Below are 57671 nucleotides of genomic sequence, written 5' to 3'. Positions count from 1 at the left end.
CAACTGGGTGAACACATTGGTGCAGCCGCTCAATATGTTCATTAATCGTGGGATTATTCTCGTAGGGGCTTATTTGGTGCTGACCGATTCTGACACGATGCAGGGCGGTGCGCTTATGGCCTTTATGATGCTCGGTGGTCGTGTAGCTGCCCCGTTGGTGAGTTTGGCTAAGTTGATGGAATCTATCAATGAAGTCACTGTCTCGCTGGGTGAGGCTGGGGCGGTGCTCAACCAACCGACAGAGACATACGCCCTAACGCACGGTATGCGCCCGCCCATTAAAGGGGCTCTTAGTTTCGATAACGTCAACTTTACCTATCCTGGGGCGGCGAATAAGGCCCTTGTGGATGTTAACTTTAATATACCGGCGGGGACGATGCTGGGGCTTGTGGGGCGGTCTGGCTCGGGTAAATCGACCATCACGCGTTTGTTGCAGGGGGTTAGCCGTAATTATCAAGGGTATCTTCGCCTTGATGGGGTCGATCTGCGTGAGATTAATCTGCATTATTTGCGACGCTCTTTTGGCGTTGTATTGCAGGATAACTTCCTCTTCCGTGGGACAATCCACGACAACATTACCGCAGGGCGGCCGGGTTTGACCTTAGATGATGTTATCCGTGCAGCCCGCCTTGCTGGTGCGGAAGAATTTATTGAGCGTATGCCCGCTGGGTATGAGACATGGATTGAGGAAGGCTCTACCAATATTTCCGGCGGCCAACGGCAGCGTTTGGCGATTGCGCGCGCTGTAATTTCTGACCCTAAATTGATGATTTTGGATGAGGCGACATCGGCTCTGGACCCTGAATCAGAAGCGTTGGTGAATGCGAACTTACAAAATCTGGCAAAGGGACGGACGATGGTGATTGTCTCGCATCGTCTTTCTTCTTTAGTGACGTGCGATCAAATTGCTGTGCTGGACCAAGGGCGTGTCGTGGATATTGCGCCGCATGAAACCTTGTTGGAGCGGTGTGATGTCTATCGGACGCTCTGGCTACAGCAGAATCGCCATCTTGACCAATCGCAGTCAGCCTCCGCGCGTGGAGCGCGGGCTGAGACTGGCCAGCCCGCAGAAGGACAGGAATGATGAGCGATCCTAAAGAGACCAGCCCTAACTCTCAGCGGGAAGAGAATGCGGCAACTGTCCCGGTGGAGGATGGTCATGCCCAAGGCCCGCGTAAAGCGGATGATCCTTTCGCACCTCATGATATGCCTGTTGCGTTGTTAGAGTTCCACTCTCCGACATTAGGGCTTGTAAATATGCCCATGACGGCATCAGCCCGTTATATTGTGTGGATTGTGGGTTCATTGGTGTTGGCATCTGTTGCGGCGATGGGGCTTTTCCCAGTCAATAAGGTGGTGACGGCAACAGGTCGGCTTATCTCAACAGAGCCAATTGTCATTGTACAGCCAAGTGGCTCTGGGCGTGTAAAATCCATTAATGTCAGTGTGGGGCAATATGTTCGTAAAGGGCAGATTATGGCCCGGTTGGACCCGACATTGAGCGATGTGGATATGGAGAATCTTTCCGCCCAGATGCTCTCTCTCCAAGCTGAGGTAGCTCGGCTGAAAGCGCAGGCGAATAATCAGACTTACCATGTTGATATGAATGTGCCGGCGTCTCTTCAGCAAGAGGACGTATTCCTAAAAATGCAGGCTGATTACCAAGCGCATTTGCAGGATTATGATCGTCGTATTGCCGGGATGCAGAATGACCTACAAGCGGCCAAGGGCAATGTGGCGATGTATAGCAGCAAGCTGCGTGTAACACAGGCTGTGTTAGACATGCGCCAGCGTGAGCAAAAGGAGGCTGTAGGTTCTCGCTTGTCCACGTTGGGCGCGCAGGATGCGGTGATGGATACCGAGCGACTGCTCATTGCTGCGCAGCAAGATGTGGGGGGGACGCAAAATCGCCTTGTTGCCCTCCAAGCGCAGCGGGATAGTTATGTGCAGTCTTGGAAGGTTAGCATATATAATCAGCTTGTTCTTAGCGAGCGGCGATTAGACCAAATGAGAAGCCAGTATCGCAGGGGGCGTGAGGCGCAAAAGGATATCGACCTCCGTGCGCCTGCCAATGGGATTGTCCTAACAATCGCCCCTATTTCTGTCGGAGCAATGGTTTCGCCTTCTGTAAGGGTTGTGACGTTAGAGCCAACCGATACAGGGATGGAGGTCGAAGCGATTATGAGCCCGCAAGATAGTGCGTATGTGCGGGAAGGACATCATGCGATTGTTAAATTCGCAAGTTTTCCTTACGCGCAATATGGTGGGGCTAAGGGGACGGTTCGTCTTATCAGTGCCGATACATTTTTGCCGCCGGAGATGGTGGAAGGAAATATTCGCGCAGGGATTGATCCGTCCGCTTTGATAAAAGGCGGCGGGGCTGCGATTTTCTATCGTGTCCGGTTGAAGATTGATAAATATACCCTCCATGGCCAACCTTCCTTTTTCCATCCGAGCCCGGGTATGCCTGTTTCGGCTGATATTGATGTCGGTAAACGGACTATTTTGGAATATCTGTTTAGTCGTGCCATACCTGTTGCGACAGACGGTATGAAAGAGCCTTCCTAAAGGGAGGCCTTGCACGTATGGCGCGCCGATTTGCATTTCTTGACTCTGTCCCCCGTAAGCTGAACCGTGCAAAACGGTTGCAAGAGCAGGGGAGAGCGCCACAGGCCTTCTCTTTACTGGCACGGTTAGCAAGCTCTGGTGTGCCAGAGGCTGCTTACCGGGTGGGGCAATGTTATTTGGCAGGGCAAGGGACGCCAGCCTCGTTGGAGGAAGGAGCCCGTTGGACTTATCGTGCTGCCCGCTCTGGGATGGCAGATGCCTGTTTTACTTTGGCAACCTTATTTGCCATGGGTTTGCCGAAAGAGTTTGACCCGAGGGCACCTGCCTCGGTGGATGAAGGGCTGTATAATACGGCTGCTTATGAGGATGAGGCAGACCCATATGAGCCGGATTTTGTACAAGCGCGTTTTTGGGCAGAGCATGGAGCGGCGGCGGGCCATGTCGAATCTCAAGCGCTATTAGGGCATATTTTTAACCACGGTCCCGAGGAGGTGCAGGATCGTGCAGCGGCGCGCCACTGGTACGGGGAGGCCGTACGGGGTGGGTCTATGCAAGGGGCCTTGGGGTTGGGCCTTATTTTGCTGGACGACGCGGTGGATGATAGCCAGCGTGCTTATGCGATTGCTCTTCTTCAGCGTGCGGCAGATAGCGGCGTTGGTATTGCGAGTGCAGCGATGGGCTGGCTTTATGAGCATGGCGTTGGAGGCCAACCGCGCGATGCTGAGAAAGCGGCCACATATTATGGCAAGGCCGCAGAGCTAGAGATACCTTCGGCCCAAGCGCGTTATGGGTTGATGCTGCTTAAGGGTGTTGGTGTTGATGTAAACCTTGTACAGGCGGAAAGTTGGCTGCGTCGTGCGGCCTATGGTGGCGATCCTGAAGCTGCGGCTTTGCTGGGGGATTTATATATTCGTGGGGAAGATTTTCTCCATCGCCCTGCGGAGGCGGCTCGATGGTACGAGCTTGCAGCAGAGCAAAATCATACCCCCGCTGCGCGTGTGCTGGCCGTGCTGTATCTGACTGGGACGGGCGTTGTACGGGATGAGGAGAAGGCGGCTTATTGGTTTAATTTCGCCGCTATGCGAGGAGATCACCGTGCGGATGCCGATTTTGGTAATCTCGTTCTCGCTGGTGTGTCTCGTCCTGATGAAGAACGCTTTGACCTCCAAAAGCGTTTACGGCGGCAAGCTGAAGGGGGTGATCTGCTAGGTGCTTTCAACCTTGGTGTGTGTTTAGCCCAAGGGATCGGGGCGTCTGCTGATGAGACAAATGCGTTTTATTGGTTCGGCCTTGCACGGGAGGGCGTGGTAAATGCTCAATATTGGTATGGCCGTATGCTGTTTGAGGGGCGTGGCGTTACTAGGAATCAGCGTTACGGGTTGATGTGGATGGAAAAAGCGGCGCGGCAAGGGATGCCAGAGGCTTGTGCGAGCGTGGCGCAGATTTTTGTGACGGGGCAGGTCGGGGGGATTAAAGACCATGCCCGCGCGTTGGAGCTGTACCATCAGGCGGCAGAGGGTGGCTTGGTAGAGGCGTATTTCTCCCTTGGAGCGATGTATGGGGGTGGGCACAACGTCCCTGCCGACCTTCCCCGTGCGCGGCATTATTTTGAGGAGGCAGCACAACGGGGCCACGGTTTAGGGCAGATGATGTTAGGGCGTTATTTGTTGAAAGGGCTAGGAGGCGAGAAGGATGAAGAGCAGGCCCGCTACTGGCTTGGCCAAGCGGCACAGCAGGGTATCGAGCGGGCGAAACGCTTGCTAGAGGAGATTCAAACCGCATCGTCTCATGCGGTAGATTATACAGCATCGTGAAAACACCAAATACGTTCATTCCGGGATATGGTCGTTTTTGCACCCCGCAGGAGGAAGCCCGCTGGCAAGCGCAGCATATGCGTGAGCTGCATAGAATGTTTGACCAAGGGGTTGAGTGTTTAAGGCGGGGTGCGCGAGAGGAAGGCTTGTTTTGGTTAGGGCGGGCGGAGCGTCTATCGGGCAGGGATGATACGGTTAGCTTCACCTATGCTGTGGCTTTATTGGAAGGTGGCGATATAGGGTGGGCCCTCCCACGGTTAATGAGAATATGGAAGCGGTGTGGGGTTAGGGAGGCTGGTCTTGCCCTTGCAGGTGTGTTGTGGCGCAGCGGGCAAGCTGTGGAGGCAGCCCATGTTATAGGGCAGGTCTTAGCGCGTAATAGCCTTGGGGTCGGGCATGATGTGTTAATGGATGGCATTGCGGCCTCTATAAAGGCTGTTGGATGGGCATCATTGTCGTGCGCGGGGGTGTTATGGCTGCGCGTTAGAGAACCGGTGACGGTGTTTTTAGATGATGCCCCTTTAGGGCCGTTCTCTAGCGGTATGTATGACCTCGCAGAGCATGTCCCTCAACAGAAAGGCCCGTGGTGGCGTGGGGAACGCCTCCATCTTATTTGTGATGGCCATACTGTGTTAGGAGGCCAGATTGACCTTCAGGCCGTGATACGCTGTCATTCCCTCATCACGCCAGAGGCCCAAGGGGTACGCGGATGGTTATGGTACCCCGGAGAGCCGGGGGCTGTGCCCACTATTAGGGTGGATGGTCATAAAACACCGATAAAGATAGAGGGGCTAGCGGAGGGCTTTAGCAGCACGGCTCTTTTGCAGCGTCCTTATGGGTTTTACCTTCCCTATGAGGCATGGCCAGACTTAGCGGTAAAGCGGACGGGCTTTTATGATGGTTATGGCAGGTTGTTACAGGGCGCGCCGTTAGACCCGGCCCTTGTGCAGTTGATGCAATCGCCCTCATCTACTGGGAATAAGCGGAAAGGCTGGACGCGGGAAGGTTGCCGGAAGGCGCGTAAGCATGTGGGTAAGGGGCAGCAAAGCACGGTAGCAGCGGGATGCGCGGTGATTATCCCTGTTTATCGGGATAAAGCTATGGTGCAAGCTTGTGTAGAGAGCGTGTTAGCGACCATTCCCCCTTCATGCCGGGTTATTATTGTCGATGATGCGTCTCCAGAGGCAGCTTTGCGTACGTATCTCCTCTCTCTCGCACAAGAGGGGCGTGTGCTGATTAAGCGTCATGAGCGTAATCAAGGGTTTGTGGAGAGCATTAATACCGGCCTTGCTTTGGTGCCAGAGGGGTGGGATGTCATTTGGCTTAATAGCGATACGCTTGTCTTTGGCCCGTGGGTAGAACGATTGCGCCGTTGGTTGGGCCAAGCGGGGGTGGGGACGGTCACGCCGCTCTCTAATGCGGGCGGGTTGACCTCTTACCCGGTGCCGAATCGTGACAATCCCGCTCCATCTGTGCAAGAAGCCGCCGCGCTAGATGCGTTGTGCCAACAACAAGCGGAGGCCATGCCACTTCATGTGAGCTTACCGACAGCAAATGGGTTTTGCATGGCTGTTTCGGCTGCGTGTCTTAAAGCGGTAGGACGATTACGGGGGGCGTATTTTGCGCAAGGTTATGGGGAGGAAAATGATTTTTGCCTAAGGGCTAGTGAGGCAGGTTTTACGCATCTTGTGGGGGCGGATGTGTATGTTCTGCATTATGGTCATGGCTCTTTTGGGGCCGAAGGCAGCCCGCTTTTGCAGCGGAATCTTACGATTCTGAATCGCCTTTATCCCGGTTATGATGCAGCGATCCAGCGGTGGAAGCAGGCGGAGCCGCTGCGTGTTTTCTGGAGGCAGTTGGATTGGCAGCGCATGGCCCAGCATCGGGCGCGTTTTTCCAGTGCGGTGGTGTTGCTCCAACATCGGGGTGGTGGGGGTGTCGCGCGTGCTACAAAAGAACATGCGACTCGGTTAAGTAAAAATGATGTGCTGCCCTTTATTATAGAGCCCACGCAAGAAGGATGTCGGATTGTTAGCCCTATAGACGGGGTGGAGGCCCCTAATCTGATATTTTGTTTGCCAGAAGAATATCCCATCTTAGTAGCGTTTTTGCAGGCAATGGGGGTGGTGCGCGTTTTTTGGCATCATTTGTTGGGCCATGAACCTGCTATGCGGCAGTTACATCATAAGCTGGATGTGCCTTATGAAGTGTATGTTCATGATCACATTTGGTTTTGCCCGCGTATTGCTTTGTTAAATGAAGAGGGCCGTTATTGCGGAGAACCGTCTTTAACGGGATGCGCCGCTTGTCTAGCGCGAGGTGATGCCCCAGCAGAGGTAGGAATTAGCCTACCTGATTTAATTGCGCGCTCGACGAAAGAGCTGAATGAAGCAAGCCGGGTTGTGGCCCCTAGTGAAGATGCTGCAAAGCGACTAGAACGTCATATATCAATTAATAATCCGGTCGAGAGAGAATCTTTAGAGGATGATGAGCAAATATGCTCCGCACCTGGTCCATTGCGTCACAATCACTTTATTGTGAAAGAACGGCCTCTACAGGTTATTATCTTAGGGGGTATTAGTCGTTGGAAGGGTTATGACATAGTTTTGACACTAGGTCATTATATTCAGCAGCATAATCTTCCATTGCGGCTAACAGTGATTGGCGGCACTCATGATGATGAGAGTCTGCTAAAGGCTGGGATAAAGGTGACTGGCTCTTACGAGGATGTAGATACGTATGCGCTTATCCGAGAGAGTGGGGCTGACATAGGCTTTTTGCCCTCTATCGCGCCAGAAACCTGGTGTTATGCGCTAGGATGGTTATGGAGGGCAGGGTTGGCTGTCATAGGGTTTGATATTGGGGCGGCTGCTGAACGGATAAAACGAGCAGGGCCAGATTGGGGGCGTGTCGTGCCCTTGGGCCTGCCAGTTGACCGGCTGGCAGCCCTCTTTATGGCACTAGGACGATAGTGAGAATGAGCTTTAGAGGTGTGTTTTGCAGAATAGCTTAAAATAAGGTACCTTAACAGTGACATTTCAAGCGGTTCTATGCAAATAGGTTCTGCATTTTTGTAGTCTCGGCCTACTGGAGAAAACATGCCCGATACAGAGAAAGACCAACCCCGTCATCATATAACGGATCTGAAGGCAGGTGCGCACGTGATGACGTTGGATGCGGGGGTGTTTTGTGTGTTCCATGCGCCAGGGCAGATGGAGGCAGGGCCGAGTGGATTGCCGGGGATTCGGATATCGCGTGCGCCGGGTTCTCCTGAGGATGCTGTGGAGGTTGTAACCTTTGCAGAGGATGGCTGGATGGGGGCGGCTAATAGTGCGGCGTTGGTGCGTATTCGTCGTGGTCCTGCTGGCATTATGGTGACGACCTATCAGGATGGTCAAACAGGGGGGGAAGCCCCGCGCTTGCAGGTCATTCGTCTTATTGGTGGGGTTCCTGCTGGGCAGGTAGCTGGGGAGAATGTGGCCTCAATTGCAACGGGAGAGGCTGGTACAGGCCGGGCATCTGTCTCTGGGGCTGCGGGGCAGGGTACGCATGAGGTAATTGCGCATGTGCAGCGGCGTGGTGATGTGGGCTGTGCCGTGGGAGAATGGGTCGGTAAAAAAGATAGTAAGAGGTGGGTTGAGGGTTTCTCCATTACACCATCTGGGGATGATATTAAGGCGAGTGATATAGAATATCAGGCTGTGCTAGGGCGTGGATGGTTGTCACCATGGGCTGAGGGCGGACAGTTCTGCGGTTCACGTGGGATGTCTTTGCCGATTCTTGGGTTACGTGTCCGGTTGAAGGAGGCAGCAGCGCAAAACTGGTCGCTTGAGCTGACGGCATGTTTTACCGATGGGACGGAAAGCACTCTGACTGAGGGAGAGGATGATGCTTTGCAGGCAGAGAGCCTTGCCCCGCTGGAAGCGTTTTGCGTGAGTTTTGTTCCGCTACGACAGCGGAAGAGTGTAAAGGCTTCCTCCACCGCAGGGGAGGGGAAAGCGATTAAGCAAGGTGGTACGAATACGCGGACTCGTTCTTCTAAAGCGTAATAACCCAAGGTTGATTGGGGGAGCGGGTGCGTTTTCTTTTTGTTCATCAGAGTTTCCCGGCACAATATGCCCATATCGTGGCTCGTCTTGGCCGTAAGCCGGAACATGATGTTGTGTTTATTACAGCGGGTAAAGGGCCGGATATTCCGGGGGTGCGTCGCGTATTATATCGCTTGCCAGAGGTTGAGCGGGGAAAGGCTCATCCTTTTGTAGGGGAGTTTGACTATGCTATTCGCCGGGCAGAGGCGATTGCAGCTGTTGCGCGTTCTTTAAAGGATTTAGGCTTCCAGCCTGATATTATTATTGGCCATCACGGTTGGGGAGAGCTTTTAAATTTAGATGCTGTTTTCCCCGGTGTCCCTTTATTAGGGTATTTTGAATTTTATTATGGCCTTACAGGGCGCGATACGGGGTTTGATCCAGAGTTTCCCATGCCGGAGAATGCTGGGTTATTGGTGCGGTGTAAAAATGCGGTCAACCTCCAGGCGCTAGCGGGGCCGGGGTTGGGGCAAACGCCTACACATTTTCAGAAGGCAACTTATCCAGACTGGGCGCAGGATAAGTTGATTTTGTTAGATGAGGGTGTGAATTTAACGCAGTGCCGTCCTGACCCCACAATCCGGCAAAAGCCTTTCCAGCTTGGTACGGTGAGGGTGGCCCCGTATGAAAAGCTCGTGACATATGCTGCGCGTAATTTAGAGCCTTATCGTGGTTTCCATAGTATGATGCGTGCTCTACCAGCTTTATTAAAGGCACGACCGGATTGCCGAGTGATCCTTATGGGCGGGGATGAGGTGAGTTACGGTGTACCGCCTATTGGTGGGGGAAACTGGCGTGAGACGATGTTAAAAGAACTTGAGGGCCAGTTAGACCTTTCGCGGATTCATTTTGTAGGCTGGCTAGAGCGGGAGCAGATGATTCGTGTTTTACAACGCTCGGATGCACATGTGTATTTGACCTATCCTTTTGTATTGTCATGGTCATTGCGGGAGGCAATGGCATTAGGGTGCCCCTTGGTAGCAAGTGATACAGCCCCTGTGCAGGAGTATCTAACGCACCAGGAAACGGCGCTTTTGGTGCCGTTTTTAAAGCCAGAGGCGTTAAGTGACGCTGTGTTGAATCTTTTGGAAAACCGTACATTAGGGGAACGACTGAGCTATAATGTACGCCAAAAGGCAGAAAAGTTATTGGATATGGAGCAGTATTTGGCTCAATATGAAGCACTCATATGCAGGATGACAGGCCGGGAGGCGATATAAGATGCTCGATATAGATAAAGCGGCTTTGTTGAAGTTAGCCGGTGGATGGGTTGTTAAAAAATCGGCCTCTTCTGCACCACAGAAATTAACAGAGGAAGATTGTGCGCAATTGGTAGGGGCTGCGTATTCTCATTGGCAGGCTATGCAGCTGGGGTCCTATGAGGATAGGCCAATTAGAAATGCGCTTTATGACCTGACGAAGGATTGGATTGTTCAGCGTGAACGGGGTGCTGTGCCCGGTCGATTAGCGGATGATGATTTCCGCGCGATTATAGATTGTCTGGGTTTGGGGGAGCCCTTTCAAGGGGGCGAGGAAGGGCCCTTGCAGCCAGAACAATTGGTAGAGCCTGAGCCTTCCTCCGCTCTTCTTCCTGAAGATGTTGCTGTGGGTGAGTGGCGGAAAGATTTTATGCCTGCTGATCTTGCTCAAGAGACTGATGTGTTGGCAGATGGGCGGCGTGTAAAGGATGTTTTAGAGGAGGATCCCTTCTATTTTGCTCGACAGCATTTGGCGTTATCGCTTTAAGACGACCTTATAAAAAAGGCGTGTCCCTCGTTGGGGAGCACGCCTTTTTTAATAAAGAGGGGCCAGGTTATAACGGCCCCTTTTTTTGAGGTACGGCTATTAGCGCGGACCTGCTTCAGCCTGGAGGTGAGCCTCTAGGAACCAGAGGTTTTTATCCAAGCCGCGGGAGATCTCTGTAAAGAGGTCAGCTGTATCATCATCGCCAGCCTCGGCCGTTGTCTTAATGGCATCGCGGATTTTGTTGGCAACAACACCATAACGCTCTGCTAAGGCTTTAACATGGTCCAATACAGTGAAGATTTCTGTTGGATAGGGGGCGCAGTTTGTGTGGCTATGTACGGCCTGAACTGTCCCCAAAGCAACACCGCCGAGCTGCACAGCACGTTCTGCAGCAGTGTCGATAAAGCCATCAAGCCCGCTACGAAAGCCATCGAGCATTTCATGCACACCGATGAAGTTTGTCCCTTTGAGGTTCCAATGGGCTTGCTTGGTGACTAAGGCGAGGTCGATTAGGTCTGCCAGACGGGCATTAAGAGTCTCGATAGAGACGCTCTTTGTGTTGTCTGGTGTGTTGTTGCTTGTGTGAAAGTGGTTGATCTTGCTCATCGTAACACTCCTTATATGGTGTCGGTTTCCCCCTAAAAGAGGAGGAGAACGCTCAGAAACCGGGCGGGAACTTCTCCCAGGCTTCTTCCTCATACCCTTTAGATTATAAATCCTCTGGGTTGCGGAGGTCAAAGAAGGTCCGCAGGTCCTGTCTGAAGTAATGTGGGTATGCTGGATCATTTTTAAAGAGTAAATTTTCTTTCCAGCGTTCAAGCATGACTTGTTTTTCGTGGAAGAAGCGGGCCTCATGCTCGGGGCGATCATCACTGCCACGGGAGTAGCTTTCATGATGGACAGCTTCTGCCATAGCGCAGTAGATGATGGTATGACCGCTGGCACGAATTTTTAAACAAAGGTCAACATCATTATAAGCGACGGCAAGGTAGGTTTCATCAAAGCCATCAAGCTCTTCAAAAAGAGTACGAGGGACCATGAGAGCCGCCCCGGTTACAGCTGTAACCTCATGGGGTAAGCGGATACGACCAATATAGCCAAAATCCGTATTGGGTTGGAGACGATGAACATGCACCCCAATAACATCCGGCCCGACAGCGACCCCAGCATGTTGGATTGTCCCGTTAGGGTATAAAAGCCGTGCCCCCACGGCCCCGACTGTTGGGGAGGCGAGTGTCTCATGGACCATGTGGGTCAGGAAGTCGGGTTGGGTGATGATGACGTCGTTATTGAGGAAAAGGAGTTGATCACTTTTGCTTTGACGCGCGGCAAGGTTATTGAGCCGTGCGTAGTTAAAAGGCTCTTCCACCCGTAAGACGGATACTTGTTTATGGCGTTGGATACTCTCCAGCCAAGAAAGTGTGGCTTTCTCAACGGAGAAATTATCAACAAGGATAATCTCAAATTTACGATATTTTTGTGAGGTGAGAAGGGAGTCAACGCAATTACGCGTCATCTCTAATTGATCGCGGAAGGGAATGATAATGCTGATAGAGGGTTGTTTACGGAAAGGCCATTGGATGGCGTAAAGGCTTAGGCGATCAATGGATGATACAGTCGCTTTGATCTTCCGACGGTGAAGATGTGCGGCGACACAGTCCGTGCCTGCTTTTACAGCGTAGCTTTTATTACCGATATTACTGGCTGTAGAGTTAGGTGTTTTACGCCAATGATACAAAATATCTGGGACATGATGGATGGCCTCTCGGGGGATGAGCTCCACCGCACGCAGAAGGAAGTCATGGTCTTGCGCGCCATTATACTGCCCTTCTAGCGGGCCGATCTTACGGACAAGCTCGGCCTCCATAACAGTGAGATGGCAAATATAATTACAGCCTAATAGATAGCGATAATCATAATCCGGTTTGAGGTTAGGCTCTAAAAAATGGCCAGCTGCATCTATTTTATCTTCATCACAATAGAGGAGCTTGGCCCCCGTTGTGAGTGCTGCGCGGACCATGCGCTCTAAGGCGACATCGACGAGGAGGTCATCATGATCAAAAAAGGCGATATACGCCCCGCGCGCAGCTTTGATTGCTGCATTAGTAGCCCCGGCAATGCCTTGATTCTTCGGTAGGACGACAGAGCGAATACGTTTATCGTTTTTGCAATAATCTTGGATAAGCTTTGTCGTACGGGGGCATGCACTGCCATCATCGACAATGATCAATTCCCATTGTTGGTAGGTCTGTGCGAGTACGGAGTCCACCGCGGCGCGGAAGTCGCCTTCATCTGGTCGCCATGTGGGACAAAGGACGGAAATAAGGGGGGTGTCTTTTAAAGGATGAGCTTGCCGTTGGAGGGCTGTTTGCTCGCTTAGATGGGTGTAATAACGGCGCGCCCAACGGTCATAATGTTGGAGGTTGAGCGGACGTTTGGGGATGAGGTTATGCGTCTCTCGGCGTAGAGCGGTGAGTTGTGTGTGGAGACTGGCAATCGTGTTTTCAATTTGTACCAACTTGGCAGCGAGTTGGTCATCAACGAGGGCGGTGATTAAGGGGCTGCCCGCTAGGGGGATATTATCGGGGATACTTGTGACGCTAAAATTATGCGGTATGCCATCATGGAACTGCTGAGGGATGGGGACTTCAAAACCGCAATTAGGCTCACATTGGAGGGCTTCGACCACATCGCCACGATAATGGTTTGCGCGGAATGTGCCGAGTGAGAGCCCATCAGCTTTAACGGAGATGATGACATTTCCTCTCCATGGCTCGCTGGGGCGTTGGCGGGCTACAACCCAACCACGTAAAAGCCCTTCATGGAGGCCGTCAACGCAACTTCTATACTCTATCTGCGATGAGTGGATGAAGGAGATAACGTCATGCGTTTTGTTAGGGTCTTGCCTATCAGGAAAGGGTAGAGCGGAGCGATCTGCAAAGCGTAGTGAGATCTCATGAGGCTGCTCATCAAGAGCGGCAGGTGGTAGAGTGAATTGAAAGCCTAGTTTTTCGCTAGGGGTATGCAAGGTGCTGCGGACATCTTCCCGCGGGAGATCACAGAGAGCCTGCATGACCTCCTGTCCATCCATAACGACATGTAACCGCACTGGTTGGAGCGGGTTGCGTAAGTTGATGGCCCACCCGCGGATAATGCCGCTGTGAGTGTCTATGGCGTCAACATAACCCTGAAACTGGCTGACAGGCAAAGACCCCTCCCCGTTAAGGCGTAAAAAGCAAAGTCTGTCATCAATGTGAAATATAATTGTGGCAGACAGACGACAGTTTGCCATAAACTACAGGGAACTGTACAAAAAAACTAGTCATTCTGAATGAAAGTGCTTCAATCGCTTTAAGAGACGGTTGTTCTTTGTGGGCAGGGGCGTTAATGCACGGAATTAGAGGTGGCTATGATCACGATGATAGCTGCCGATGTTGTAACGGCCAAGGCTCCAGATAGATGCGCATGACGCCCGTAACGCGTTCTTCTCACCATAGAGTTGGGTTTGACACTATTTTCCATGGGTTGCTTTGGGTATGTGCGGTGCTTGTATTAGCATCGCTGGGGGGCCTTATCCTGTTGATGGCAACAGGAGGGTGGCAGGCTTTTACCGCCTTTGGGCTTGATTTCTTTACACGAACGTCATGGAACCCCGTTAAGGATATATATGGGGTTTTGGCCCCGTTATTGGGCACCGTTGTTAGTACTATTATTGCGATGTTGATTGCCGTCCCTATGGCGTTTGGGACGGCTTTTTGGTTGGTCTATATTGCTTCCTCACGCTTTGCTTCAATTGTTGGGACAACCATCCAGCTTTTGGCGGCTGTGCCATCTATCATCTTTGGCATGTGGGGCTTCCAGACGATTGTTCCCTTCATCGCGCGTGATGTTCAGCCTTTTTTAAATCATCATTTTCGCCATACACCCATATTAGGGCCGATTCTCTCAGGCCCGCCTGTGGGGACGGGGCTTGTTACAGCGGGTATTATCCTTGCGATGATGATTGCGCCTTTCATCACTGCTGTGATGGTGGATGTGTTTGGGGCTGTACCGCCCATGCTGCGGGAGAGTGCTTATGGCCTTGGGGCCACACGCTGGGAGATGATGCGCAAGATTGTCGTGCCATGGTCGCGTAATGGGATGATTGGTGCGATCGTGCTGGGGATGGGCCGTGCCTTAGGTGAGACAATGGCCGTGACATTTATCATCGGTAACGTCACGAGTGTTGGCTGGTCCCTCTTTGCCCCACGCAGTACGGTGGCCTCTTTGATTGCCCTACAGTTCCCAGAAAGTCCGGCGGGGTCATTGCGGCTTTCCTCACTGATGGCGTTGGGATTCATCCTGATGGTTTTGTCCTGTGTTAGCCTTGTATTAGCGCGGTGCCTAAGGGGGAAGCGGTCATGAATAATGTAGAGTCTACCTCCTTTATGATGGCGCGGGATTGTTGGCGGCCTAGTCGTAAGGCTATGTGGCGGCGTTTATGCAATAATTGTGCAACAGGGGCGAGCGTTGCGGCAGGGAGTGTGTTGTTGCTCGTGCTGGTGTCTATTTTATGGACGCTCTTACGCCATGGGCTAGAGGGTCTCTCTTGGGCGACATTGACGCGTACAATGGGACCGCCCGGATCTGGCGGGGGGTTAGCCAATGCGATTATCGGCAGCGTGATCCAAACGGGCTTGGCCTTATTGATGGCGGCCCCTGTTGGGTTGATGTGTGGGATTTACCTCTCCGAATATGGGCGGAAGGGGAATTATTTCGCCAGTGGGGTGCGGTTTGTAGCGGATGTGTTGATGTCTGCCCCGTCCATTTTGATAGGCTTGTTCATCTATCAGCTCTTGGTCGTGCCGATGGGCCATTTCTCTGGCCTAGCAGGGGCATTAGCCTTGGCGGTTTTGGCTCTGCCCCTGATTGTACGCACGACAGAAGATATGCTCCGACTCGTCCCTACAGCGATGAGGGAAGCTGGAGCGGCCTTAGGGGCGGCACGGTGGCGTGTTATTATCTTCCTTTGTTTACGCTCCGCGCGGAAGGGTGTGCTGACGGGGATTCTTCTCGCACTTGCGCGGATGGGTGGGGAGACGGCGCCGCTTTTATTTACATCCTTGGGCAATCAAACCATGTCCACAGCGATGAATCGCCCTATGGCGAGCTTGCCAATAGCTATCTACCAATATGCTGGGGCCTCTTATGAGGACTGGGTGCAGCTGGCATGGACGGGGGCCTTGTTGGTGACCTTTGGCGTGCTTCTTATCAATATCACTGTGCGGCTTTCATCCCGTCACTGATGTCTAGGAGAGAGAGTTTCATGATGTCTGCTTCGATGCCATTTACCGAGCATCTCACCGGGTCATCAGGCGATGAGCCTGTTCAGGAGGTCGCCCTTGCTGTGCGGGGGGTTAATTTTTATTACGGCTCCCACCATGCTTTGCATGATATTTCGTTAGACTTCCCCGCACGTTGCGTTACTGCCATGATAGGCCCTAGCGGCTGCGGAAAATCCACCTTGTTGCGGATTTTTAACAAGATGTATGACCTCTATCCCGGCCAACGGGCAACGGGGGAGGTGATGTTTGATGGGCGCAATATCTTAGACGATTCGATTAGTCTTGATATGTTGCGTGCGCGTATTGGGATGGTCTTTCAAAAACCCACGCCTTTTCCGATGTCGATTTACGAGAACATTGCCTTTGGTGTGCGTCTGCATGAAAAATTGAGCCGTACTGCGATGGATGAGCGTGTGCAAGATGTTCTCACACGTGTGGCCTTGTGGAATGAGGTGCGTGATCGCCTCCATGCACCAGCAACGGGGTTATCAGGCGGGCAGCAGCAGCGTTTATGCATTGCGCGTAGTATTGCCACCCGGCCGGAGGTTCTTTTGTTAGATGAGCCAACCTCTGCCTTGGACCCGATCTCTACGGCGCGGATTGAGGAATTGTTGGACGAGCTTAAAGAAGAGTTCACTATCGTGGTTGTAACGCATAACATGCAGCAGGCGGCACGTTGTGCGGACCAAGTGGCGTTTTTTTATCTAGGCCGCTTGGTTGAGATGGATACGGCGGACCGTATTTTCACCAACCCGCGTCAGAAACAGACGCAGGATTATATTACCGGTCGATTCGGTTAAGCGGGGAAGGGAGAGAGATTATGCCACATGAGCGTTCTCACATTGTCTCAAGCTACGAGCAGGAGTTAGACCAGCTACGGGCTATGGTAGCGCAGATGGGGCATATTGTAGAGGAACAAGTTAGCCTCGCCTTATTGGCTATTGCTGAGCATGATGAAGCCGCAGCGGATGAAGCCACACGTCGTGACCCAGAGGTTGATGAGCTAGAGCGCGATGTGGAGACGTTGGTGATCCGTCTTTTAGCGTTGCGGAGCCCTATGGGGGCGGATTTGCGCGAGATTGTCGCAGCATTGAAAATCACTGGAGATTTGGAGCGCATTGGTGATTATGCGGCTTCCATTGCGCGTAAGGCCATCAAGGCGGCCTCAAGTGAAGCTCAGATTTCATTCTCTGGCTTGCGGAGTATGTGCCGTCTTGTGCGGGATAATTTAAGCCGCACGGTGGAGGCTGTCATCCAGCATGATCCGAACATGGCGATGGAGGTATGGCATGCTGACCGTGGGGTGGATGAGCATTATGTCGCTCTCTTCCGTGAGCTTGTGACGTATATGATGGAAGATGCGCGCAATATTCGCGCATGTACCGAACTTTTGTTCATCGCTAAGAATTTGGAGCGTATTGGTGACCATGCGACCAACATGGCAGAGCGTGTTTTTTACTCTGTTACAGGAGAGAATTTACCACCAGAGCGGCCGCGTGGGGAAAACTCGATGCGTAAGCTTAATAGAGAGATTTGAAGGTCTTTATAAGCACAAAAAAGGCCCGATAAGTTGCTGCGCTTATCGGGCCTTTTTTATGGAGAATGAAGGAGGATTTAAGACGCTTCAGTAGGCTCGTCATCCTCTTCCTTTTGGTTGCGTTTGAGCAAGACCCACCCGCCATAGAAGATGAGAGCAAGAATGGGGATGGAGCCAACAGTGATGGTGCCAGAGGGATAATCAAACGCCATCATCACCAGCACGAGCAAGAGGAAGGCAAGTGTAAGCCAACCCGTATAAGGGGCACCGGGCATAGAGAAGCTGGTGACAGCAATCCGTCCCCGTTTAATGGCCCGATGCAGGCGGAGTTGGCAGAGCAGAATGGTTGCCCATGTACCCAAAATACCAAGAGAGGAGATGCTCAATACAATCTCAAAGATTTGCGTGGGGTATAGGTAGTTCATCAAAACGCCCACGAGATAGATAAAGAGCGTCACACCAATGCCGACATAAGGCACGGCATTACGGTTGAGCTTGCTCATGGCACTAGGGGCAGACCCGCCGAGGGCTAAGGCGCGTAAAATGCGGCCTGTAGAATATAAGCCGGAATTAAGGCTGGAAAGAGCTGCCGTGAGGACCACAAAATTCATGATGCTGTCAGAGGCAGGTAGGCCAAGCTTGTGGAAGAAGGTCACAAAAGGGCTTTCCCCACCATGATAGGCCGACCAAGGCATGAGGCAGACGAGCAGGGTGACAGAGCCTACATAGAAGAAAATAATACGCCAAATGACGCTGTTAACAGCATTGGGGACGACCTTGCGGGGGTTATCGCACTCCCCAGCAGCAATGCCGATGAGCTCCGTTGCGGCATAAGCGAAGATCACACCTTGGATGAGCATCAATGAGGCGACAACCCCATGGGGGAATAACCCGCCGGACTGCGTGATGAGATGAACCCCCGGTGTGTAAGGCCCAACATGGGTGCCGCTAAGAAGGATGTACCCGCCTACTGTGAGGAAGATGACTAAGGTGAGGACTTTGACAAGAGAGAACCAGAATTCAATCTCACCAAAATAGCGCACACCGGTAAGGTTTACCGCCCCGACCACAACAAGTGCACCGAGGGCAATCAGCCATTGAGGGATGGCCCCAAAAATGGGCCAGTAATGGATGTAAAGCGCAATGGCGGTAATATCGACAATGCCCGTCATCGCCCAGTTGAGGAAGAAGAACCATCCCGCTGCATAGGCGGCCCCTTCCCCAAGGAACTCACGAGCATAGGTGACAAAACTCCCGCTGCTTGGGCGGTACATCACAAGCTCGCCCATAGCGCGGAGGATCATAAAAGCGCAAAGGCCGCAAATAGCATAAGTGATGGCCAGAGATGGACCAGCGACCTGAAGGCGCGAGCCTGCCCCAAGGAACAAGCCTGTACCAATCGCCCCACCAATGGCGATCATTTGGACATGCCGCCGGCTTAGGTCCTTCTGATACCCCTCCTCACTGGTAGAGGTCGGTTCAGGGGTGGTTTGCTCAGGGGAGGGTGTAGTCATGCGATCATCCTGCAATGGGCGGTTTGCGGCGGGGGGTACGGGGGGCTAGAGTTTCGCTCCTGTATGGTCTGCTATGTGTTATACGAATAGATTCTATAGCTAACCATCAAGGCTTTGCCAATGGATGATACTGGTAAAGCGAGATTTTAATAACCAATTACAGAGGCGTAATAATAAGCTGTTTTTATGACAGGGGGAGAGGGGTGCAGCCATGTAGGAAAATGCGCAATCCTTCTTCTAAATAACGCTGCAAATCGGCCTTGTTGCGTGCGGCTCCGCAATGGGCGAGGCGGGAGAGCATTGGCCCGCCAATGGTCAAGCCAAAGAGATGATCGGCGGCATCGGTGGCATTAGCGAAGGTGAGGGTGCCTGCCTCCTTTTGGGCTTGTAGCCAGTTTTGTATATTCGTTTTACTGCCTGCGAGGTGAAAAAGCTCTGTCATGAGCTGTTGGATGGAGGGGGAGCGGTTTGTTTCCCCAATAATTGTGCGGAGAAGGCTGAGGCGTTTTTCACAGAGGAAAATTTCAGCCATTTGGAAGATTATTTCCCGTAATTGAGACTCAACACTGTTTTGTGGCAGGGGGGCTGGGGTTAAAGGGGGAAATAATTCTTCTAAAATAAGTTGCTCTATGAGTGTCCGTTTGGACGGAAAAAAGAGATAGAGTGTCTTTTTGGACATCCCTGCGTGATGGGCGATATGGTCCATTGTGGTGTGATGGTAGCCTTGTTTTTGCAACAGAGCACAGGCTACTTTCAGGATTGTCCTGCGGCGGTCTGTATCATGGGGGGGGGAAATGGCACCACACTCCTACAAGGTTAAAAGACACAGCGTCAGGTACAATATGTGTAAGGCTGCTAAGCCCTGTTACGCGTATAAAGGGTTATAGCGCACCTTTTTTATGGATTATAGGCTTGACCTTGTGAATGGAAACTGGTTAGTTTCCATTTATCATTACCACTCCTTGTATGAGACGAGTGATGCAGGTAACGCGGTTTGCCTGCTAGATAGTTTTAGTTTGATTTTCCTAAGAGAGCCAGTGTCATTTATGTCCATATGTCGCGTGTTTCCGGCTGTTTGTTTGTCTCGTATGGCTCTTTTGGGCGGGACAATGTTACTAGGCACCACCTTTTTAGCGGGCTGTCAGAAAAAGGCCCCGCATAAGGCTGCCGTGCAAGAGGTCGCTGTGGTGACCTTGCATAAGCAAAATGTCCCGATGGAGACCTCCCTCCCCGGCCGTGTGGAAGCCTATGAGCAAGCACAGATTCGCCCGCAGGTTGGTGGCGTGTTGGTCGAGCGTATGTTTGAGGAGGGGAAAGACGTTAAAGCTGGGCAGCAATTATTCCAGATTTACATTGCTCCCTTCCAAGCGGCGTATGACCAAGCGCGTGGACGGTTGATGGAAGCGCAGGCGAGTGCCATTCGTGCTCATGCGCAGTTGCGGCGGTATAAATCCCTTGTGGGCGCGCGAGCGGTAAGTCGGCAGGAATATGATGATGCCCTGGCGACAGCACGGCAAGCGGATGCAGAGGTTGTGCAGAGCCAAGCTGCGGTGGAGAGTGCGCAGGTTAATCTTAACTATACGCATGTTTATGCCCCGATTGATGGGCGCATTGGTCGGACGCTTTACACAGCAGGGATGCTGGTAACGGCGAATCAGAGTGATGCGATTGCGGTTGTGACCCGGTTAGACCCTATCTATGTGGATGTGAATCTCGCTGCAGAAGATATGATACGTCTACGGCGGGAGCTGGCCTCTGGTCAGTTAGAGCGTAAAGGTAATGATGCTGCTGTAACGGTAGAGCTGCCTGATGGCTCTCTTTATGGGCATACAGGCCAGCTAGAACTTTCTGAAGTCACGGTGGACCCAGCAACAGGGACATTGGTCCTACGCGGGGTGATGCCTAACCCTGATAAATTGCTTTTGCCGGGGATGTTCGTGCATGCCCATATTAAGGAGGGCAGCGACCCTAACGCGCTCCTTGTGCCTCAATTAGCGGTGCAGAGGACTCATAAAGCAGAGCCTTATGTCATGGTGGTGGATAAACAAAATCATGTTCATTTGCGGATGGTGACGGTGGGGCAGACCATAGGGGCTAATTGGCACGTTTTACATGGGCTGAGTGAGGGAGAGGCTGTGGTTATCTCTGGGCTACAGAAGATACGGGCCGAAGGTACAGTAAAGCCTCATGAAGCCGATAAAGCCGAGCTGGGGCTGGAGTAAGAGCGTATGTCTTTATCGCGTTTCTTTATCGACCGCCCTGTTTTTGCGTGGGTGGTTGGGCTGATTATTATGCTTGTGGGTGGTGTCTCCATCACCCGTATGCCGATTGCCCAATATCCTACGATTGCCCCACCGCAAATTGCCGTTGCGGTGGATGACCCCGGGGCCTCTGCCGATACGGTGAATAACACGGTGGTGCAGCCGATTCTCCAACAAATGTCCGGGTTGGACCATTTGGAGTATCTATCGGCACAGTCTTACGGCAATGGGCATATGGAAATTGACCTAACCTTTGAGCAAGGGACAAGCCCCGATATTGCTCAGGTGCAGGTGCAAAATAAATTACAGCTTGCCCAACCGCGCCTTCCGCCGGAAGTGGTCAATCAAGGTTTGAGTGTCACAAAGGCTGCCAAGAACTTTATGATGGTGATTGGCTTTATCTCCACTGATGGCAGCATGAGCGGGAAGGATCTTTCCGATTACGTGGCCTCTAACGTGATGGACCCTCTCTCGCGTATTTCTGGGGTGGGGGACCATACGCTCTTTGGCTCCGAATATGCCATGCGTATTTGGATGGACCCTGATAAGCTGTATAAATATGGCCTGACAGTTGCTGATGTACAGCATGCGGTGCAGAATCAGAATATTCAGGTTGCCTCAGGGGAGCTAGGCGGCCTACCAGCACAAAAATCTGTAGGGTTTGATGCCACTATCATCGGTCCTGTCCGCCTGACAGACCCGGCGCAATTTAGCGATATGCTGCTGAAGGTCCAACAAGATGGCAGCCAAGTGCGGATGCGCGATATTGGGCGTGTGGAGCTAGGCTCACAGAGCTATAATTTCACATCCCGGTATAATAATGAACCCGCCACAGCCCTAGCCCTCAAGCTCGCCCCCGGGGCGAACCAGATGGTGACAGAAGATGCCGTGCGCGCGGAGATTAATCACCTCTCCCAGTTCTTCCCTAAAGGGGTGAAGGTGGTTTACCCGCTGGATACGGAGCCTTTCATCACGCACTCGATTGAGGAAGTGATTGAGACATTGGTGGAAGCCATCATTCTGGTTTTTGTCGTGATGCTCGTCTTTCTTCAAAATTTCCGCGCGACATTAATCCCGACCATCGCCGTGCCGGTGGTGTTGCTGGGGACGTTTGGGTTGCTGTCCATCATGGGGTACAGCATCAACACCTTGACGATGTTGGCTATGGTCCTCGCAGTGGGGCTATTGGTGGATGATGCCATCGTGGTGGTGGAGAATGTCGAACGTGTGATGAGCGAGAAGCATCTCCCCCCGCGTGAGGCTGCGCGTGAATCGATGGATGAAATCTCCGGCGCGTTGGTGGGGATTGTGTTGGTCCTTACAGCGGTCTTTTTACCTATGGCCGCTTTTGGTGGGTCCACCGGGGTGATTTACCGGCAATTCTCCATCACGGTTGTGGCGGCTATGTGGTTGTCCGTCCTCGTAGCGATGATTATGACACCCTCTCTTTGCGCTACGATGTTAAAGCCAACCAATCATGAGGTCCATTTTCGCCCAGCGATCTGGTTTAATAATGGCTTTGAGTGGCTAACGCATCGCTATATAGGCGGGGTGCGGCATTTATTGCGTTTACGTCTCCCGGCGATGTTAGTGTTTTTAGGCCTAACGCTGCTTGTGGGCTATATGTTCATTAAGGTTCCAACAGGCTTCTTACCTGATGAGGACCAAGCCCTTATTTTTGGGCAGATTAGTACACCACCAGGGGCTACTGATGCACAGATGGGGGTGATTAACCATCGCATCACCGATTATGTACTAAAAACATATAGCCATGATGTTGAATCTGTTTTTACGATGAATGGCTTTAGCTTTGCAGGGCAGGGGCAAAATGCTGGGGCGTTCTTTATCCGGCTGAAGCCATGGGATAAGCGACCGGGCTATAAACATTCCAGCATGGCGATTGCTAGTGAGATCATGAAGCATTTTGCTGGTGACCCTGCGGCGCAGATTTATGCTCTTAATCCCCCTGCTGTGATGGAGCTTGGTAATGCGACTGGCTTTGACTTAGAGCTTGAGGATAACGGTCATATTGGCCATCAAGCCTTCCTTGCGGCGCGTAATAAACTGCTTGATGAAGCGAAGAAGAACCCTCTGCTTACTGCTGTGCGCCCAATGGGGTTGGAAGATGCGCCGCAATTTGTGTTGGACTTAAACCGTGAGAAAGCTAACGCGCAGGGCATTACCAACGAGGATATTAATACGACCATTCAGGGGGCTTTAGGCTCGATTTATGTGAATCAATTCACCCGGAATGACCGTGTAAAACAGGTATATATCCAAGGTGAATCTTTTGCCCGCATGAGGCCAGAAGACCTCAATCGCTGGTATATCCGCAATAATCTTGGCGAGTTAGTGCCCTTTAACGCTTTTGCCTCTGGCCATTGGATTGTAGGGCCGCAGAAGGTGGAGAATTATAACGGCCTTAATTCTTACGAGATTCAGGGTGTGCCTGCGGCAGGGGTAAGTGCTGGTCGTGCCGTTGCGGAGATAGAGGCCATCCTAAAAACGCTGCCCCCCGGCGTCGGGCATGAATGGACAGGTCTCACTTTTGAGCAATTAGCCTCTGGCAATGCTACAGGGCCGCTTTACGCGCTGGCAGTGATTGTGATTTTGCTCTGCCTTGCTGCTTTGTATGAAAGTTGGGCGATTCCTTTCTCCGTATTGCTGGTGCTGCCTTTGGGTGTCTTAGGGGCGATTGCCTCCACCCTATGGCGAGGGCTGAGCAATGATGTGTATTTCCAAGTCGGGTTGCTGACCACTGTTGGGCTAGCTGTCAAAAACGCCATTCTGATAGTTGAATTCGCCAAGGCCTTTTATGAAAGCGGCGATACGTTAGAAGAGGCTGTGTTGAAAGCGGGGCAAGAGCGTTTACGCCCTATTTTGATGACCTCTATCGCCTTTGTATGCGGTGTGTTTCCTTTGGCGATTGCCACCGGGGCCGGGGCTGCGGCGCGTGTAGCGATTGGGACCTGCGTTGTCGGGGGGATGATTACGGCAACGGTGTTGGCTGTGTATTTCGTCCCCATCTTTTTTGTCGTGGTGCTGCGGCTTTTTCGCGTCAAACGTCTTTCAGAGCGGCATGAAGCTGGGCAGGAAGGAGGCCAAGCATGAGCCTTTATAGCACAAAACGGAGCCTCACTTACGGGGTGATGGCTGTGGGCAGTATGCTGCTTGCCTCGTGCAATTTATCCCCGAAATATCACCGCCCAGACCCCGCCGTTGCACAGAAATACCCAGCCGATGCGGAGTTAAAACCTGGCCAGCCGGTACATCAGCGTGTCTCCGACCTTGGGTGGGAGGATTTCTTTACAGACCCCCGCTTAAAGGCCCTTATCACTCTGGCTTTGACCAATAACCGAGACCTCGCCGCGCAGATGGCGGCAGTCGCGGCAGAGCGTGGGCAGTATCAAGTACAGAATGCCGCCCTTTTCCCGACCATTTCGGCTGGTGGGGGAGCCCAATATGTGGGGCCATCGGATACGGCGGGCTTTGCCTTTGCGCCGGGTTCTGGTCGCTCAATTTCTACATTGCGTTTTTATCAGACATCCATTGGGTTCTCATCTTATGAGATTGACCTATGGGGGCGTATTCGCAATATGGCGCGCGCCCAGCAGGAGCAAACATTAAGTGCGGCTGAGAATCTGCGTAACCTGTGGCTGACGACAGTTTCGCAGGTGGCAAGTACATATATTCAATGGTTGGCTGATAAACGATTGCTAGACCTTGCGCGCAATACAGCGCGGACGCGGGCCGATACATGGCGGTTGAATGACCTTAAGTTTAAGCATGATGAGTTAGATGCGCTCACTCTCGCCCAAAGTGCGGCGGAGTTAGAGCAAGCACGCTCTGATGAGGAGAAAGAGACGCGGGCCGTTGCTGATGATGAACATTCCTTACAACTTTTAGTCGGCACGCCCTTGCCGGCGAATCTGCCCCCGGCTTTGCCGATGGGCCGACAAACGATGATTGCGGAATTACCGGCGGGTTTGCCGTCCGACCTTTTAGAGCAACGGCCTGATATTATGGCTGCAGAGCATCTGCTATTGGGGGCGAATGCCTCCGTTGGTGCGGCGCGGGCGGCCTTCTTCCCACGGGTAACCCTTACAGCGAATGAGGGGACAAGCTCGCTGCAATTTCGCAAGCTCTTTAGCCATTTGGCCGAAACATGGGGTGTCTCCCCTAATATAAGCATCCCCTTGCTCACATGGGGTGTGAATCAGGGGAACTTACGGACAGCAAAAGCAAGGCTTGCGCAGAATGTGGCGCAATATCAAAAAGCCGTGCAATCGGCATTTCGAGAAGTATCCGATGCGTTGACAGCGCGGGAGACTTATCGCCGGCAAGATGAGCATATGGTTGTTTTAGAGACACAAACCCAATGGGCTTACGACCTCGCCCGGATGCGCTATCATGCGGGGATCGATAATTATCTAACCACCTTGGTGCAGGAGCGTCAGCTTTACCAAGCCCAGCAGAGCCGTATTGTTGTGGAGGCGGCACGGTTCCAAAATATGGTAACCCTTTATCGTGCATTAGGTGGGGGGTGGAGTCGTAAGAGCCAAGGGCAGAAGTAACGTACGCGCCGCATTGCGGTGGGTGAGGAGAGAGGCAATGGGTTTGGTAAAGACGCTCGGTTTAGGGCTAGGGCTGATGGCCCTGATGATAGGCAGTGCGGGGCTTAGTTATGCTGATGATGGGGCTGATGGGCTAGATAGTGTTGTGCGTAAGCCCATGCCCAAAACCAGCTTGCCGCGTGTTCATGCTGATTACAGCATGTTCCATTTTGTCCCACGCGGGGATGAGGTGACGATTCAGCCAGAGCATGGGCGGTTGATTTTTCGTAAAAAGAGTGGCGTGCCTGACGGCTATGCCGAGCGGCGCGGTGCGGCGATTGTCTATTATGATTCCACAGGTAAAGCGGTGCGGATTCAGCGTCTCACCCCTGAGGAGTTGGACCGGATGACCCAATAAAGGGTCGTCGCTTTTTAGGCCTTCCACCGCCAATAGCCATAGAGGCCGAGAAGGGTATAGCCCCCGTAAAGCAAAGCGGTAATGCTGAGCGAACGGCTGAAGAAAAGCCCTGTATAAATTACATCAATCCCTGCCCAGAGCAGCCAGCTTATGCGGTGCCGCCGTGCGGTCCATAATTGGGCGAGTAAGCTGGCCCCGCTTAGGCCGCCATCAAGGAGGGGGGCTGGGTCGTCACTCCAACAGCGCAGGGCTATAACCCATAAGGTGGAGAGGATAAAAAAGCCAAGCGTCTCTATGATGGCTTTTTTGAGGGCCAGCGGCTGGGGCGGGAGGGTGTTTTGCCGTGCTTTATCCCGTGCCCATAAAGCCCAGCCATAAAGGATGGTGAGGCTAAACACCCCTTGCAATATGGTATCGGCATAAAGGCGGGCATGGAAAAAGACCCAGCCATAAAGAAAGGTCGCTAGGAGGGAAATTGGCCAGCCGATGAGGCAGCGTTGGGCGGTTAGCCATACCCCACTTGCACTAAAGCATGCAGCGATAAGCTCCATCATTTAACATGCCTCCAACATGCTTAGGAGGGTACGCCCTGTGGGGGAATGGAACCATTCTGCATGGCCGATGAGATAATCCCGCCAAGAAATCTCTGCCGCTGCTTGGTTATGGAGCGTATGGCCGTAATAAGCCGTTTCAGAGAGGGCAAAGGTCACATGGCAGAGGGGGAGCCAGCGTGCTGTGAGGTGTCGTTCTACGAGGCTTCTTGGGCGTTGGGCATCATAAGCGTGGAGGAAGGCGCGTAGCTGCTCCTCATGCACGGTGGGGGAGCCGTCAGGGGCGAGCCAGCTAATGAAGCTACGCTCTATCGCTACAGCGAGGTCAAAAGCGGCACTGGTTTGGTCACACATGCCGAAATCGAAGATACGCACGGCGGTGAGGTCTTGCCCCTCATTCTGCCATAAGAGATTTGCCCCATGCCAATCACCATGTCCCCAAAGGGGGCGGTCATGCGGTAAGAGGGGGCGTAAGGCCTGATGAAATGGCTCTAAAAGGGGCAGAACGTCAGAGCGTACATCCTCAAGGGAGTAAAGTGATGTAAGGCCCTTTTGCTGTGCTGCCCAAGGGAGGAGTGTATCGTCTAAGGATGGCCCGAGCAGGGGATGGCGGATGGAGGTGAGGGGGGGATTATGGCGCGGGGGCGCGTCATACCCCGCACTAGCGTGATGTAACTGGGCAAGGAGCCGCCCGCTAGAGGCCGCTTGGGGCGTGCTTTTATAAGGCCGCCATGATTCAAGCCCGCGATAAGCATCGTGCTCGGTAAAGAGGGGAAAGGCCTCATAAACATAATGCCCTTCTGCTTTGGCGGTGGTGCCATCCTCCATAGGGAGTGGGGCGCATACGGCTAGCCCTTGCGCTGCGAGATGTTGGGCAAAGCGATGTTCCTCTGTCACTGTGCGGGCGGAGCGCAAAGCCCGCCCATGCCGTTTGAGGAAGATATGCTGGCCATCCTGCAACGCGATGATGGCCGAGGCAGAAAAGGGCCGCTGGCTATGCCAGAGGATAGGCTCTTTAGCGGGATGCATGCCCCAATGAGGCAAGAGAGTTGCTACATCAGCGCGCGTAAGGGCGGGCCACACACAGCTATTATAGCCGCTCTCTAAGCCAAGGGGGCGTGTAGACATGCTCAAAACCCCGCCGTAAAGCTTGCAAGGGCGGCAAAGGGACTGCCGATGAAGTAATCAGGGCTGGAGCCTTTAATGCGCGTCCCATGCAGGCCGGTTGTCGTATGAGCGTTAAAAGCGGTGCTGTTAATACCAGAGAGGTAACGTTGATTGCTTAAATTGCTCAGGTTCAGGCGCAAGGTGGGTTTTTGGAGTACGCCGATATTGTTAAAGCGGTACCCCAAAGCGAGGTCTGCCGTCATGATGGCAGGGATGCGTTCATCATTCATAAAGGTGGCATATTGGTGGCTTATATAATGCATCGTCACCATGCTGAAGAAGTGTCCATCATCATAGCGTAACCCCGCTCCCGCTTGGAAATGAGGGCTACGGATAGCCGTTTTGCCTGCTGTAGGGAGGAGGTCCCCCCTAGCGGCAATGTTACTATCGATGGTGGCATGGAGATATTCAAAAGAGGCATAGGGGCTGAGATGATGCCAAGGGCGTGTGCCAATCTCTACATCTACCCCGCGTGAGGTTTGCTTCCCCGCATTGATGGAGGTGGAGATATTGGGGTTATTGGGCTCCCCTGTTTTAATCTGCCGATTGCGGAAATTGTAGTTAAAGAAGGTCACGCTCGCAGTAATCCATTCCCCCGTACGGCGATAGCCAAACTCCTCTGCGATGGAATATTCATTTTTAAGATGGTTTGTCCCCGCTTTGCTGAGGGAGCCATTGGCGTTGCCATTCGCATCTGTCCCAGCATATTGGTTGTAATAGCTGGAGGCTGTTGGGGCGCGGAAGTTGGTGTTGACGTTGAGGAAGAGCTGGTCCTGCTTGGTAAAGTTCCACCTCATGCCAAAGCGCGGCAGTGGCTCGGCTTTATTACTAGAGATGGTCCGCTGAGGGCCGGGGACGTCATTTGTTCCCCAACGATGCATCATGACCTCTTTAAAGCCAATATCCATCGCTAATCTATCCTGCATGAGGGAGATATGGTCGCCTATATACAGCGCATTGACCTGCGACATAGTATGAAAGGCCCCCGCAAGGTAAGGGTTACCATTGGGCATTAGCACACGGTCACGCCGTTTATCGGCCCAAATATTGGCCGAACTTCCATCATCATTAACGGTGGTAAAGGGTTGGCGTTGGTTATCATCGGAGTAGTCATACCAATACCCCATAACGAAATCATTCCATTTATACCGGGCATGGAAGGCCATATTCACCCCAGCGCGATAGCTACGCTGCGTGTATTCGGAACGGACGGTTTGATTATCGGTTAAAGGGAGGGAGGAGACAGGCTGGGTGCCATAATAATTGCCTGTACCAGAGAGCTGGGAGCCGTACGGGAAGTTACCATAAGCGCTTTGAGCATAAGGGGTGATGTCAAAACTATAACGCTGGTTAAAGCGCAGATGCACAGGCGCACCGACATAGAGCGTTTCCTCTGGGTCGCGGGAAAGTCGCCAGTAATTATAGCTATTATCGCCGGGTTCATAATGATGGGTGAGGGCACCGCTATGGGTGCCGTATGTTTTCCAATCCTTGAGGGACGTGAAGGGATAATAGCTGGTGATGGTCCTGTTCCATGACCCAACAAGGCTTGCGCGATTGTCCTGCCCCCATTCTTTAAGGAGCTTGAAGTCAATATGCTGGCGGGTGTCGTACCCGCCGCTGCGCCAATTATCAGTATGGGTGTTGGAGTAAGAGGCAAAGCCGCGGACGCCACTATGGCCAATCTCGCCTGTCTCAAGCCGGAGGAAGCCGCGCCGCGTGTTAAAAGAGCCGTATGAGAAAGAGGCAAACCCGCCGGGTTTAAAGGCCGGGTCTAGGAAGGAGAGCTTCATCAACCCACCAGCGGCATTGAGGACGGGGCTATCAAGGTCGGAGGAGCTTTGTTGCAGCCCAACGGTGCTGTAATTCTCTGTATCAGCAAATTGGTTGGGATACCCACCATAAGAGGCAATATCATTGAGGGGCATACCCTCTAAGACATAGCCAATAGCATCCCCATTTAGCCCACGGACACTGATATTCGTATTAGGGGAAATGCCAAAAGGGTCGGAGGTAGCAACATTTGCACCGGGTAAAATGGAGACAAGCTGAAAAGCCGAAGCCGTAGGGGCTTGTACATCCATATAGCTACGGCCCACCTCACTGATGGATTGCGTGCCATGTTGAGGGCGGATTAACCCCCCACCGCGTTGGGTGACCTCCGTTGTGGCATGGGTGGTGATATATTCCACCTCTTTTGCCTGCACATCATGGGGATGTGAGGTGGTGGGATGTGAGGTGGGATGTGTTGGTGTGTGCGTCTGTTGGCCTTTTGTTTGCTCCTCAGCCAAGGCTAAGCTGGGGCAACATAAGGGGAGTAAGAGGAGGGCCTGTAAGCTAGAAAAAGATAAGCGCATAGAATCTTCACCTTCGAGAGGTCGATAGGGAAGGTTCGCTGGGCTGGCGTTAGTTCAGGGGAAGATGGGGTTGTCCCATCCGTACTATTTTCCTGTCCCTTCGCCGGTACGAACCGGATCAGGTTCAAAGGGTTGGATGGCCTTACCCATCCTCTCAGCCTTGCAGATGAAGGCACCCCTCGGAACATATATGCTTTGTTAGCAGAGATAAGAGTGTGCGTTCAATAGAGACAAGCCCTATGGGGGAGGAGGGGCGGGCGGTTTCTCTTGTAAAAATGCCTGTTTCTGCCAATATCGGGATGTATGAATTTAGTCTTTCTTAAAATGGGGGGCATATGCCTGTAATTGCACCGAGCCTGCTTGCTGCTGATTTCTCTAATCTGCGTCAGGAAATGAGCGCGGTGGTAGAGGCCCCATGGTTGCATCTTGATGTTATGGATGGGCATTTTGTGCCTAATATTTCCTTTGGGATGCCGGTTATTAAAGCTTTGCGGCCGCATAGTCAGGCTAAGTTTGATGTCCATTTGATGATTGACCCTGTGGACCCGTATTTAGAGGCCACGGCCAAAGCGGGAGCAGATCATATTACGGTGCATGTGGAGGGGAATGCTCATCTGCATCGGACGCTGCAAACCATCCACGCCTTAGGCTGTAAAGCAGGGGTGGCGATCTGTCCTGCAACCCCACCAGAGGCTTTGTCCGAAGTCATGGATATGGTCGATATTATCTTGGTTATGACGGTTAATCCCGGTTTTGGGGGGCAGAAGTTCCTGCATGGTCAGCTTGCTAAAATCCGCACCCTTGCAGAGATGATCCGTAAGAGCGGGCGGGATATTACACTAGGCGTTGATGGTGGGATTGATGAAACTACAACCCCGTTGGTGACGGAGGCCGGGGCGACTATGCTCGTGGCAGGCTCTGCTATTTTTGGCAAGGATGACCGCAAAGCCGCTATAGAGGGGATGCGCGCTGCGGCCCGCCCCGCACGTCGTGCATGAGAGGGGGCTGAGGCTTGTTTAAGTCCTGCTGGCGGTATGTTCGGCTTTTATGTGCTTCCTTACCGGCTCGCCAGCGCGGTGAGGTTGGCCCTGTCTGCTTGTATCAGGATCGAGAAGAAGGGGACATCGACCAAGCTGCGTTGCTGACAGGTGGTGTATTCCGCTTTGCACAAAAAACGTATCGCCTACCAATGCGGGATGTTTGGCATAAGAATGATTGGCCTGAGGATGTACGGCGTTGGTTCTATAGTTTTGATTGGTTGAAGGATCTGCGTACGTTCGGCACGAATGGGGCGCGGCTATTGGCGCGTTCTATGGTGGCCTCATGGGCGGACCGTCCTCCTAATGACCCTATTGCGCGGGAGGGTGGGGTAATAGGCCGCCGTTTGGCAAATTGGTTCGGGCATTATGAATTCTGCCTTTCCACCGCTACAGTGAACACACAGCATATTGTGTTAGAGGCTGCAGTGAAGGATGGACGGCGGCTCTCGGCAATGTTGCCTCTTTCCTCATTAGGTTGGGAGGAGCTTGCTGCTCTGCGTGGGGTGTTAGCCGTCTATATGGCGGTGCCTCATTATGATGGCTTTTTTAAACGCTTTGAGGAGCAACTTCCCCATGTGTTGACCCGTCTGCTGGGGGAGGAGGGTATTGCAGCAGAGCGTAGCCCGGAAGCGCAATATCGCTGCGTGCAGGAACTTACTGCGATTCAAGGGATGTTCGGTGTTTTGCAATGGCTGCCACCAGAGTGCGTCTCTGTCGCTTTAGGGCGGGCTTGTGCAGTATTGCGGGCTTTTTGCCATGGCGATGGGGGGCTAGCCCTCTTTAATGGCGCGCAGGAACATGGCGCAAAATCCATTACCGCTTTGTTAGAGCAAGCCGAACGCTACCGCATTGTTGCCTCGAGTTTGAGCCAAGGTGGTTTTGTGCGGCTTACAGCAGGGCGGGCCCTTTTATTGGTGGATGCAGCCCCACCCCCACCGCGCGGGTTGGACCGTATGGCCCATGCGGGGACGTTGTCTTTTGAGTTCTCCCATCATCGGCAGCGATTATTTGTAAATTGTGGCTCTGCTATGGGCGGGGGATGGCAACGCGCCTTGCGCTCGTCTGCTGCTCATACAGCCCTAATTGTGGAGGGGGAATCCTCATCAGGGTTTGGGGCGGATGGTCATATAACGCACCGGCCTTCACAAGTGCGTTGCCAGCAAGAGCGAGAGGGCCGAGCAGACGCCGTGCATCTCTCTCATAATGGCTATTATCCCTCTCATGGGGTGATATGGTCCCGCTCGCTCTTTTTAGACCCTTCAGGGGAGGAGTTACGCGGCTGCGAGCGTGTGGAAGGGGAGCGTGATGTGTCTTTTGCGCTGCGTTTCCATATTCATCCTGATGTGCGGGTAGAGCGCGAGGATGAAGAGATTATCCTCCATACAGCCTCTGAGATATGGCGTTTTCATCAAACAGGTGGAGAGATAGCCGTGGAGGACGACCTGTATATGGGCCGCGGCACACCGGTGGAAACGCGCCAGATTGTCGTTTATTCCCGCCCCGGCCGGACGTTAACATCACCTGTAACAGAGAAGGAGGGGGCCGAGACACGCCCCCGCCGCCAGCAAAAGGTGGAATGGGTGCTGGAGCACGTGCCCCTCTAGGAGGGCTGCCCTGTTACTCTACCCGGATGAGGATATGTTTCTTCTTGCCGGAGGAGAGCTTTAGCGTGCCGTCTGTTAGGTCGGCAGATGTGATGATTTGATTCTCATCTTTGATGACGACATCATTCAGCCGGGCACCACCCCCGCGGATGAGGCGGCGTGCCTCGCCCCCGCTGGCGGCTAAGCTTGCCTCTGCAAAGAGCTTAAAGGCAGGTACGCCCTCGGCAAATAGGCTGGCAGGCAGGGTGACTTCTGGCAGGGCGGCTTGTGTGCTGCCTTGCTCAAACACGGTGCGGGCGGTTGCAGCGGCTTCCTCAGCGGCAGCACGGCCGTGGCAGATGGCTGTGGCCTCTGTAGCCAGAATCTTCTTGGCCTCGTTAATCTCTGCCCCTTCCAGCGCGCCGAGGCGTTCACATTCCTCCACGGGGAGGTCGGTAAACATTTTGAGGAAGCGGCCTATATCCGCATCTTCCGTATTGCGCCAGAACTGCCAGTAATCAAATACAGGCCGCCGCTCTTTGCGGACCCACACCGCCCCATTGGCGGACTTGCCCATCTTAGCCCCAGAGGAGGTGGTAACAAGCGGTGTTGTCAGCCCAAATAGCCGCGCCCCATCGGTACGGCGAGCGAGGTCAATGCCGGAGACGATATTGCCCCATTGGTCAGAGCCCCCCATCTGAAGGATGGCCCCATGACGGCGATAGAGCTCCCGGAAGTCGAATGCCTGAAGGATGGAGTAGTTGAACTCTAAGAAGGTCAGCCCCTGCTCACGCTCAAGGCGTTGCTTCACACTCTCAAAAGAGAGCATCCGACTGACAGAGAATTGCACCCCAACATCTTGCAATAGGCTGATGTAAGAGAGCTTATCCAACCAATCCGCATTATTGACGAGGCGACATTGACCATCATCAAAATCCAAAAATTGCCCCAGTGAGGCGCGCAACCCTGCAAGATTATGGGTGATGGTCTCGTTGCTCATGAGCGAGCGGGCCTCATCGCGGAAGGACGGGTCGCCAATTTTCGCCGTCCCCCCACCGATGAGCGCGATAGGGTGATGGCCGTGCTTTTGTAAAAGCCGCAACATCATAATCGACATCGCATTACCCACATGCAGGGAATCAGCTGTAGGGTCAAAGCCGATATAGGCCGTAATGGGGCCTTCCTGCATAAGAGCATCCAACGCCTCATAATCGGTGCATTGGAAGATCATCCCACGGGCCTGAGCTTCCCGCAGGAAAGGGCTTTTAAGCGCGATATCGGTCATGAAAAAGCTCTTCTCAATAGTCTATAGCAAGGGGGATCGCTTAGCCGATGGTCTCTTCAGCATGTTCTGGCTCTGCTTCATGCTCTAGCGCGGGGGCGGCGATAGAGGCAGGCTCTGGTGCAAAGAGGTTTTTCTGCCGGGTGGTGACATGGTCCTCCAACGCATCGGCAATCAGCTCCGCTTGCTGGGAGAAGATGTGGTCTGCCTCTGGGAAGATGCGATAATCCACCGTCACATTCTTTTGTGTGTTGAGCTTCTCAACCAGTTTACGGATGACAGGCTCCGGGGCCATGCTATCCCGCCCACCAGCAATCATTAACCCGCTACAGGGGCAGGGGGCGAGGAAGTTGAAGTCATAATCATCAGCAGGGGGGGCAACGCTAATCCAACCGCGGATTTCTGGCCGGCGCATCAGCAGTTGCATCCCTACAAAGGCTCCGAAGGAATAGCCAGCAATCCACAACTCCGAGGAGTTGGGGTTAATCATCTGCATCCAGTCCAGAGCGGCGGCTGCATCGGAGATTTCCCCAATACCGCCATCATAACGGCCTTGAGAGCGGCCAACCCCGCGGGAATTATAACGCAGGACGGAAAACCCCATCATCTGAAAACGCCGATACATGGTGTAAGTGATGCGGTTATTCATCGTCCCGCCATGGAGCGGGTGGGGGTGGATGACAAGGGCGAGAGGAGCGTTAGGGTCTTCGGAATGGTGATAATGGCCTTCAAGCCGCCCATCAGGGCCAGCAAACATGACTTCAGGCATGCGTCTCTCAATCTTTTTGTCCACCCTACTGCCTGTATGATTTAAGGCCCAGAGTGATGTGCGAACCGATATGCCCAGCCCTGTATCAGACGACTAGACACGATTTTACATCCTTAGCGTGAGGTTATAGGCCCCGCTAAGAGAAGCATATCGGCGTTGTATATCGGTTTTGCTTTACTAATTTCTAGTAAAATCGACTCTCACATGCTGGTTTTTTCAAAAAAGTAAATCAGATTATGTTTGTCTCTTTATAAGGGTCAGGTTTATCAGAGGCAGCAGAAAGAGGAGGAGTCTCCATGCTTCATGCCCCGCCTTCACAGCATAACCCGCTTTATTTGGATGCTAATGCGACAGAGCCGTTACGCCCCATAGCCCAACAGGCGTTGAATGAGGGGCTGGCCCAGCTGGGCAATCCCGCCTCTGTGCATACAGCAGGGCGTAAGGCCCGTGTGATGCTAGAGCAAGCACGCAAACAGCTTGTCGGGGCTTTTGGGCGAGAGGCGGATAGCTGTGTGTTCACCTCCGGCGGGACGGAGGCGAATACGCTTGCCGTGCATGGTTTTGGCCATGCGGTAGGGCGGTCTATCCTCATCGGTGCGACCGAGCATGACGCCATTCGTAAAGCCGCGCCGGAGGCATGTGTGATTCCGGTGGATCAAAACGGTCTCATAGAATGTGCCGCTTTGGAAACACAGCTTGCCTCTCATGTAGCAGAGGCAGGTGCGCTCGTATGTATTATGGCGGCGAATAATGAGACAGGCGTGTACGCACCGTTGGAGGATATTGCCGCTTTATGCCGCCAATATGGGGCGCATTTGCATATTGATGCGGTGCAAGCAGCAGGGCGAATGAGCGGGACAGACCCTTTCTCTCAAGCCGTGGCGTCAGGGGCGTTAGTAGGGGCGAGCCTTGCTTTATCTGCCCATAAGATGGGCGGGGTGATGGGGGCGGGGGCTCTTCTTCTGCCAGAGGACCGGCCCTTACCCCCCCTTCTTCCCGGTGGGGGGCAAGAGCGTGGACGGCGCGGGGGTACCCCCGCCCTTGCAGCGCATCTCAGCATGGCCGCTGCGTTGGTGGAAAGCCAGCAGCAAGAATGGAGTCGCCTGCAGATATTGCGTGATGAGCTAGAGGCCATCTGCTGCCATGCAGGGGCGGTCATTATGGGCCGTGACGTCCCGCGCTTGCCGAATACGGTGAGTGCCCTTCTACCCGGTGTAGCGGCGCAGATGCAGCTTATGGCCTTGGATATTGAGGGGTATTGCGTCTCTGCTGGCTCGGCCTGTTCGTCCGGCAAAGTGGCGCGCTCCCATGTGTTGGAGGCTATGGGGCAAGGCGAAGGCGCAGGGCAGGCGATTCGCATCTCTCTGCCATGGAATGTGCAAGCAGAGCATGTGCGTGCCTTTGGGCAGGCTTATAGCCGTATGGCGCAGCGATTTGCCGAGCGTGGCCTCTTACAAAATCGTACTACGTTATGAAGGCGGATAAGCAGGAGGTTATCTATTTAGATTACCTCGCGACAACCCCCTGTGACCCGCGTGTTATAGAGGCCATGCTGCCCTATTTTACGGCGTCCTTTGGTAATGCTGGGAGTGTGCATCAGCTTGGCCGTGCGGCGGAGGAGGCCATAGAGGAGGCTCGCCAGGAGATGGCGCAGCTTTTGCAGGTGAGCCCTCATGAGGTGATATGGACCTCGGGGGCGACTGAATCCAATAATTTGGCCATTAAAGGGGCGGTGCGGTTCTTAAAGACGCAGGGCGATACAAGACGGCGTGTTATTACAGCCGCAACGGAACATAAATGCGTGTTGGAGGCTGTGCGCTCCCTCGCAGATGAAGGGTTTGAGCCTATTATCCTCCCCGTAGGGCCTGATGGGCGTGTAGAGCCAAATCGATTAGCCGAGGCCTTAAAAACACCAACCGCGCTTGTAAGCCTCATGGCGGCGAATAACGAGACAGGTATCGTCCACGACATCCCCCAGCTTATGCCGCTTATCAAGCAAGCAGGGGCGTTGTTGCATGTTGATATGGCCCAGATGTTCGGTAAATTACCATGCAGTTTAGAGGGGATCGACCTCGCCTCATTCTCGGCCCATAAGCTATACGGCCCTAAAGGGGTCGGAGCGTTATATATAAGGCGGCGGCCTCGTGTGCGGTTATTGCCTTTGGTCTCTGGTGGCGGGCAGGAGCGTGGTATGCGCTCTGGCACATTGCCTGTCCCGCTCATTGTAGGGATGGCCGTTGCTGCACGTTTTGCCTTAGCTGCCCAGCCGGAGGAGGTGCCGCGTCTTATGGCATTGCGCGGCCAGCTTTGGCAGGCTATGCAGAGGCTTTGCCCAACAGCGCGGCTTAATGGCGGCCAAGCTCCGCATCTGCCGGGTGTACTGAATTGCTGCTTACCTGATGGGCCGGAGGCTCAAGACTTGATGAAATCCCTGCCGGGGCTGGCTTTTTCGGCTGGTTCAGCATGTTCGGCAGCGTCTGGTGCGCCGTCTTATGTATTGCAGGCAATGGGCTTGACCGATAGAGAAGCACGCAGGAGCTTGCGTCTTTCGGTCGGACGCTTTACCTCAGCAGATGACGTGGAGCGCGCAGTGGCTCAATTTAGGCAGGTTTTAACAGGTGGTTAACCACGCCTGCGTGGATTTCAGAGGGAGTGAGGGTTTATGCCACGGATGGTTTTTGTTGAGCGTGATGGTAGCCGCCATGAGGTGGAGGCACAGGCAGGTCTCTCCGTCTTGGAGATTGCCCATGAGCATAATATCGACCTTGAAGGAGCCTGTGAGGGCTCCCTAGCATGTGCGACATGCCATGTTATCGTGGACCCAGCATGGGCCGATAAACTCACCAGCCCAACCGATGATGAAGAAGATATGCTCGACCTCGCCTTTGGGCTGGAGAAAACATCGCGCCTTGGCTGCCAAATCATCATGACAGATGAGCTGGATGGCCTTGTCGTTCATCTTCCCAAAGCGGGGTAAGGTAAGCGTTATGCGCATCCTTGTAGCTATGTCTGGTGGGGTCGATAGTTCTGTTGTGGCAGCGTTGCTCAAGCAGCAAGGCCACGAGGTCATCGGGGCCACCTTACAGCTTTACGACCATAGCGGCCCCGCCAAGCCGGGGGCTTGCTGTGCAGGGCGGGACATTATGGATGCGCGTTTAGTGGCGGAGAAAATCGGTTTTCCTCATTACGTTATTGATGCGGAGAGCCGCTTCCGCGATAGCGTTATTGAGAGTTTTGCCGATTCTTACGCCCGGGGAGAAACCCCTGTCCCTTGTGTGGCTTGTAATCAGGGCGTTAAGTTTACGGACCTCCTGACAATGGCGCGGGATTTAGGCTGCGAGGCTATGGCGACTGGCCATTATGTCCGCCGGGTTGAGGGCCCTACTGGGGTGGAGATGCACCGCCCTGTGGATCGGGATAGAGACCAAAGTTGGTTTCTCTTTGCCACAACGCGAGAACAGTTGGAGTTTCTCCGCTTCCCCCTTGGGGAGATGCCCGATAAAGCTTATGTCCGTGCCTTAGCGGAGGAGCTAGGGCTGGATGTGGCGACAAAGCGCGATAGTCAGGATATTTGCTTTGTGACGAATGGCTCTTACGCCACATTGGTGGAGAAGATGCGACCAGAGATTGGTGGGCCGGGCGATATTGTAGATGAGCACGGCAATGTGCTGGGCCAGCATGAGGGGATTGCACGTTACACTGTGGGGCAGAGCCGCCGGTTAGGGGATATTCATACCGGTACGGGGGAACGGCAGATGGTCACGGCGATTGATGTGCCTTCCCGCCGCATCATTGTTGGCCCGCGTCAGAAGGTCATTCATGATGAGAGCCGCCGCATCGTCCAGCTAAGGGATATGAATTGGCTGATTGATGCCCCAGCAGATGGCGTGCGCTGCGGGGTGCAGCTACGTGCGCGTGAGGGGTTGCGCCAGGCTCTTATACGACCTTTAGAGGGAAACCGGGCAGAAGTTCAGCTCGAAGAGCCCGCTTTGCCCGCACCGGGGCAAGCATGCGTGATGTATGAGGGGGAGCGTGTTTTGGGTGGTGGATTCATCCTTGCATGAGGGGCCTATTTTAAGAATGTTTCGATTTTAAAATATATTTTGCACAAATCTTCCTTTTGGATATGGACAACCCCCTATGTTTCATGGTCTGGCTGGAGGTAGAGAAGTTCCTTCTCCACCAACAATGGGAAGTGATTATCACGCTATCAGCTTGAGGGTTTGGTATGGCTTATTTTGTGCGTCATTTTGGTTCATTGCCGGAACGTTCTGTCCTACGGAAGGCCATTGCCGAGAAAATCCGGTACCCAGAGCAAGCCTGCGTTGAGGCTTTAATTCCAGCCGCTGAGATGAGCGTTGATGAGGAAGCAATCGCCAGCAAAGTTGGGCTTTCTCTAGCGCGTGCGCTGCGCGATCATCGCCAGCCAGGCCTTGTTGAGACCTTGGTGCAAGAGTTCAGCCTTGCCTCATCGGAGGGTGTGGCTCTGATGAGCATGGCCGAGGCTTTGCTGCGTACACCAGACCATGCCACGCGTGATGCGTTGATTCGGGACCAAGTTGGTGTGGGGGACTGGCTTTCCCATATGGGGCGTGATCGTGGTTTGATCATTAATGCAGCCTCATGGGGGTTGGACATTACCGGCCGTCTCGTTGCGCCTAAGCGGCGTATGGGCGTGATTCATCGTCTGCTGCGTGATCGTGGGGAGCCGATTGTCCGCCGGGCTGTGCAATTTGCAATGCAGATGATGGGCCAGCAATTCGTCCTCGGCCAGACTATTGAAGGCGCATTGAAGGATTCCCGCAAGCGTGAGGTGCAAGGCTTTACCTATTCCTACGATATGTTGGGTGAGGCTGCGTTGGACCATGCCGATGCCGAGCGGTATCAGGCGTCTTATCATGCGGCGTTGGAGGCTATCGGCAGCCGGGCTAAGGGTGAGAATGTCTATGAGCGTCCCGGCTTATCCATTAAGCTTTCTGCCCTGCATCCGCGTTATGAGCGGGCAAAGCGTGAGCGCGTGTTGGGGGAGCTGCTGCCAATTGTAAAAGCCCTCGCTGTGCGGGCGAAGCATTACAATATCGGCTTGAATATTGATGCTGAAGAAAGCGAACGGCTGGATATTTCGCTCGATATTCTGGAAGCTTTGTGCCGCGACCCAGAGTTAGCGGATTGGGATGGCATCGGCTTTGTTGTGCAGGCTTATGGGCGGCGCGCTTCGGCTGTGTTGGATTACATCATCGCCCTTGGCCGTGAGACGCATCACCGTGTGATGATTCGCCTCGTAAAAGGGGCATATTGGGATAGCGAGCTGAAGAAGGCTCAAATTGATGGTGTTTCGGACTTCCCCGTCTTTACGCGTAAATGCCATACGGATGTTAGCTATATTGCATGTGCGCGTAAGCTCTTAGGGGCAACGGATGCGATTTTCCCACAATTTGCGACACATAATGCGCGGACAGTAGCCACGATTTACGCAATGGCTGGTCAGGACTTCCAACTGGGGCAATTTGAGTTCCAATGTCTGCATGGCATGGGTGAGGCCCTTTTTGAGCGCGTTGTGGGGGCAAAGAACCTCAACCGGCCTTGTCGTATTTACGCCCCGGTGGGGACATATGACACGCTGTTGGCCTATCTCGTCCGCCGCCTATTGGAGAACGGAGCGAATTCCTCCTTCATCAATCTGCTTGGTGACCCCAACATTCCGCTAGAAAAATTGGTGGAGGACCCTGTTAAGGTTACGCGCTCTTACAGCCCTGTGGGAGCCCCTCACCCTGAGATTAAAAAACCGCTCGATATGTTCGCGCCAGAGCGGCAAAACTCTAAGGGTATGGACTTAAACCATGAGCCTGTTTTGAGCCATCTTGGCGAGGTGCTTTACAGCCTGCCAGAGCAGTATGAGGCTCATCCGCTAGTACCCGGTTTGGGTGAGGCGACGCGTCCGGTTCATCCCGTTACAAACCCCGCAGAGCGCAAGGATCAGGTCGGCCAAGTGACCTTTGCGGTGCCTGAGGATATTCGCCACGCTGTAGATGTTGCAGAAGCAGCTTTTGCAGGTTGGGCCGCCCGTCCAGCTGAGGAACGTGGTGCGATTTTAGAGCGCGCTGCTGATTTGCTGGAGGAACGCTACATTGCCTATATGGGGCTGGCCGTGCGTGAGGCAGGGAAGTCCTACCCCAATGCTGTGGCTGAGGTCCGTGAGGCGATCGACTTCTTGCGTTATTATGGCGGGACAGTCCGGCGGGAGTTTAATAATGAGACGCACCGCCCCCTAGGCACTGTGGTGTGTATTAGCCCGTGGAACTTCCCGTTAGCGATCTTCCTTGGTCAGGTGTCCGCTGCTTTGGCTGCGGGGAATACCGTCATCGCTAAACCGGCTGAGGAAACCCCATTGATTGCTATGGAAGCTGTGAAGCTTCTGCATGAGGCAGGTGTGCCAGAGGAGGTTGTTCAGTTCCTTCCTGGTGAAGGGGATGTTGGGGCGGCCATGGTGGCAGACCAGCGCATCGGTGGTGTGATGTTTACGGGCTCTACCATTGTTGCGCAGATTATTGCACGTCAGTTGAATGGCCGTTTAGGCCGCAATGGCCAGCCTGTACCGCTTGTGGCGGAAACTGGCGGGTTGAATGCGATGATTGTCGATTCCTCCGCTTTGCCAGAGCAGGTGGTGAAGGATATTGTCTCCTCCGCTTTTGATAGTGCGGGGCAACGCTGTTCGGCTCTGCGCGTGCTATGCGTGCAGGAAGATGCTGCGGATCGTATCATCTCCTTGCTGAAAGGCGCGATGGAAGAGCTACGGATCGGGATTCCCGCCAAGTTGGCAACCGATGTTGGGCCTGTCATTAGTGAGGTCGCTCGCAAAGGGATTAACGATCACATCGAGGCTCTACGTCGCCGGAATCACCCTGTCTTCCAAGCTCCAACAGTGGAGGAGGAAACACAAGGGGGGACGTTTGTGCCACCAACCTTGATTGAGGTGAGTTCCATCGCTGATGTTGGCGGGGAGATTTTCGGCCCTGTGCTGCATGTCCTACGCTATAAACGTGATGAGCTGGAAGCCCTTATCACACGCAGTAATGCAGGGGGGTATGGCCTCACCTTTGGTGTGCATAGCCGTGTTGCCTCTCGCATTGACTTCCTTGTGGAGCGGGTTGAAGCAGGGAACATCTACGTTAATCGCAATATTGTTGGGGCGATTGTGGGTGTGCAGCCCTTTGGTGGGCATGGCCTCTCTGGCACGGGGCCAAAGGCTGGGGGGCCGCTGGCCTTGCGCCGCCAATTGGCTGAAGCCCCACGGACGCCACTCGCACAGCCGGGGGCAATGCCGGCTATGGCACGCTCATGGTTGCTATGGCTGGGTACGAATGATCGCGATCTAGCTCATGAGGTCACACCTTGGATGGATCATGGCTTGCTGTCCTGCAAGCTTGCGCTGCCATCCCCGGTTGGGGAGAGCAATACCTACACGTTGGAGCCACGGGGCCGTGTCCTCGCTGTGGCAGAGACGGAGCAGGGCCTAAAGCGCATGATCAGCTATGCAATTAGCTGTGGCAATGAGGTCATTGCTCTTGCTGCCCCCGCAGTAATTAAGACGTTGGAGACCATGCCAGATGTCCTACGGGAGGCGATTCATCCTGCTGATTCGTTAGAGGATGTCGAGGCATGTTCTGTCATTCTTGCTGAGAGTGCGAATGAGGGGCTGTGGCAGATTGTAGCAGATCATCTCAAGAACCCGGATGCCCCTGTACCGCTGGTTTATTGGGCAGATGGTGCAACGCTTCAACCAGAGGCGCTGCTGCAAGAGAAGTTGGTGAGCGTTAACACGGCAGCTGCTGGTGGTAATGCGGAGTTGATGGCTCTGAGCTAACGGCAGAGGAGGGAAAACCTCCTTTACAAAAGGGCCGGGTGCAGTGTGATTCACCCGGCCCTTTTTATTGTTTATGGCGCTATAACCGAACGAGGTTTTATCAGGTTGGAATTTTGGTTTTAGGGAGAGGGAGACACCCCTCCGGCGTGGCAACACGGAGGAAATTGGCCAACTCGCGGAAAGACGTTGCCCGTGGATCAGACGGACGCCAAACAAGGCTAATGGTCCGTCGTGCTTCTGGCTCATTCAATTCACGAATCGTGACTAATCCCTCAAATTCTTGCCGGTTATTTAGGGCAAGACGAGGGATGAGCGAAAAGCCTTCTCCCGCACCGATCATATGCCAAAGCATTTCCAAACTGGTTGCAAGCCGTTGGTCTTGAGAGCGGAAGTTGCTAGGGCAGAGGGATAGGGCTTGTTCACGTAGGCAGTGCCCATCTTCTAAAAGAAGTAAATCAGGCCGGGCGAGATCCGTTATGGAAAGGCCCTTTTTGTTGGCAAGGTCGTGGTCTTTGGGGAACACAGCCAAAAATGGCTCTTGAAAGAGCGGAGCATGTTCTAGCGATTCGGTTGCAGCTGTTGGTGCCATAAAGGCAACATCAAGATTACCCTGCCTTAGGAGTTGGACAAGGTTGGGGGTTGTATTTTCGTTCAGCCGCAGCCCCAGTTGGGGATATTTCTGGCGTAAGCGTGGGAGAAGGCCGGGGATGTAATAAGGCCCCAAGGTGGGAATGACGCCAATATGCAGCAAGCCATCCAGCGGCCCCGTATGAGCGCGGGCGACCTCTAGCAGATTGCGGGCAGAGGCGAGGACATCGCGCCCTAAGGCAATGAGCCGTTCACCTTCTGGCGTGGGGGCAACATGCCGGCGGGAGCGTTCGAACAAAGTGACGTTAAGAAGCTGCTCTAGCTTGCGCACTTGCTCAGAAAGCCCCGCCTGACTGACGCCACAACGCTCAGCCGCGCGGGAAAAATTACGCAGATCATCAACTGCGACAACATATTCGATGTCCCGTAGGGACAAACCGGAGAGAGGAACGTAGGACATAGACTCTATCCATAAGCGGAGTTGGAGGCAGAGCCAAGAGGGAAAGATTGAAACTCATAAAGATTGATAATGATTCTTAATTATACTCATAACAACTCTCAATTAGACGTTCTTTTGGCCGGGGGGTAGAAACAAACCTGCTTGACATTCTCGTGTTTAGGTTGCTCCCATTGGGAGCATCCACAAACCCTGTGGAAGTCTACAATTCGTTAGTAAATTAAGGGGGTCTTCATGCCTGCTATTGGTTCCGAAATTAAGCCTTTTACCGCTCAGGCTTTCCGTGATGGTAAGTTCCTTCAGGTTTCTGATGCAGACCTGCGCGGCAAATGGTCTGTCGTGTTTTTCTATCCGGCTGACTTCACTTTTGTGTGCCCGACAGAGCTGGAAGACCTCGCTGAGAATTATGCGACATTCCAGAAGCTGGGTGTAGAGATCTTCGGTGTTTCTACCGATAAGCACTTCACACATAAAGCATGGCACGACACATCCCCAGCTATTGGGAAAGTGCAGTACACCATGATCGGCGATCCTTCTGGTGATATTGCACGTAACTTTGATGCTCTGCGCGCTGATGGCAGCCACACAGCTGATCGTGCGACCTTCCTGATCGACCCAGAAGGGAAGATCCAGTACATGGAGATCACTTCCGAGGGCGTAGGCCGTAGTGCTGCCGAGCTGCTCGATAAGATCCGTGCTGCTCAGTATGTTGCAGCTCACCCTGGTGAGGTCTGCCCTGCTAAATGGAAAGAGGGCGGCGATACAGCTACTCTGAACCCCTCTTTGGACCTGGTCGGCAAGATCTGATCGCGCCCTATTAAGGGATATTGGTGGGGCCTCTCCCCACCTTTTGGGGGAGGCGTGCTGTGCTGTAGCGCGCCTCCTTTTTTATAGGGCTTGCGCCCTCATTTAGAGTGCAATTTAGCACCAGAGCTTTTGGAGAGAATCATGCTGAACGATGATCTTAAAGGCCAGCTGAGAGGGTACCTCCAGCATCTGCGCCATAATATTGTGCTTGTTGCGTCCCTTGATGATGGCGACAAGTCCCGTGAGATGAAGGAGTTTCTGACAGAAATTTCCGAACTCTCTGATAAAGTTTCCTATCAAGATAATGGCACGGACTCTCGCCGTCCTTCCTTTGTGATTCGTGCTGCGGATTCTGATGTTCAGGTCTGTTTTGCCGGCATCCCAATGGGGCATGAGTTCACCTCTCTGGTGCTGGCTCTGCTACAAGTGGGTGGTCATCCCCCCAAGGTTGAGGCTGAGCAGATTGCGCAGATTAAGGCTCTAAAGGGTGAGTTTCACTTCGAGACCTATTTCTCCCTTTCCTGCCATAACTGCCCAGATGTTGTGCAGGCTCTCAATACGCTGAGCGTGATTAACCCGAACATCCATCATACCGCTATTGATGGGGCGTTGTTCCAAGATGAGGTGAATGAGCGTGATGTACGCTCTGTGCCGCAAGTTTTCCTCAATGGGGAGCGTTTCTCCACCGGGCGGATGGAACTGCCGGAGATTCTGGCTAAGATTGATACAGAGGGTGCCGCAAAAGCCTCTGAGAAGCTGAATGATGAAGCCCCATTTGATACGTTGGTGATTGGCTCCGGCCCGGCAGGCTGTGCTGCGGCGATTTATACCGCGCGTAAAGGTGTGCGGACTGGTATTCTGGCTGAACGCTTTGGTGGTCAGGTCATGGATACAGCTGGGATTGAGAACTTTATCTCTGTACCGGAGACAGAAGGCCCCGCTCTGGCGAAGAATCTGGAGCAGCATGTTCGTAGCTATGATGTCCGTGTCATTACGGCGCAGCGTGCAGCAAAGCTCATCCCTGCTGAGAAGGAAGGTGGGCTGCATGAGATCGTGCTGGAGAGCGGCGCGCATCTTAAGGCGCGTACTATCATTGTGGCAACGGGTGCTCGCTGGCGTCAGCTGAACGTACCGGGCGAGGAAGAATATCGTACACGCGGTGTGGCGTACTGCCCGCATTGTGATGGCCCATTCTTTAAGGGACGTCCGGTGGCTGTGGCTGGCGGTGGTAATAGCGGTGTGGAAGCGGCTATCGACCTCGCCGGTATCGTCTCCCGTGTGACGCTGCTCCAATATGACCCGGTCTTAACAGCCGATGAGGTGCTGCAAAATAAGCTCCGTAGCTTGCCGAATGTCGATATTGTGGTGAATGCACGCACAACCGAGATTCGTGGTGATGGCCGTAAGATGACGGGCCTAAGCTGGCAGGATGTGAAGGATAATAGCGAGCATAGCATCGATGTTGACGGTATCTTTGTGCAGATTGGCTTGCTGCCGAACACAGACTGGCTGAAAGGTGGCAGCATTGAGATGTCCCGCATCGGTGAGATCGGCATTGATGAACGCTGCCGTACCTCCATCCCCGGCGTGTTCGCTGCTGGCGATGCGACCACGGTGCCCTATAAGCAGATCATCATCGCTATGGGTGAAGGGGCAAAGGCCGCTCTCTCCGCCTTTGATCATTTGATCCGCGTCCCAGCAGCCTCCTAAAGCTTAGGTGTTCTGAAGGGAGGAAAGGCCGGTGTAAAAGCCGGCCTTTCTTATGTCTGGAACAAATCTGGGGCAGGTTGGAGTGTCTCAAGGGTTAGGGTTGTCAGTTGGTCGTGATGCAGCAAATGGACACCCGTTGCGTGGGCTAATTGCCGAGCGGAGCGTGTATAACCGGCATTAGAAACCACAGCGGCATAATGAGCATGCCGATGCTGCCGTGCTGCAAAAATCTCCTGCACGGCTTTATTGCCAACTGGCCGTGTATAGAGCTTGCATTGAAGTACAAAATATACTCCCGCTTGCTCGGCAAGAATATCCATCCCTTGGTCACTTCCCGGTGGGGTTGGCGTAGCCTGCCATCCCGCTTTTTGCAGTAACCCAGCGCAGAAACGCTCATAATCTAGCGGGTCCATAGCGGTCGTGAAATGCTCTGGTGGGAGGCTAGCAGCGTTCTCTTGAAGATGGTTAAGAGCCTCACTTTGACGCTTGAGGATCACTTTCGTGACGCGATTAATCCGCCGGATTGTACGATGCTGAAGAGATGGCCAAAAGGCACTAAGATGTTGCTGTGTTAATGCAGTGTGTAGAATTGTCTGGCAGAAATAATTAAGCTCTGTGTCCCAGCGTTTTTTATGGATTATACCGTAATGATCTTTCGTTAAGCAGATTTGGCGGCGTTGGGCGAGTGTGTTTTGATGATGAGCAATAAGACGACAGAGAAGATGCCACGCTTTATGTTTGCGTCGTACATGCCGGCGATATTGCAAAAAGAGGAGGAGGAAAAAAAAGAGCAGCCAAAAATCTGCTGGGAGAATAGCGATGCCATGCCCGGGGAGGAATGACGGCACATCTGCTGTCATGCTGTTTGCCGCTCCGAGGTAAGGAACATGGTGCCGACACTCGGAATTGAACCGAGGACCTACTGATTACGAATCAGTTGCTCTACCCCTGAGCTATGTCGGCGTCCGGTCGAGCCTATACAAAAAATTGTAAAAGGGAGCAATGGCGTGGGTAAAATATTTCTTGTTAAGAGGTGAGGCGGGCTTGTAGGTAAGCACGCGACAGAGCATGAGAAGGTGATGCTTAGAAAAGACCATTTTCATAAGGGGTTGTGGAGCCAAGGCGGAGCGTTGTGCTTTACGCGGCATGAGAGCGAACAACCTCATCTCAAGATTGTAGAAGGCGTGCATGAATGTGCTGGGTGCGGCTTGTTCCAGCATTTTCCACCGTTAAAGCCGGGTCATGTGCTGACATGCGCACGGTGCGGGGAGACAATGGCACGCCGTCGTAAAACGGATGAGATCGGCGGGCCGTTGATCTTTTGCCTCGCCTCATTAGCTCTTTATATCGTGTTATTGGTAAGCCCGCTATTGACGATCAATGTCTATGGGCGGGAGAGCACGGTATCGCTTTATCGGGGGCCTATGGAGCTTGCCCGGCAAGGCTTTGGTGAAATCAGTATGTTGGTATTGCTTGCAAGCGTGCTGATGCCCGGCATTGTCCTTGGCCTTATGGCGATGATCCTTTACGGGGCCTCACGCCGAGAGATGCCCCTTTGGGTACGTCCATTAATGGCATGGTACGAGCGGCTGCGCCCGTGGTCGATGGTTGAGGTTTTCGTCATAGGTGTGTTGGTAGCCTACACTAAGTTGGTGGACCTAGCCCTTGTTACGCTTCAGCCGGGGGTGTTTTTGCTGGGTGGGTTGATGGTGTTGATGGCGGCGATGGATTCCACATTTGATGCGGAGATGATTTGGCATCATCGTTCCATCCCATATCGGCGTAAATTGGGTGTGTATCAGATTAAAAATCGCGTCATCCCACCGGAGAAGCATATGCTCTCTTGTCATGCGTGCGGTATGAGCTTTGTAGCACGGCATGCTGTAGAGAATGAGCGCGATATGGGGGATTGCCCGCGATGTGGGCAGATATTGCGGCGGCGGAAGCGTAATGGTTTGCGGGCGGCGTTGTCGTTTTTGTTGGCGGCTTTTATTTTTTATATTCCTGCTAATTTATTGCCGGTAATGGCTTTTGTAAAAATGGGCCATGGGCATCCTAGTACGATTATTTCTGGTGTTATACAGCTTTGGCAGTCTGATCTTTATTTTCTAGCGTTATTGGTGTTGTTTGCGAGTATCACCGTACCTGTTTTAAAGATTATTTTGCTGGGCCTTATGATGATCTGTCAGTATCGCGGACGCGCTTCATTTAAAGTGCTGCGGCGGTTGACGCGGCTTTATAAGGTCGTTGTATTCATTGGCCGATGGTCGATGATTGATGTGTTCATGATTTCTATTTTGGCAGCTGTTGTACGCTTTGGCCTTATGGCAAGCGTGGAGGCAGAGGCTGGTGTGGTCTTTTTTGCCATGGTGGTGGTATTAACCATTTTCGCAGCGGATTTGTATGACCCACGCTGCATGTGGGATGCCGCAGGATATAATCAGGAATCGTTTGATCGCACCTCGCAGATAAGAGAAAGCGATAAACCGGCATTACAGGATATGGAGCCTGAAAAAGCGTGAGTGACGAGCAGCATAAGAAACATCCAGGGCAGTGGCGTAACGTAGCAGGGGAGACCCGTCCGGCTCGTTTTTCTGTCCTTTGGATTATTCCTGTCATTGCGTTGGGGATATCGGGGTGGTTGGTATGGCAGCATTTTGCCACGATGGGCCCGCGTATTGTTATCTCCTTTGATGCTGCTGATGGCATTATTCCCGGTCAAACACAGGTGAAGAATAAGGCTGTGACACTTGGTGTTGTACAGTCTGTGACGTTAAGCCCTGATATGACCCATGCGGATGTCACTGTCCAAATGAGTGGTGTTGATTCCCGTGCGTTGAATCAACATACGCGTTTTTGGGTTGTTAGCCCGCGCATTAATGGGACGAGTATTACCGGGTTGGATACGCTGTTCTCTGGGGCTTATATCGCGATGGACCCTGGTGAGCCAGAAGGGGGACGGTATCAAGATCATTTCCAAGGGTTGAAGAATCCGCCCGGTGTGCGGTCAGATCAACCAGGGAGTATGTATTGGTTAGTCTCCTCTAAGTTGAATTCTTTAGGGCCGGGTGCTCCCATTTTCTACCGTGATATACAGGTGGGAGAAGTATTGGGGTACACCGTGCCACCAGGTGGGGAAGGGCCATTACTTTTAAGGGTTTTTGTAAAAGCTCCTTATGATCGTTATCTGCGGACCGATAGCCGTTTTTGGAATGTATCGGGGATGCAGATTGGCTTTGGTCCTGGTGGGTTGAAAATTCGTTTGCAATCTATCCAAGCGTTGCTCTCTGGCGGTATTGCTTTTGGGCGGCCTGATAAGATGCAGAATGAGGATACGCCTGTTGCTACATCCAATTCCGTGTTCCATCTTTATGAGACGCAGGATGATGCTGATAATGCCCGCTACCGGCACAGGTTGAGGGCCGTCACTTATGTTGATACCTCCATCGGCGGGTTAGCAGAGGGCAGCAAAGTGACCATGTTTGGTCTGCAAATTGGCCAAGTTACGGGTGTACATTTGGAGCTGGGTAATAAAGCTCATAATCCACGTGTACGTGTTGAGATGCAGCTAGAGCCCGAGCGTGTTGCTGGTGAAAGTGATGGCGACCCGACGGATACATCCAAGCTGTTGGGGGATTTCGTCGCGGAGGGAATGCGTGCATCGGTCCAGAATGTGAGCTTCTTAACGGGTGAATCGATGATTGCCTTCAATTTTGTGCATGAAGCCGCAGGGAAGACTGGGCCAACGATTCAATTTCATAATGGCGTGGCTGTGATTCCGAGTGAGCCAGGTGGCATGGATGGTATTCTCCAGTCCGTCTCATCAATTACAAATAAAATTGCCGAAATGCCATTGACCCAAATGGGAGAGCATCTGAATGATCTTCTCGCTCATAGTGATGAGCGCCTAAAAAGCCCAGACGTGGCACGCTCTATCACGGCTTTGCGGGGGTCCTTAGAGTCTCTTAATCAGTTATTGGATCATGCAGACCAAAACTTGCCCGCCGTTATGGAGAATTTAAATGGGGCGCTGGGCCAAGCGAGAACTTTGTTAGGGGCTTATGGGGGCGATACAGATGCCCGCCGGAATATCGAAGCCTTAATTGTGCAATTAACGCGGATGTCTCGTTCGTTCCAGATGTTAGCTGATTATTTGGACCGTCACCCTTCATCTCTTATTGTAGGTCGGAAGCACTGATTTATGATGACTTTCCTCCATTCCTCCTCCATGTGTCTTGGTAAGCGATGGGGCCAGTTAACATTTCTGGCTGTGTTAGGTTTAGCTGGCTGTAGTAGCGGGCCAACGTCTTATTATGTGCTGGCTCCTCAGCAAGGGACTGTTGTACCCTCTCTGGCGGGGATGCGTGTGCCACAAGTGGTCGAGGTGCGTACACCCTCGGTTACGGCACGGCTAGATAAAGATGGTATTGTGCAAGTAACGCGCAACGCGCAGGACCATATCGTCCCCGGTGCAGCCTGGAGTGAGCCGCTTAATGAGATGATAGGCCATGCTTTGGTGGCGAATTTGCGCCAACGCTTACCAGGCCATATCGTGTTTTCACAAAATGAGTCTGTAGCAGTGGGGCCGGGGGCTTTTGTGGAGTTAAGCCTCTCTCGTTTTGAGGAGGATGAGTCCGGCCATGCTATTATCAGTGGCGTATTGTCAGCACATAGGGCAGGGACACCAATAGCGCAGGCGCGTGCGACCTCTGTGCAATGGGTATCACCGCAGCCTGTATCTGGCAGTCAGGCCGCTCTTGTCGCTGGGTTAGCAGAAGGGGTTGGTGTGTTGTCGGACCAAGCCATCCAGCTTTTATCCAGCCTTCCGACTATGCCAGAGCAACGCTAAAGAGCGTTGCACATTGGTTTAGATGGGGCTCTTGCCTAAAAAAAGCCCGCTCACCCTGTTGTATAAAGGCGTGAGCGGGCGGGCATTGAGTGTGCCAGAGACAGCGTTATTTAGAGTTTCTCGACCTGATTATAATCGAGATCAACCGGTGTAGAGCGGCCAAAGATGGAGACGCTCACCTTCAAGCGTTGATTCTCTGTATCAATATCCTCAACACTGCCATTGAAGGAGGTGAAAGGCCCATCAGAGACGCGGACCTGCTCGCCAATCTCAAAGCTGAGGCTGGAGCGTGGACGCTCCACACCTTCCTGTGCCTGCTGGAGGATACGCTTGGCTTCTGCATTGCTAATCGGCGTTGGCTGATTATTACGCGTCCCTAAGAAGCCCGTCACTTTGGGGGTGTTCTTGACGAGATGCCATGCTTGGTCTGATAGCTCCATCTTCACCAGCACATAACCGGGGAAGAATTTACGCTCCGCATTTACCTTGCGTCCGCGGCGTACCTCTGTGACCTCCTCTGAGGGGACGAGAATCTCCTCAAATTGGTCACTCAGGCCCTTCTTATCGGCCTGCTCACGGATATGCTCAGCAATCTTCTTCTCGAAGCCTGAATAAACATGCACAACATACCAACGCTTTGCCATGATGTTTCTTTAGCCTCCGATGCCCAAAATTTTGCTAATTCCCAGACCAATGACTTGATCAACGACAAAAAAGAAGATGCAGGTTGCAACGACCATCGCCAGCACAGCACCGGTCGTTACAATAGTGTTGCGCCGTGTAGGCCATGTTACACGTTTGGCTTCGGCACGAACATCTGCAAAATATCTGCGAAGGCTAAATCCTTGGCCTTTCTGGGCCGGGGGCCTTTTCGGCGAAGTGCCTTTCGGCTTTGTGACCGACACCATTATCCTCAAATCGACTGCGGCCTTCACCTCTCACCTCATCGTAAGGTGAGTAGATCAGGCAGGGTATGACGTGGCAGGGGTGGAGGGTCTCGAACCCGCAACCTCCGGTTTTGGAGACCGGCGCTCTAGCCAATTGAGCTACACCCCTTCAGGGTCGAATCGACCTCAATCATCTGACCCGTGGGCTGGATGATGGGCAGGAAAAGATAACGAGAACGCTATAAAGTCAAGAGCAATCTCCATGAAAATGGAAAAACTTTATTATGTTAAGGGGTAGCTCAGAATCTCTTGCGCTGGGGAGAGGGGATAATGTATAAGCCGCGACATCCAGAGCGGGCGTAGCATAATGGCTAATGCAGTAGCCTTCCAAGCTTCTGATGAGGGTTCGATTCCCTTCGCCCGCTCCAGCTTCTCATAAAATTATGCTCAAATATTTGGTGGCTCCATATCTAGGGGTTTCACCTAGTGTTGCTGCGGGCTGGTGGCGTGCGTTTTGTTTGTCAGTTCCGCTATGCTTTCTATGCAGGGATAAGGGTGTAGGGGGTGTGTGAGCGTGGAGTCATGCCTTCTAAATACGCTGTGTGCTGTGTAGTGATTCTCTGTGTTAGAGACTGCGAGAGAATAAGAAAAATCTTAATCTTTCAAGAGATTAAACCTATTGTGCAGGTGAGTCTTTTGAGTAGCCTGATAAGGATAGGATTGCGTTATTAGGGTGATAGGCAAAGCCGGCAAAGGGCGCGTCTATATGGCAAAGAGCTCTAGTTGCGTTAGAGGGGAAGGCCGTGTTAGTGGTTGTGAACGAAACGCTGGCCGGGTTCCGGTCTTAGGAGAGGGTTGCAGTTTTGTGATCGTCCCTTGAGGCAACCGGTTAGGGGAGGTTGGGAAACCGGCCGACAAGCAGAACCTCATGAAGACGGAATGAACCCGTGACGGTTGCACAGGATAAGCAGATCAGAGCGCCAGGAGAAGTGGCGCAGCGTTATGCCCGGGCCTTTGAGGAATATCTCTCAGATAGCAAACAAGATAAAGCGACTGCTCTGGAGCATGTAGCGACATTGCGTGAGGCGATTGCACAATCGCCTGAGCTTCGCGCCGCTTTGGCTGACCCGCGCCTTGAGCTTAGCCAAGCTGAAGGGGTGGTGAAGAGTCTTGTTGCAACGTTGCAGCTTGGGGATGCGGTGCGTCGATTTGTCGGGTTTATTGCGCGGCAGCGCCGTTTGTCCGGCCTAGATGAAATTCTTTATGCTGTTGTCCTTTTGGATGCTCAACAGCGTGGGGAAGTCCCAGTAGAAGTAACCACCGCGCAACCGCTGGATGATGGTCAGCGCGAGAGCCTACGTGCCGGTTTGCGGCAGGCTGGTTATAATAACGTCGCCATGACCGAGCGTGTCGATCAGTCCCTTTTAGGGGGCATGACTGTGCGTGTTGGGTCTATTCTTTTTGATACATCGATCGCCGGGCGTCTGGCCCGTCTGCAGAACGCCATGAAGGGAGCCGCGTGATGGATATCCGTCCCGCCGAGATTTCAGAAATTCTCAAGCAGCAAATCGCGTCTTTCGATCAGCCAGAGGCCGTCTCAGAGACGGGGACTGTCCTATCCATTGGGGATGGTATCGCGCGCGTTTATGGTCTGACCAATGTTCAGGCTGGGGAAATGGTCGAGTTCGAGGGGAGTGGCGTGCGTGGCATGGCCCTCAATCTTGAAAATGACAGCGTGGGTGTTGTTGTCTTTGGTGATGGTGATGAGATCAGCGAAGGTGACACTGTCCTACGGACCGGCAAGGTTGTGGAAGTTCCTGTTGGTAAGGGCCTTCTAGGGCGTGTTGTAGACGCGCTAGGGAACCCGATTGATGGCCGTGGTCCTATTGAAAACGATATTGAGCATCGTCGTGCTGATGTTCGTGCCCCAGGGATTATGCCGCGCCAATCTGTTAGCGAGCCGATGCAGACGGGGATTAAAGCCATTGATGCCCTTGTGCCTATCGGGCGTGGCCAGCGTGAGCTTGTGATTGGTGACCGCCAGACAGGTAAGACCGCTATTCTGGTTGATACAATCATCGCTCAGAAGGCAGTAAACTCCGAGGGTGACCCTAAAAAGACGCTCTACTGCATTTATGTGGCTATCGGGCAGAAGCGTTCCACAGTGGCAAACCTCGTGCGTAAGCTGACAGAAGCCGGGGCGATGGAATACTCCATCGTTGTGGCAGCAACAGCATCCGATGCCGCGCCAATGCAGTATCTCGCCCCTTATTCTGCCTCGGCTATGGGTGAGTATTTCCGCGATAACGGTATGCACTCCCTGCTCTGCTACGATGACCTTTCCAAGCAGGCTGTTGCCTATCGTCAAATGTCCTTGCTTCTGCGTCGTCCGCCAGGGCGCGAGGCGTTTCCTGGGGATGTGTTCTATCTCCATTCCCGTCTCTTGGAGCGTTCTGCCAAGATGTCCGATAAATGCGGCGGTGGTTCTATGACGGGTCTACCGGTGATTGAGACACAGGCTGGTGATACATCTGCTTACATTCCTACCAATGTGATTTCCATCACCGATGGGCAGATTTTCTTGGAGACGGACCTTTTCTATAAGGGTATCCGCCCCGCTGTGAATGTTGGTGGGTCCGTGTCTCGTGTTGGGTCTGCCGCGCAAATCAAGGCAATGAAGCAGGTTGCCGGGAGCATTAAGCTGGAGCTGGCTCAGTATCGTGAGATGGCCTCTTTCGCCCAGTTCGCGTCTGATCTTGACCCCGCTACACGCCGTCAATTGGACCGCGGTGCCCGCCTTGTGGAGTTGCTGAAGCAGCCAGAAACCTCTCCTCTCTCTGCGGCTGAGCAGGTCGTTGTACTCTATGCTGGTACTCATGGTTATTTGGATTCCATCGCTGTGAACCAGGTGACCTCTTATGAGGCAGCTCTTCTGGAGGAAGTCCGGCGTAGCGGTAAGGAGTTGTTGGCGAAAATTCATCAAGAGAAGCAACTAACGCCGGAGAGTGAGGGTACGTTAAAGTCCCTGTTGGATGCTTTCGGTAAACGGTTCACGGCCTGAGGATCTAGGTCATGGCTTCATTGAAGGAACTGCGCGGGAGAATTGCCGGGGTTAAATCAACCCGGAAAATTACCAGCGCGATGAAAATGGTCGCTGCTTCGAAATTGAGGCGCGTCCAAAATCAAACCGAAGCGGCCCGGCCTTACGCTGATACCATGCGGCGTATGATGGGCGAGTTAGCGGCGGTGTCTCAAGGGGTGGACCCTTCCATCCTGCCTAAGCTTTTGGCAGGAACCGGGAAGGATAATGTACATCTTCTTGTGGTTGTAACGTCTGATCGTGGTTTAGCTGGCGGTTTTAATGCGAACATCATTCGTCTGGCCCGCCAGGAGATTGAGGCGTTGCAATCAGAGGGGCGCACTGTTCGTTTGTTAACAGTGGGGCGTAAGGGGACAGAGGTCTTTAAGCGTTATTATGCTGACCTTATTGTGGAGTCGTTTCATAACGACGCCAGCACTCAAAAGACTGCCTACGCTTTGGCCCAGCAACTCGCCAAGAAGGTCGTCGATATGGTTGAGGCCGAGGAGATTGATGCCTGCGCTCTTTTGAGAAATCGCTTTGTGAATGCGATGACGCAGGAGCCTCAGAAATTAGGCCTTGTTCCGCTTCCTGTGGCAGAAAATGACAATGCCAGTAAGCGGGAAGATGGCGCTATTTATGAGTTTGAGCCTGATGGGCCTGGGCTTTTGGCGCAACTTTTGCCGCGCAATTTAGAGGTGCAGTTTTATTCTGGCCTTCTAGAGAGTGCTGCAGGTGAGCAAGGGGCCCGTATGACGGCTATGGATAATGCCAGCCGGAATGCGAGCAAGGCTATCGAGCGTCTGTCACTTACATATAACCGTACGCGGCAGGCCAATATCACTAACGAGCTGATCGAAATTATTTCCGGCGCGGAAGCCGTCTGAGATCATGCAGGAGAGAAATCTGATGTCTGAGGAAATCAACCGCTCTGCTGACCATGCCGGCGTAGGTGTCGGACGGATCACCCAGATTCGTGGGCCTGTGGTGGACGTGCAGTTTACCGATAAATTGCCCCATATCTTGAATGCGTTGCATGTCAAGAACGGTGACCAAACGATTGTTTTGGAAGTCGCACAAGAAATCGGCGAGCACCAGGTCCGCTGTATCGCTATGGAGGGGACAGATGGTCTCACGCGCGGGGCAGAGGTAACGGATACAGGGGCGCAAATTACTGTTCCAGTCGGGCCAGCAACATTAGGGCGTATTCTTAATGTCGTTGGTGAACCTGTTGATGATCGTGGCCCGATTAAAACGGATAAGCGTTTTCCAATCCATCGGCCTGCACCATCCTTTGAGGAGCAAGCAGCCAATACGGAGATTCTCGTAACGGGTATTAAGGTTATCGACCTGCTTTGCCCTTACCTGAAAGGTGGTAAAATCGGCCTTTTTGGTGGTGCTGGTGTTGGTAAAACCGTTATCATTCAGGAGCTGATCAATAACATCGCGAAGGCACATGGTGGCGTGTCGGTCTTTGCTGGTGTGGGTGAGCGTACGCGTGAAGGAAACGACCTGTATTATGAGATGCAGGGTGCGGGCGTTATCAAGCTCGATAAAAATGGCGGTGATGATGGCTCTAAGGTCGCCTTGGTCTATGGGCAGATGAATGAACCGCCCGGTGCCCGTGCGCGCGTGGCTTTGACGGGTCTGTCCGTGGCAGAGTATTTCCGTGATGTTGAGGGGCAGGATGTTCTCTTCTTCGTGGATAATATCTTCCGCTTTACCCAGGCTGGCTCTGAGGTTTCTGCGTTGTTGGGGCGTATTCCTTCTGCTGTGGGGTATCAGCCGACTCTCGCAACTGAGATGGGCGCACTGCAGGAGCGTATTACCTCTACAAAGAAGGGCTCTATTACGTCTGTTCAGGCTGTCTATGTTCCCGCTGATGACTTGACCGACCCTGCCCCCGCAGCGACCTTCGCCCATCTTGATGCAACAACCGTTCTAAGCCGCTCTATTGCTGAGATGGGTATTTATCCGGCTGTTGATCCGTTGGATTCTACCTCCCGCTCTTTAGACCCTAAAATTGTGGGTGAAGAGCATTATGAGGTGGCACGCTCTGTTCAGAGTATCCTGCAAAATTATAAAGAGCTGCAGGATATCATTGCCATCTTGGGTATGGATGAGCTGTCTGAGGAAGATAAGCTGGTCGTTGGTCGCGCGCGCCGTATTCAACGTTTCTTATCGCAGCCCTTTCATGTAGCAGAGGTCTTTACGGGCTCTCCTGGTAAGTTGGTCGCGTTGGAAGATACGGTGCGTTCTTTCAAAGCCGTTGTGAATGGTGAGTGTGATCATTTGCCAGAAGGTGCCTTCTATATGGTTGGTTCCATTGAGGAGGCAAAACTCAAGGCCGAGAAGATGAAGCAGGAGGGTTGATCCATGCCGCTTCGCACTGAAATCGTCAGTCCGGAGAGGCGCTATACCGACCGTGAGGTCGATATGGCGGTTGTTCCGGGGACGGAAGGGGATATTGCGGCTATGCCAGGCCGCGCCCCATTGATGCTACAGCTTCGTGGTGGCGTTGTGACCTTGTACCAGGATGGCAAGGTTCTAGAGCGTTGTTTTGTTGGTGGTGGTTTTGTCGATATGACAGCGGACCATTGCACGATTTTAGCCGATTCGGTCCGTGCTTTGGAGGATCTTTCTATCGATGATGCACGCCAAACGCTTAATGAGCTGAAAAGTCAGTGGACTAGTGTTGGTCCGGATCAAATTGAACTGCGTGAGAGTTTGAGCCGTCAGATCCAGATTGTACGTGCTGAGATCGAAGTCGCTCAGAAGGTACAGCAAAATGATCTTAAAGCCCTTTGAAGCACGAAAAGTTTCGGGGTTTTTGTAAGAGAACCAGCCTGTTCTAGGCT

General features: G+C 53.1%; 45 protein-coding genes, 3 tRNA genes and 1 riboswitch (1 of these 49 running past the window's edge). Of the genes, 33 read left to right on the top strand and 15 right to left on the bottom strand.

What is annotated here, in order from left to right:
* From NQF64_RS08175 to NQF64_RS08145, 7 genes are all read left to right on the top strand, one after another.
* Window positions 1-1084: the 3' end of a peptidase domain-containing ABC transporter gene (locus NQF64_RS08175; protein ID WP_099027529.1), read on the top strand. The gene continues 1088 nt to the left of window position 1, outside the view; 1084 of the gene's 2172 nt are visible here — the last part of the coding sequence; the start codon falls outside the window, past its left edge; its stop codon occupies window positions 1082-1084.
* A complete protein-coding gene (locus tag NQF64_RS08170) occupies window positions 1081-2568 on the top strand; it encodes an HlyD family type I secretion periplasmic adaptor subunit (RefSeq protein ID WP_099027506.1) in 1488 nt (495 codons plus the stop codon). The genes NQF64_RS08175 and NQF64_RS08170 overlap by 4 nt, the downstream gene beginning before the upstream one ends.
* Before the next feature lie 17 nt (window positions 2569-2585).
* Window positions 2586-4382 (top strand): SEL1-like repeat protein, encoded by a 1797-nt coding sequence (locus NQF64_RS08165; RefSeq protein WP_266107043.1) that lies wholly within the window; start codon window positions 2586-2588, stop codon window positions 4380-4382.
* The gene (locus NQF64_RS08160) at window positions 4379-7354 is read left to right on the top strand and encodes a glycosyltransferase (RefSeq protein WP_266107042.1); all 2976 of its coding nucleotides are present in this window, start codon (window positions 4379-4381) and stop codon (window positions 7352-7354) included. Before NQF64_RS08165 ends, NQF64_RS08160 begins: the two co-directional genes overlap by 4 nt.
* A 126-nt stretch (window positions 7355-7480) precedes the next feature.
* Window positions 7481-8431: a hypothetical protein gene (locus NQF64_RS08155; protein ID WP_266107041.1), complete on the top strand. Its 951-nt coding sequence runs from the start codon at window positions 7481-7483 to the stop codon at window positions 8429-8431.
* A gap of 26 nt (window positions 8432-8457) precedes the next feature.
* On the top strand, window positions 8458-9690 hold the full coding sequence (locus NQF64_RS08150; RefSeq protein ID WP_266107040.1) for a glycosyltransferase: 1233 nt from the start codon (window positions 8458-8460) through the stop codon (window positions 9688-9690).
* Window position 9691: 1 nt separating this feature from the next.
* Window positions 9692-10216 carry a hypothetical protein gene (locus tag NQF64_RS08145; RefSeq protein WP_266107039.1) on the top strand — a complete coding sequence of 175 codons (525 nt, stop codon included), beginning with the start codon at window positions 9692-9694 and terminating at the stop codon, window positions 10214-10216.
* A gap of 99 nt (window positions 10217-10315) precedes the next feature.
* Here the strand turns inward: NQF64_RS08145 and dps are convergent, their stop codons facing one another.
* Window positions 10316-10822, bottom strand: a complete 507-nt coding sequence (dps, locus tag NQF64_RS08140; RefSeq protein ID WP_099027500.1) for a DNA starvation/stationary phase protection protein Dps — start codon at window positions 10820-10822, stop codon at window positions 10316-10318.
* Between the two features lie 103 nt (window positions 10823-10925).
* Window positions 10926-13508, bottom strand: coding sequence for a glycosyltransferase family 2 protein (locus NQF64_RS08135; RefSeq protein WP_266107038.1), 2583 nt, complete (start codon window positions 13506-13508; stop codon window positions 10926-10928).
* 167 nt (window positions 13509-13675) lie between these two features.
* Between NQF64_RS08135 and pstC the strand changes: the two genes are divergently transcribed.
* From pstC to phoU, 4 genes are all read left to right on the top strand, one after another.
* Window positions 13676-14620: a phosphate ABC transporter permease subunit PstC gene (gene pstC, locus NQF64_RS08130; RefSeq protein ID WP_266107037.1), complete on the top strand. Its 945-nt coding sequence runs from the start codon at window positions 13676-13678 to the stop codon at window positions 14618-14620.
* 62 nt (window positions 14621-14682) lie between these two features.
* Complete coding sequence (gene pstA / locus NQF64_RS08125; RefSeq protein ID WP_266107063.1) at window positions 14683-15501, top strand: phosphate ABC transporter permease PstA; 819 nt, start codon at window positions 14683-14685, stop codon at window positions 15499-15501.
* Between the two features lie 35 nt (window positions 15502-15536).
* A complete protein-coding gene (pstB, locus tag NQF64_RS08120; protein ID WP_099027527.1) occupies window positions 15537-16340 on the top strand; it encodes a phosphate ABC transporter ATP-binding protein PstB in 804 nt (267 codons plus the stop codon).
* A gap of 20 nt (window positions 16341-16360) precedes the next feature.
* Entirely contained in the window at window positions 16361-17077 is a 717-nt protein-coding gene (phoU, locus tag NQF64_RS08115) for a phosphate signaling complex protein PhoU (RefSeq protein ID WP_099027497.1), read from the top strand.
* Between the two features lie 77 nt (window positions 17078-17154).
* On the opposite strand, the gene NQF64_RS08110 is transcribed toward phoU, so the two are convergent.
* Complete coding sequence (locus NQF64_RS08110) at window positions 17155-18591, bottom strand: amino acid permease (RefSeq protein ID WP_266107036.1); 1437 nt, start codon at window positions 18589-18591, stop codon at window positions 17155-17157.
* Window positions 18592-18775: 184 nt separating this feature from the next.
* Entirely contained in the window at window positions 18776-19348 is a 573-nt protein-coding gene (locus NQF64_RS08105; protein ID WP_266107062.1) for a TetR/AcrR family transcriptional regulator, read from the bottom strand.
* 331 nt (window positions 19349-19679) lie between these two features.
* Here NQF64_RS08105 and NQF64_RS08100 point away from each other — a divergent pair, with 331 nt between their 5' ends.
* From NQF64_RS08100 to NQF64_RS08085, 4 genes are read left to right on the top strand one after another with little or no spacing between them, the layout of a single operon-like run.
* Window positions 19680-20813, top strand: coding sequence for an efflux RND transporter periplasmic adaptor subunit (locus NQF64_RS08100; RefSeq protein WP_230880664.1), 1134 nt, complete (start codon window positions 19680-19682; stop codon window positions 20811-20813).
* 6 nt (window positions 20814-20819) lie between these two features.
* Entirely contained in the window at window positions 20820-23963 is a 3144-nt protein-coding gene (locus NQF64_RS08095; protein WP_099027493.1) for an efflux RND transporter permease subunit, read from the top strand.
* On the top strand, window positions 23960-25426 hold the full coding sequence (locus tag NQF64_RS08090) for an efflux transporter outer membrane subunit (RefSeq protein ID WP_266107035.1): 1467 nt from the start codon (window positions 23960-23962) through the stop codon (window positions 25424-25426). Before NQF64_RS08095 ends, NQF64_RS08090 begins: the two co-directional genes overlap by 4 nt.
* A 37-nt stretch (window positions 25427-25463) precedes the next feature.
* Window positions 25464-25823, top strand: coding sequence for a hypothetical protein (locus NQF64_RS08085; protein WP_099027492.1), 360 nt, complete (start codon window positions 25464-25466; stop codon window positions 25821-25823).
* A gap of 14 nt (window positions 25824-25837) precedes the next feature.
* Here the strand turns inward: NQF64_RS08085 and pnuC are convergent, their stop codons facing one another.
* Genes pnuC through NQF64_RS08070 form a run of 3 tightly spaced genes read right to left on the bottom strand, consistent with a single transcriptional unit; the run spans window position 25838 to window position 29898 of the window.
* Window positions 25838-26377 (bottom strand): nicotinamide riboside transporter PnuC, encoded by a 540-nt coding sequence (gene pnuC, locus NQF64_RS08080; RefSeq protein ID WP_155573946.1) that lies wholly within the window; start codon window positions 26375-26377, stop codon window positions 25838-25840.
* Entirely contained in the window at window positions 26378-27502 is a 1125-nt protein-coding gene (locus NQF64_RS08075; protein ID WP_266107034.1) for a phosphotransferase enzyme family protein, read from the bottom strand.
* A gap of 2 nt (window positions 27503-27504) precedes the next feature.
* Window positions 27505-29898: a TonB-dependent receptor gene (locus tag NQF64_RS08070; protein ID WP_266107033.1), complete on the bottom strand. Its 2394-nt coding sequence runs from the start codon at window positions 29896-29898 to the stop codon at window positions 27505-27507.
* Window positions 29899-29975: 77 nt separating this feature from the next.
* Window positions 29976-30088: riboswitch (TPP riboswitch) on the bottom strand.
* A gap of 145 nt (window positions 30089-30233) precedes the next feature.
* On the opposite strand from NQF64_RS08070, the gene rpe reads away from it, so the two are divergent.
* A complete protein-coding gene (gene rpe, locus NQF64_RS08065) occupies window positions 30234-30896 on the top strand; it encodes a ribulose-phosphate 3-epimerase (RefSeq protein WP_099027488.1) in 663 nt (220 codons plus the stop codon).
* Between the two features lie 14 nt (window positions 30897-30910).
* A complete protein-coding gene (locus tag NQF64_RS08060) occupies window positions 30911-32542 on the top strand; it encodes a heparinase II/III family protein (protein ID WP_266107032.1) in 1632 nt (543 codons plus the stop codon).
* 13 nt (window positions 32543-32555) lie between these two features.
* Here NQF64_RS08060 and tyrS read toward each other — a convergent pair whose 3' ends face one another.
* Complete coding sequence (gene tyrS, locus NQF64_RS08055) at window positions 32556-33806, bottom strand: tyrosine--tRNA ligase (protein WP_266107031.1); 1251 nt, start codon at window positions 33804-33806, stop codon at window positions 32556-32558.
* A 40-nt stretch (window positions 33807-33846) separates the two neighbouring features.
* Entirely contained in the window at window positions 33847-34572 is a 726-nt protein-coding gene (locus NQF64_RS08050) for an alpha/beta hydrolase (RefSeq protein ID WP_099027485.1), read from the bottom strand.
* 296 nt (window positions 34573-34868) lie between these two features.
* On the opposite strand from NQF64_RS08050, the gene NQF64_RS08045 reads away from it, so the two are divergent.
* From NQF64_RS08045 to putA, 5 genes are all read left to right on the top strand, one after another.
* Window positions 34869-36047 carry a cysteine desulfurase family protein gene (locus NQF64_RS08045; RefSeq protein WP_266107030.1) on the top strand — a complete coding sequence of 393 codons (1179 nt, stop codon included), beginning with the start codon at window positions 34869-34871 and terminating at the stop codon, window positions 36045-36047.
* A complete protein-coding gene (locus NQF64_RS08040) occupies window positions 36044-37198 on the top strand; it encodes a cysteine desulfurase family protein (RefSeq protein WP_266107028.1) in 1155 nt (384 codons plus the stop codon). The genes NQF64_RS08045 and NQF64_RS08040 overlap by 4 nt, the downstream gene beginning before the upstream one ends.
* Before the next feature lie 36 nt (window positions 37199-37234).
* The gene (locus tag NQF64_RS08035; protein ID WP_099027482.1) at window positions 37235-37549 is read left to right on the top strand and encodes a ferredoxin family 2Fe-2S iron-sulfur cluster binding protein; all 315 of its coding nucleotides are present in this window, start codon (window positions 37235-37237) and stop codon (window positions 37547-37549) included.
* A 10-nt stretch (window positions 37550-37559) separates the two neighbouring features.
* Entirely contained in the window at window positions 37560-38636 is a 1077-nt protein-coding gene (gene mnmA / locus NQF64_RS08030; protein ID WP_266107027.1) for a tRNA 2-thiouridine(34) synthase MnmA, read from the top strand.
* A gap of 164 nt (window positions 38637-38800) precedes the next feature.
* On the top strand, window positions 38801-42436 hold the full coding sequence (gene putA, locus NQF64_RS08025; protein WP_266107026.1) for a bifunctional proline dehydrogenase/L-glutamate gamma-semialdehyde dehydrogenase PutA: 3636 nt from the start codon (window positions 38801-38803) through the stop codon (window positions 42434-42436).
* A 100-nt stretch (window positions 42437-42536) separates the two neighbouring features.
* On the opposite strand, the gene NQF64_RS08020 is transcribed toward putA, so the two are convergent.
* Entirely contained in the window at window positions 42537-43484 is a 948-nt protein-coding gene (locus NQF64_RS08020; RefSeq protein ID WP_099027533.1) for a hydrogen peroxide-inducible genes activator, read from the bottom strand.
* A gap of 231 nt (window positions 43485-43715) precedes the next feature.
* On the opposite strand from NQF64_RS08020, the gene ahpC reads away from it, so the two are divergent.
* Both ahpC and ahpF read left to right on the top strand, forming a co-directional pair.
* Window positions 43716-44288 (top strand): alkyl hydroperoxide reductase subunit C, encoded by a 573-nt coding sequence (gene ahpC, locus NQF64_RS08015; protein ID WP_099027534.1) that lies wholly within the window; start codon window positions 43716-43718, stop codon window positions 44286-44288.
* Between the two features lie 141 nt (window positions 44289-44429).
* On the top strand, window positions 44430-45998 hold the full coding sequence (gene ahpF / locus NQF64_RS08010) for an alkyl hydroperoxide reductase subunit F (RefSeq protein WP_099027535.1): 1569 nt from the start codon (window positions 44430-44432) through the stop codon (window positions 45996-45998).
* A 50-nt stretch (window positions 45999-46048) separates the two neighbouring features.
* Here ahpF and NQF64_RS08005 read toward each other — a convergent pair whose 3' ends face one another.
* A complete protein-coding gene (locus NQF64_RS08005) occupies window positions 46049-46858 on the bottom strand; it encodes a restriction endonuclease (protein WP_266107024.1) in 810 nt (269 codons plus the stop codon).
* A gap of 28 nt (window positions 46859-46886) precedes the next feature.
* A tRNA-Thr gene (locus tag NQF64_RS08000) sits at window positions 46887-46961 on the bottom strand.
* A gap of 116 nt (window positions 46962-47077) precedes the next feature.
* Between NQF64_RS08000 and NQF64_RS07995 the strand changes: the two genes are divergently transcribed.
* From NQF64_RS07995 to NQF64_RS07985, 3 genes are read left to right on the top strand one after another with little or no spacing between them, the layout of a single operon-like run.
* Complete coding sequence (locus NQF64_RS07995; RefSeq protein ID WP_099027537.1) at window positions 47078-48520, top strand: paraquat-inducible protein A; 1443 nt, start codon at window positions 47078-47080, stop codon at window positions 48518-48520.
* Window positions 48517-50196 (top strand): PqiB family protein, encoded by a 1680-nt coding sequence (locus tag NQF64_RS07990; protein WP_257875215.1) that lies wholly within the window; start codon window positions 48517-48519, stop codon window positions 50194-50196. The genes NQF64_RS07995 and NQF64_RS07990 overlap by 4 nt, the downstream gene beginning before the upstream one ends.
* Before the next feature lie 3 nt (window positions 50197-50199).
* The gene (locus tag NQF64_RS07985; protein WP_266107023.1) at window positions 50200-50847 is read left to right on the top strand and encodes a PqiC family protein; all 648 of its coding nucleotides are present in this window, start codon (window positions 50200-50202) and stop codon (window positions 50845-50847) included.
* Between the two features lie 110 nt (window positions 50848-50957).
* Here the strand turns inward: NQF64_RS07985 and nusG are convergent, their stop codons facing one another.
* The 3 genes from nusG to NQF64_RS07970 form a co-directional block, all read right to left on the bottom strand.
* Window positions 50958-51491, bottom strand: a complete 534-nt coding sequence (gene nusG, locus NQF64_RS07980; protein WP_099027539.1) for a transcription termination/antitermination protein NusG — start codon at window positions 51489-51491, stop codon at window positions 50958-50960.
* A 9-nt stretch (window positions 51492-51500) separates the two neighbouring features.
* Window positions 51501-51755, bottom strand: coding sequence for a preprotein translocase subunit SecE (gene secE / locus NQF64_RS07975; protein ID WP_099027546.1), 255 nt, complete (start codon window positions 51753-51755; stop codon window positions 51501-51503).
* A 71-nt stretch (window positions 51756-51826) separates the two neighbouring features.
* Window positions 51827-51903, bottom strand: a tRNA-Trp gene (locus NQF64_RS07970).
* Window positions 51904-52087: 184 nt separating this feature from the next.
* Between NQF64_RS07970 and NQF64_RS07965 the strand changes: the two genes are divergently transcribed.
* The 6 genes from NQF64_RS07965 to NQF64_RS07940 all read left to right on the top strand — a co-directional run bounded on the left by NQF64_RS07965 (window position 52088) and on the right by NQF64_RS07940 (window position 57621).
* A tRNA-Gly gene (locus NQF64_RS07965) sits at window positions 52088-52162 on the top strand.
* Window positions 52163-52681: 519 nt separating this feature from the next.
* Window positions 52682-53257, top strand: coding sequence for an ATP synthase F1 subunit delta (gene atpH / locus NQF64_RS07960; protein ID WP_266107022.1), 576 nt, complete (start codon window positions 52682-52684; stop codon window positions 53255-53257).
* The gene (gene atpA, locus NQF64_RS07955; protein ID WP_099027541.1) at window positions 53257-54795 is read left to right on the top strand and encodes a F0F1 ATP synthase subunit alpha; all 1539 of its coding nucleotides are present in this window, start codon (window positions 53257-53259) and stop codon (window positions 54793-54795) included. The genes atpH and atpA overlap by 1 nt, the downstream gene beginning before the upstream one ends.
* 11 nt (window positions 54796-54806) lie before the next feature.
* A complete protein-coding gene (locus NQF64_RS07950) occupies window positions 54807-55700 on the top strand; it encodes a F0F1 ATP synthase subunit gamma (RefSeq protein WP_099027542.1) in 894 nt (297 codons plus the stop codon).
* 22 nt (window positions 55701-55722) lie between these two features.
* Window positions 55723-57186 carry a F0F1 ATP synthase subunit beta gene (gene atpD / locus NQF64_RS07945; RefSeq protein ID WP_266107021.1) on the top strand — a complete coding sequence of 488 codons (1464 nt, stop codon included), beginning with the start codon at window positions 55723-55725 and terminating at the stop codon, window positions 57184-57186.
* Window positions 57187-57189: 3 nt separating this feature from the next.
* A complete protein-coding gene (locus NQF64_RS07940; RefSeq protein ID WP_099027544.1) occupies window positions 57190-57621 on the top strand; it encodes a F0F1 ATP synthase subunit epsilon in 432 nt (143 codons plus the stop codon).
* Window positions 57622-57671 lie beyond the last annotated feature (50 nt).

Origin of the sequence: Bombella saccharophila (assembly GCF_026385475.1) — a bacterium.
Lineage (GTDB): Bacteria > Pseudomonadota > Alphaproteobacteria > Acetobacterales > Acetobacteraceae > Bombella > Bombella saccharophila.
This window is presented reverse-complemented; position numbering and strand designations above follow the sequence as displayed.

What these genes read in the sequence shown, in the direction of transcription:
- NQF64_RS08170 (WP_099027506.1), top strand. Translation starts at nt 1,081, where the DNA reads ATGATGAGCGATCCTAAAGAGACCAGCCCTAACTCTCAGCGGGAAGAG.
- NQF64_RS08165 (WP_266107043.1), top strand. Translation starts at nt 2,586, where the DNA reads ATGGCGCGCCGATTTGCATTTCTTGACTCTGTCCCCCGTAAGCTGAAC.
- NQF64_RS08155 (WP_266107041.1), top strand. Translation starts at nt 7,481, where the DNA reads ATGCCCGATACAGAGAAAGACCAACCCCGTCATCATATAACGGATCTG.
- NQF64_RS08145 (WP_266107039.1), top strand. Translation starts at nt 9,692, where the DNA reads ATGCTCGATATAGATAAAGCGGCTTTGTTGAAGTTAGCCGGTGGATGG.
- dps (WP_099027500.1), bottom strand. Translation starts at nt 10,822, where the DNA reads ATGAGCAAGATCAACCACTTTCACACAAGCAACAACACACCAGACAAC.
- NQF64_RS08135 (WP_266107038.1), bottom strand. Translation starts at nt 13,508, where the DNA reads ATGGCAAACTGTCGTCTGTCTGCCACAATTATATTTCACATTGATGAC.
- pstC (WP_266107037.1), top strand. Translation starts at nt 13,676, where the DNA reads ATGCGCATGACGCCCGTAACGCGTTCTTCTCACCATAGAGTTGGGTTT.
- pstA (WP_266107063.1), top strand. Translation starts at nt 14,683, where the DNA reads ATGTGGCGGCGTTTATGCAATAATTGTGCAACAGGGGCGAGCGTTGCG.
- pstB (WP_099027527.1), top strand. Translation starts at nt 15,537, where the DNA reads ATGCCATTTACCGAGCATCTCACCGGGTCATCAGGCGATGAGCCTGTT.
- phoU (WP_099027497.1), top strand. Translation starts at nt 16,361, where the DNA reads ATGCCACATGAGCGTTCTCACATTGTCTCAAGCTACGAGCAGGAGTTA.
- NQF64_RS08110 (WP_266107036.1), bottom strand. Translation starts at nt 18,591, where the DNA reads ATGACTACACCCTCCCCTGAGCAAACCACCCCTGAACCGACCTCTACC.
- NQF64_RS08100 (WP_230880664.1), top strand. Translation starts at nt 19,680, where the DNA reads ATGGCTCTTTTGGGCGGGACAATGTTACTAGGCACCACCTTTTTAGCG.
- NQF64_RS08095 (WP_099027493.1), top strand. Translation starts at nt 20,820, where the DNA reads ATGTCTTTATCGCGTTTCTTTATCGACCGCCCTGTTTTTGCGTGGGTG.
- NQF64_RS08090 (WP_266107035.1), top strand. Translation starts at nt 23,960, where the DNA reads ATGAGCCTTTATAGCACAAAACGGAGCCTCACTTACGGGGTGATGGCT.
- NQF64_RS08085 (WP_099027492.1), top strand. Translation starts at nt 25,464, where the DNA reads ATGGGTTTGGTAAAGACGCTCGGTTTAGGGCTAGGGCTGATGGCCCTG.
- pnuC (WP_155573946.1), bottom strand. Translation starts at nt 26,377, where the DNA reads ATGATGGAGCTTATCGCTGCATGCTTTAGTGCAAGTGGGGTATGGCTA.
- NQF64_RS08075 (WP_266107034.1), bottom strand. Translation starts at nt 27,502, where the DNA reads ATGTCTACACGCCCCCTTGGCTTAGAGAGCGGCTATAATAGCTGTGTG.
- NQF64_RS08070 (WP_266107033.1), bottom strand. Translation starts at nt 29,898, where the DNA reads ATGCGCTTATCTTTTTCTAGCTTACAGGCCCTCCTCTTACTCCCCTTA.
- rpe (WP_099027488.1), top strand. Translation starts at nt 30,234, where the DNA reads ATGCCTGTAATTGCACCGAGCCTGCTTGCTGCTGATTTCTCTAATCTG.
- tyrS (WP_266107031.1), bottom strand. Translation starts at nt 33,806, where the DNA reads ATGACCGATATCGCGCTTAAAAGCCCTTTCCTGCGGGAAGCTCAGGCC.
- NQF64_RS08050 (WP_099027485.1), bottom strand. Translation starts at nt 34,572, where the DNA reads ATGCCTGAAGTCATGTTTGCTGGCCCTGATGGGCGGCTTGAAGGCCAT.
- NQF64_RS08045 (WP_266107030.1), top strand. Translation starts at nt 34,869, where the DNA reads ATGCTTCATGCCCCGCCTTCACAGCATAACCCGCTTTATTTGGATGCT.
- NQF64_RS08040 (WP_266107028.1), top strand. Translation starts at nt 36,044, where the DNA reads ATGAAGGCGGATAAGCAGGAGGTTATCTATTTAGATTACCTCGCGACA.
- NQF64_RS08035 (WP_099027482.1), top strand. Translation starts at nt 37,235, where the DNA reads ATGCCACGGATGGTTTTTGTTGAGCGTGATGGTAGCCGCCATGAGGTG.
- mnmA (WP_266107027.1), top strand. Translation starts at nt 37,560, where the DNA reads ATGCGCATCCTTGTAGCTATGTCTGGTGGGGTCGATAGTTCTGTTGTG.
- putA (WP_266107026.1), top strand. Translation starts at nt 38,801, where the DNA reads ATGGCTTATTTTGTGCGTCATTTTGGTTCATTGCCGGAACGTTCTGTC.
- NQF64_RS08020 (WP_099027533.1), bottom strand. Translation starts at nt 43,484, where the DNA reads ATGTCCTACGTTCCTCTCTCCGGTTTGTCCCTACGGGACATCGAATAT.
- ahpC (WP_099027534.1), top strand. Translation starts at nt 43,716, where the DNA reads ATGCCTGCTATTGGTTCCGAAATTAAGCCTTTTACCGCTCAGGCTTTC.
- ahpF (WP_099027535.1), top strand. Translation starts at nt 44,430, where the DNA reads ATGCTGAACGATGATCTTAAAGGCCAGCTGAGAGGGTACCTCCAGCAT.
- NQF64_RS08005 (WP_266107024.1), bottom strand. Translation starts at nt 46,858, where the DNA reads ATGACAGCAGATGTGCCGTCATTCCTCCCCGGGCATGGCATCGCTATT.
- NQF64_RS07995 (WP_099027537.1), top strand. Translation starts at nt 47,078, where the DNA reads ATGCTTAGAAAAGACCATTTTCATAAGGGGTTGTGGAGCCAAGGCGGA.
- NQF64_RS07985 (WP_266107023.1), top strand. Translation starts at nt 50,200, where the DNA reads ATGATGACTTTCCTCCATTCCTCCTCCATGTGTCTTGGTAAGCGATGG.
- nusG (WP_099027539.1), bottom strand. Translation starts at nt 51,491, where the DNA reads ATGGCAAAGCGTTGGTATGTTGTGCATGTTTATTCAGGCTTCGAGAAG.
- secE (WP_099027546.1), bottom strand. Translation starts at nt 51,755, where the DNA reads ATGGTGTCGGTCACAAAGCCGAAAGGCACTTCGCCGAAAAGGCCCCCG.
- atpA (WP_099027541.1), top strand. Translation starts at nt 53,257, where the DNA reads ATGGATATCCGTCCCGCCGAGATTTCAGAAATTCTCAAGCAGCAAATC.
- NQF64_RS07950 (WP_099027542.1), top strand. Translation starts at nt 54,807, where the DNA reads ATGGCTTCATTGAAGGAACTGCGCGGGAGAATTGCCGGGGTTAAATCA.
- atpD (WP_266107021.1), top strand. Translation starts at nt 55,723, where the DNA reads ATGTCTGAGGAAATCAACCGCTCTGCTGACCATGCCGGCGTAGGTGTC.
- NQF64_RS07940 (WP_099027544.1), top strand. Translation starts at nt 57,190, where the DNA reads ATGCCGCTTCGCACTGAAATCGTCAGTCCGGAGAGGCGCTATACCGAC.